The following is a 57,302-nucleotide window of genomic DNA, read 5'->3' on the forward strand; positions in this document are numbered from 1 at the left end:
GCGGTTATTTCTCTCCACAAATAAAAAAACCAGGTCTATGGCCTGATTTCTGCATTTCGCTCCCTCAACTACTTATCCCTGCCATCTTATCCCGTCAATCACTGACAAATAATCCTGGCAGGGACAAGCGGCGAGGTAAACGAACTCCGCGTGTTTAGCTGCATCAGGTCGAAGGACAGCAAACCCGGTGCTGCCCGTCAGCCTGGGCTCGGAGATGAAGGCGTAGGAGCCGTTTGCAGGGCGCACGGTTCCGATTATTGTGTCTCCCGGCCGAAGCACTCGCTGTGCTCGGCTCGGTGCATGATTCGCGGAATACGTGGTGACCGCCTCGATTCGTCCCCACTTTGTGTTGGATAGATCGACGTATTTGATCTCGGATGGGCGGGTTTCCTTCGTCCAGACTTCGGGGTTCAGCGAGGAGAGATGGCCAAGTGTGCCCATATCCCACCCCTCCGGAATCTCGCCGAGTTCGGAGTCCACGAGGCGGTCGGGGAATAGGTCGTGAAGGTGGGCAGGCAGGCGTGGGAGAGACTCGCCCCGGCGCCAGCCTGCCTGCCGCGCCGCTCCGCTTTGCGGCGCAGGCAGGCGGCCCTCCATCTTGGCGCGGACGGGGTCGAAGTCCACGAACCACGACTTGAAGAGCGCCCGCGCCATTGCTTCCAGCGTCTCGCTCATCCGCCGGTTCAGTTCGATCTTGTCGTCCAGCGTGCCGAGGATGTGGGCAATGGCGTGCTGTTCGGCGACTGGTAGCCAGCGGACCTGCAGCGATTCGAGGTCGCTTCCGCGAATTCCGGCGGCACCTGCACCTTGCTCAACGATGCTGCTCACTGCAGCTCGTCCGTGATGCGACTGCAGGTAGTAGAAGTAGAAGCGCGGATCGGCCTTACGTGGATCAAGTCGCACGCGCGTGACATGCGACTCAAATGTTACCGCCTCGTCGTCACACAAGAAGATCGAGCATTTGCCCGCGCCATTGAGCACAAGCGACTGCCGCGCAAATAGCAGGTCACCTGGCTTCAGAAGGAATCGCTCTGCTTCCGTCTGGTTCAGCGGAACTCGATCCATGGGAGCGTTACGCAGTCGCGGGTAAGCGAAGAGCTCCCCCATATTTACCATCTTCACGCCGGTTCCGCGAACGGCCTTTGGGCGCGTCAATCCGTTTCTTGTACGCTCTGCGAAGAGCTCGCCGAATGCCCGCACTTCACCCACCATACCCCAGCTCCTTCAGGTTGGCGGCGATGGCGGCGTCGAGCCTCGCGGCCTCGGCCTGCTGCTCGCGCAGTTGCGTGACGAGCCGCGTCATCTTCTCCTCGAACGGCTCGCCGTCGTCTGCTTGCGCCTCAGCGCCGACGTAGCGCCCCGGCGTGAGGACGTGCCCGTGCTTGCGAATCTCCTCAATGGAAACCGACCGGCAAAATCCCGGGATATCGTGGTACCCGGTATAGCTAAACGTGCGCTGGGGAGCAAGGTCTTGCATCAATTCCAGCTTCTGCCCTCCGCCCTCTGACCTCCAATTGTGGTAGGTGCCGGCGATGCGGGCGATGTCCTCGTCGGTGAGTTCGCGATGCGTGCGGTCCACCATGCGGCCCATCTTGCGGGCGTCGATGAAGAGCACCTGCCCGCGCCGGTCGCGGAACTTGCCGTCCTTGCGGTCGCGCGCGAGGAACCACAGGCACGCCGGGATCTGTGTGGAGTAGAAGAGCTGGCCGGGAAGGGCCACCATGCAGTCCACGAGGTCGGCCTCGATGAGATTCTTGCGGATCTCGCCCTCGCCGGACTGGTTCGAGGACATCGAGCCGTTGGCGAGCACGAAGCCGGCCACGCCCGCGGGCGCCAGGCGGTGCACGATGTGCTGCACCCAGGCGAAGTTGGCGTTGCCCGCGGGCGGCGCGCCGTACTTCCAGCGCTTGTCGTCGCGCAAGGACTGGCCGCCCCAGTCGGAGACGTTGAACGGAGGATTGGCGAGGATGAAGTCGGCCTTGAGGTCGGGGTGGCGGTCGTTGTGGAAGGTGTCGCCGTGCGCGATCTGGCCGTCGATGCCGCGGATGGCGAGGTTCATCTTGGCGAGCCGCCAGGTGGTGTAGTTCGACTCCTGGCCGTAGATCGAGATGTCGGCCTTCGGGCGGCGGGTCGGCGACCCGCCGCCCCTGCCGCCGGCGTTGCCGTTGCCGGTGGCGTGGGCGCGGATGAACGCCACGGACTGCACGAACATCCCGCCGCTGCCGCAGCAGGGGTCGTACACACGCCCGTTGTACGGCTCGATCATCTCGACGAGCAGCCGGACGACGGCGCGGGGGGTGTAGAACTCGCCGCCCTTGCGCCCCTCGGCGCTCGCGAACCGGGAGAGAAAGTATTCGTAGACGCGGCCGAGCACGTCCTTGGCGCGGGCTTCCTCGTCGCCCACCTTGATGTTGCTGATAAGGTCGATGAGCTGACCGAGGCGCGTCTTGTCGAGCGCGGGGCGGGCGTAGTCCTTGGGCAGCACGCCCTTCAAGGCCGCCGGGTTGTCGCGTTCGATGCCGGCCATCGCGTCGTCCACGAGCCGGCCGATGGTGGGCTGCTTGGCCTGCGCTTTCAGGAGCGCCCACCGCGCCTCGGGCGGTACCCAGAAGATGTTGCGGGCGCGGTACTCGTCCGGATCCTCGACCAGTCGCGCAATGGCGCCGGCACGATTCCGTGTGCCCGGAGGGAGGAAATACTCATCCCCGGGATCGTCCACCGCGCGGCAAAGATAGGCGTGCTGCTCTTCGAAGGCGTCGGAGATGTACTTGAGGAAGATGAGGCCGAGGACCACATGCTTGTACTCGGCGGCGTCCATGCTGCCGCGCAACGCGTCGGCCATGCGCCACAGTTCGGCCTCGTAGCCGACGGTGGCGCCGCCTGCCTGACCGGCAGGCAGGCCGTTCTCGACCCGCCGCGCGTTCTTCTTCGGTCCGCTTGTCGACCAGCTCATTTAACCTAGCCTGATATTCGGCAAACTCAGAGTCCAGAATGGCCTCTATTTTGGAAAGAACGATTTTCTCCTGCCGATTTTTCTTCGCCTGTATCAGTTCCAATTTCCGCTTAAGCCGGAGAATAGCGCACTCGACCTCATAAGCTTTGTACTCAAGCCCACCGACGGAAAGCATATATGCCATTTCGATGTTCTTGCATTCCTGGTACAGGAGTTCATCCCGTTCGAGGACGAGCATAGAAAGCTCCGTGCGGAGCCTGTCAACGTCCGCCTTTAGCTTCTCAAAATGGGGGTGGAGCACTATAACGTTAGACGAGTCTGGTGTGTCGCCACTGATCTTTGCCTGTCAAGAAATTACAGGCATTGCCGGACCGCGGGAAACGGCCCGGCAATGCCTGCTGCTCAAACACAATCTGGCTCATCAATCCGGTTGTCAATCACACTGCCGCCAACCCGTTCCAAGACCGGGATCCAGGGTCGGGGACCGGTTGGCAAAACTTATTCTCTGGTGATCCTTTCCATCCCGCCCATGTACGGCCGCAGCGCCTCAGGCACGGCCACCGTGCCGTCGGCCTGCTGAAAGTTCTCCAGAACGGCCGCCAGCGTTCGGCCCACGGCCAGTCCCGAGCCGTTTAAGGTGTGCACGAAGTCGGCCCTCGCCCGCGGGTGCGCGCGGTACCTGATGTTCGCCCGCCGGGCCTGGAAGTCGGTGAAGTTCGAGCACGAGGAGATTTCCCGGTACAGTCCCTGTCCCGGCATCCACACCTCCAGGTCGTAGGTCCGGGAGGAACTGAAACCCAGGTCACCGGTGCAAAGAAGCACCGTCCGGTACGGAAGCCCCAAAAGCTGCAGCACTTCCTCGGCGTCGCGCACGAGCTTTTCCAGTTCGTCGTCGGAGTCCTCCGGCCGGGTGAATTTCACCAGTTCGACCTTGTTGAACTGGTGCTGGCGGATCAAGCCCCGGGTGTCCCGCCCGGCCGCGCCGGCCTCGGCGCGGAAGCAGGCGCTGTAGGCCGCGTACTTGCGGGGCAGGGCGTCCCCGTCCAGAATCTCGTCGCGCAGAAAGTTCGTGACCGGCACCTCGGCCGTGGGTACCAGGTAGTAGTCCTCATTTTCCACCTTGTACATGTCGGCGGCGAACTTCGGCAACTGTCCGGTGCCGGTCATACTCCGGGCGTTCACCAAAAACGGCGGAAAGAGTTCGGTGTATCCGTGCCGCCCGGTGTGCAGGTCCAGCATGAAATTGATCAGGGCCCGTTCCAAGCGGGCGCCCGCGCCCCGGCAAAAACTGAAACGCGCCCCGCTCACCTTGCCGCCGCGAGCAAAGTCGAGGATCTCGAGCGCTTCCCCCAGTTCCCAGTGCGGGCGCGGCTCGAACCCGAACTCAGGCCGCCCGCCCCAGCGGCGCACCTCTTCGTTGTCCGTGTCCGCCCGCCCGAAGGGCACCAGCGGGTGGGGGATGTTCGGCACGTGGAGCAAAAGCGCCTGGAGGTTTTCGTCCACCTGCCGGATTTCTCCGTCCAGTTCCCGGATCTGCTGGGACACGTCCCGCATTTCCGCGATCAGCGCTACCGCTTCGGCCGGCCCGCCGGCCTTCTTCAGGCGGGCGATTTCCTCCGACACCGCGTTCCGGCGGTTCTTGAGCCTCTCCACCGTGAACAGCTTCCGGCGCCACTCGTCGTCCAAGTCCAGCAAGCGGTCCAGGTCGAAGCCGTTCCCCCGCTTCTCCAGGGCCGCCCGCACCGCCTCCGGGTGTTTCCGGATGAACTTTAAGTCCAGCAAGGGTTTACACACTCCATCTACAGGCTCACCATCCGCACGTCGAGGATCCCGTCCACCCGGCGGATCGCCTCCAGCGTCTCCGGGGGCACCGGCGAGTCGATCACGAGCACCATCACGGCCCGGCCGCCGATCACCTTGCGCCCGACCTGCATGGCGGCGATATTCACGTCGTGCTGCCCGATCAGGGTGCCCACCGCGCCGATGATCCGCGGCCGGTCGATGTGCGGGACGATCAGCATGTGTCCCTCCGTCACGGCGTCCACGCGGTACCCGTCGATGAACACCACCCGGGGGTCGTTGCCCCGGAACAGGGTGCCGGCCAGTTCGTGCTCCCCCTCGCTGGACGCCACCTTAACGGTCAGCAAGCCGGCATAGTCCTCCACCCGGTCCACGCGGGTCTGGCTGATCTCAACCCCCCGGTTCCGGGCGATGACCGGGGCGTTTACGTAGTTCACCCGCTCCTGCAAAATGGTGTCCAAAAGCCCCTTGACCAGGGCCGTGGTGAGCGGGTCGACCTGTTTAAACCGCGCCAGTTCCCCGCTGTAGATCACCTCGATCCGCTTCAGGCGCCCCACCAGAAGCTGCGCGTGGAACCGCCCCAGTCTCTCGGCCAGCCCCAGGTACGGACCGATCTCCTTGAGGACGCCGGGCACAAGCGACGGGATGTTCACCGCGTTTTTCACCAGTTCGCCGCGCAGGGCGGCGACTATTTCCTCGGCCACGTCGACCGCCACCGATACTTGCGCTTCTCGGGTCGACGCCCCGAGGTGGGGCGTGCAGATAAAGTTCGGCAGCGCAAAAAGCGGGCTCTTGGTCTGGGGCTCCTTTTCGAACACGTCCAGGGCCGCGCCGGCCACTTTGCCGGAAACCAGCGCCCGGTAAAGGGCCTCCTCGTCCACGATCCCGCCCCGGGCGCAGTTGATGATCCGCACGCCGTCCTTCATGACCGCGAAAGCAGCGTCGTCCAGCAGGTGGTGGTTCTCCTTGGTCAGGGGCATGTGGACGGTGATGAAGTCCGCTTTCCGGAACACCTCCGCCAGCGGCAGGAGGGTCACCCCCAGGTCCCGCGCCCTTTCCTCGGTGATGTACGGGTCGTAGGCCACCACGTCCATCTCCATGGCGTGCGCCCGGCGGGCCACGCCGCTGCCGATCCGGCCCAGGCCGATAATGCCCAGGCATTTGTTCCGCAATTCCACGCCCACAAAACTCTTCTTGTCCCAAACCCCGGATTTCAAGCACGCGTCGGCCTGAGGCAGGTTTCTGGCCAGGGACAGCATCATGGCCATGGTGTGCTCCGTGGCGGCCATCGTGTTCCCCTCCGGGGCGTTGACCACGATGATCCCCCGTTCGGTGGCCGCGGGGACGTCGATGTTGTCCACCCCCACTCCGGCCCGCCCGACGACCTTCAGGTTCGGCGCGCTTTCCATCACCCGGGCCGTCACTCTGGTCGCGCTGCGCACGATGAGCCCGTCAAACTCGGGGATGACCGCGCACAACTCGTCCTCCGTCAGCTTGTTCCCGATCTCCACCCCGACCCCTTCCCGCAAGAGGACGTCCACGCCGTCCTGAGCCACGTTGTCGGTTACCAGCACCTTCACTGCCGCACACCTCCCAGGAACACTCTCTGGGCCGCGGCCACCCCGCCGCCCAGCGGGACTTCATAGCCAAGCTCGTAAAGGGCCATCTCCAGGGCCCCCAGAGCGGTGAGCACGTCGACCCGGTCCACGTAGCCCATGTGGGCGATCCGGAAGATCTTGCCTTTGAGCTCGGACTGGCCGCCCGCAAACAGCACGCCGTACTTGTCCAGCAGCAGTTTGCGCAAGTCGTCGACTTTCACGCCCTCCGGACCCTTCACCGCCGTCACCAGCGGCGACGCCGCCGCTTCCGGAGCCAGCAAGTCCAGTCCCAGGGCCTTGACCCCCTCCCGGGCCGCCGCGCCCAGAAGCCGGTGGCGGGCAAAAACGGCCTCCAGCCCTTCCTCCAGGATCAGGTCCAGGGCGGCGTCCAGTCCGAAGAACAGCGAGACGGCCGGCGTATAGGCCGTATTCCACTTGGCGTGCGCTTTTTTCGCCGCCTCCAGGCTGAAGTAATAACGCGGCGACCGGCACTCGCCCACCAGCGCCCACGCCTTCGGGCTTAAGCTGATCATCGCCAAACCGGGTGGGGTCATCAGCGCCTTCTGGGTCGCCGTGACCAGGATGTCCACGCCCCACTCGTCCGCCGGCAGGTCCGCGCCCCCCAGGCCGCTGACCGCGTCCACCGCCAGGGCCGCCCCGTGGTCCCGGCACAACGCCCCAAGGCCCCGGATGTCGTGCAGCACGCCGGTGGACGTTTCGTTCTGGGTGGCCAACACCAGTTTTGCGTCCGGATGGGCCGCCAGCGCAGCCCGCACCGTGTCCAGGTCCACCGGCCTTCCCCAGGGAAAAGCCAACTCCACCGCCTCGGCGCCGAAGACCCGGGCCAGGTCCCGGAAACGCTCGCCGAACTTGCCGGCCACCAGCGCCAGCACTTTGTCGCCCGGGTTGACCGTGTTGGCCACGGCCGCCTCCAGCCCTCCGGTCCCGGAGCTGGTCAGAATGAACACCTCGTTCTTGGTCTGCAGCACCCGCTGGAGTTTCTCGTGCAGTTTCGCGGTGAACTCCGCAAAGCCCTTGCTCCGGTGTCCGACCATCGGCCGGGCCATCGCTTCCGCCACCTGGGGCGGCACGGGTGTCGGACCCGGGATCATCAGGCGCAGTTTCCTTGACATTGATCCGCTCTCTCCTCGTTAAAACTTAAAAAATAATAGAAAAACCCCCCGCCCTCGCAAAGAGAAAAGGGCTTTTAATCTACAAAATCAAGGAAATACCGGTGCAGCCTCCTGTCGGCGGTCAGCTCCGGGTGAAAGGCACCGGCCAGGAGCGGGCCCTGACGGACCAGCACCGCTTTTCCGCCGAAGGAGGCCAGAGTCTCCACTCCCGGCCCCGCCACCGTCACCTGGGGCGCCCGGATGAACACCCCGCGCACCGGCTCCGGCCCCAGCACCGGGACGTCGATGCCGGCCTCGAAGCTGTCCACCTGGCGGCCGAACGCGTTCCGCCGCACCGTGATGTCCATGAGCCCCAGGCGGGTCTGCCCGGAACCTTCAATGTCCTTGGCCAGCAGCACCATCCCCGCGCAGGTGCCGAAAATGGGCCGGCCTGCGCACCCGAACCGGCGCACCGGCTCCAGCAGGTCGAAGGCGGCCATCAGTTTCCCGATGGCCGTGGACTCCCCGCCCGGAATGACCAGCGCCCGGCACTCCCCCAACTGGCTGGCTTTGCGTATTTCCACGGGCAGCGCGCCGCAGGCCTCGACCGCCCGGGCGTGCTCCAGAAAGGCGCCCTGCAGCGCCAAAATCCCGACTTTAAGCATCACCAGCCGCGCTCCTGCATCCGCTCGTGCTCCGGAATCGTGCTGATCTCCAGGCCCTTCATCGCCTCGCCCAGGTCGCGGGAGATGTCGGCCAGGATCCGGGGATCGTTGTAGTGGGTGGTCGCCGCCACGATCGCCCGGGCGCGGGCCTCGGGGTTTGCCGACTTGAAAATCCCGGACCCGACGAAGATCCCGTCGCAACCCAACTGCATCATCAGGGCCGCGTCGGCGGGAGTGGCGATCCCGCCGGCGGCGAAGTTGACCACCGGAAGCCGCCCGAGTTCGGCCACCTGCAGCACCAGTTCGTACGGCGCCCCCAATTCCCGGGCGGCGGCCACCAGTTCCTCCCGCGGCGCCGACTGCACCCGGCGGATTTCATCCGTCACCATCCGCATGTGCCGCACGGCCTCCACCACGTTCCCGGTCCCGGGCTCGCCTTTGGTCCGGATCATGGCCGCCCCCTCGGCGATGCGCCGCAAGGCCTCGCCCAGATTGCGGCAGCCGCACACGAAAGGCACTTTGAAGGGGTGCTTGTTGATGTGGTACTGCTCGTCCGCCGGCGTCAGCACCTCGCTCTCGTCGATATAGTCCACGCCCAGAGCTTCGAGGATCTGGGCCTCCACGAAGTGGCCGATCCGCACCTTGGCCATCACCGGAATGGTTACGGTCTCCATGATCTTCTGGATCACGGTGGGATCCGCCATCCGGGCGATGCCGCCGGCCGCCCGGATGTCCGCGGGCACCCGCTCCAGGGCCATCACCGCGCATGCTCCGGCCGCCTCGGCGATGCGGGCCTGCTCCGGAGTGGTGACGTCCATGATGACGCCCCCTTTTAGCATCTCCGCCAGGCCCTTCTTGACCGTCCAAGTACCCTTCTCAACCATGGTTTGCGCCTCCGACTGCCTTTTCTCGCCATTAATCTTATACCAGCGCCCAGGGAAAAACAAGCGCCCGGCACGCCTCAAACGCGCCTCAAAAATGAAAACCGGCCCCGTGGTCAGGGCCGTTTCAGAGTTTTGAGACGCTTTTATTCTCCCGGGGGCGCGTCCTCAGGCAGAATCCAGGCCACGGCCACCACCGCGTCGCCCGGGTCAAGACGCATCAGGCGCACGCCCTGGGCCTGGCGCCCGAATTGAGGTATCTCCCGGATCTTCATCCGGATCAAAATCCCGCTCTTGCTGACGATCAGGATCTCCTCACCCCGGCCCACCAGGCTCAAAGACACCAGGGGGCCGTTGCGCCCGGACACGCGGGCGGCAATCAGTCCGAAGCCGCCCCGGGACTGGGTCCGAAACTCACGCACCGGCGTCACCTTGCCGAATCCTTTCGCACTCACCACCAGCAGTTGGTCTTCCGGGTCGACGATGTCCATCCCGACCACCAGGTCGCCCGGCCGCAGGCTGATCCCGCGGACGCCGTGGGCCGTGCGGCCCATGGGCCGGACCTGGCCCTCCGGGAAACGGATGACCATGCCGTTCCTGGTCCCAAGGAGCACCTCGGACTGGCCGCCGGTGATCTTCACGTCCACCAGTTCGTCACCCTCGTCCAGGTCGAGCGCGATCAGCCCGTCACGCCGCGCCGAATCGAATTCCCGCAATACCGTCTTTTTGACGACCCCTTTGCGGGTGACCATAAACAAAAAGGTATCCCCGGTGTACTCGGTCACCGGGATGACGGCGGTCACGCGCTCGCCGTTCGCCACCGATATCAGGTTGACCACGGCGGTCCCCCGGGCCTGCCGGCCTGCCTCCGGTATCTCGTACACTTTCACCCGGTACACCTTGCCGCGCTCGGTGAAAAACAGGAGGTAATCGTGCGTCTTGCCGACGAACAAGTGGCGGACGAAATCCTGCACCTTGGTTTCCACGCCGGCGATGCCCCGGCCGCCCCGTCTTTGGCTGCGGTACACCGTGGGGGACATGCGCTTGATGTACCCGTCGTTGGTCAGGATGATCACCGCGTCTTCCTGCGGGATGAGGTCCTCGGGGTTGAAATCCGCGTCCTCGGGCACCAACTCCGTCCGGCGGCGATCGGCAAACTTGTCGCGCACCGCCAAGAGCTCTTCTTTGACGACCGCTAGGATTTTAAACTCGTCGGCCAACAGCGCCTCCAGGCGCTCGATAGCGGCCAGGAGTTCGTTGAATTCGTTTTCGAGCTTATCCCGTTCCAGCGCGGTCAACCGCTGCAGGCGCATCTCCAAAATGGCCTGGGCCTGTTTTTCGCTCAAGCCGAAGTTGGTCATCAGGCTTGCGCGCGCCTCGGCCACGTCGCGGCTTTTGCGGATGGTCCGGATCACGGCGTCCAGGTGGGTAAGCGCGATCCGCAATCCCTCGACGATGTGCAGGCGATCTTGAGCCTGATTGAGTTCGTAGCGGCACCGCCGGGTGATCACTTCCCGCTGGTGTCCGAGGTAGTGGGTGAGTACGTCTTTTAAAGCCAGCACCTGGGGCTGGCCGTTCACCAGGGCCAGCATGATCACCCCGAAGTTGTCTTGGAGTTGGGTGTGCTTGTAAAGGAGGTTCAAGGTGACCTCGGGGTTGACTTCCCGGCGCAGTTCGATCACGACCCGCATTCCCTTGCGGTCGGACTCGTCGCGCAGGTCGGAAATACCTTCAATCTTCTTCTCCCGTACCAGGGCGGCGATCTTCTCCACCAGGCGCGCCTTGTTCACCTGGTAGGGCAGTGCGGTGATCACGATCCTGGTCCGGGAACCGGCTTTCTCGAACTCGGCGTGGCCGCGCATCTTGACCGAACCGCGCCCGGTCCGGTAAGCTTCCACAATTCCCTGGCGGCCCATGATCTTCCCGCCGGTCGGGAAGTCCGGTCCCGGGATGAACCGCATCAAATCCTCAAGCTCGGCGTCCGGATGGTCCGCCAGGTACACCAGGCCGTCGATGACTTCCTTGAGGTTGTGGGGCGGGATGTTGGTGGCCATGCCCACGGCGATCCCGGCCGAGCCGTTCACCAGGAGGTTCGGAATCCGGGACGGCAGCACCACGGGCTCCTCCCCGGTACCGTCGTAGTTCGGAATGAAATCCACCGTTTCCTTGTCGATGTCCGCCAGCATCTCCCGACTGATCCGGGCCATCCGGACCTCGGTATACCGCATGGCCGCGGCCGCGTCCCCGTCGATGGAACCAAAGTTCCCGTGACCGTCCACCAGGGGATACCGGCAGGCAAAATCCTGCGCCAACCGGACCAAGGCGTCGTACACGGCGGCATCCCCGTGGGGGTGAAGTTTGGAGAGCACCTCGCCGACCACGTAGGCCGACTTGCGGTGGGGCTTGTCCGCGGTCAGCCCCAGGTTTTGCATCGCGTATAGAATCCGGCGGTGCACGGGCTTCAAGCCGTCGCGCACGTCGGGCAGCGCCCGCCCCACGATGACGCTCATGGCGTAGTCCAGGTACGAATGCTTCAGCTCTTCGTTAATGTCGATGGGCACAATCTTTCCCGGGTCGGCAGCCAAACACTTCACTCCCCCGTCCAGATTACGGCAACCCGTCCATTACTATCATTATACCAAAAAAAGTCCTGCACCCAAACGGTTAGGTTTAAGGGCGGCGGGAGCGGTTTTTGAACCGGGAGTTGCCGTCCAGATGGCTCGGCCGTGAAAAGAGGCCCTAAAAGCGGTCCCCGTTCCGCTTGAAACGCGGGCCGCGCACCGTGTCCAGGCTGCCCGCCTCCCGCAGGCGCCGCAGGAACATCATTCCCCCAACCCCGGCCAGGATGCCGGCCGCAAGCCACAGGAGCGGCGGACCGAACCAGGACGCCACCGGACCGACCACCCGGGCTACGGGCTCGGAAAGCGACAACCAGCGCTCCAGGAGGATTCCGGCCGCAAAGGCCAGAACCACGAAGGCGCTCAACCTTCTTATGCTTATTTCCAGCAACCTTCTCACCGCCTCCGGTTTTGATGCCCGTATCACGCTTACGCCTTGCGCCGTCGCGCCGGCCGGACCGGGCTTTTATGCAGTTGACTGGCCACCATTTTTTGGAATCATCTTACCATGTCCTGGCAAGCCGCGGATTTGGGCCTGGGACTTGGTCAGGGCCTGATGCCGTAAACCTGCTTCCTGCTGCTCGGCCTTGCTGCCTATTTTATCCAATTATGGAAGATTGGTGGTTGCGGGACGGATTGAACCGAAAAGGGGGTGATTTTACCCGGCCGAAGCTGTTCCGGGCCTGTGGATACGGAGGATAACTCTGTGGATAACTGCAAGCCTTTTAGAGGCCGAAATCCCGCACCGTAAACACGGGAGCGACCGGAACGCCCTGTCCTTCCAGGGTCTCGGTCCCGCCCTCCAGGCGGTCCACCAGGACCACCGCCAGTACCGCCTGCCCTCCTGCTTCCCGGACGGCTTCCACGGCGGTCAAAATGGAAGCGCCGGTGGTGAGGACATCGTCGATCACGGCCACCTTTTCTCCCGGCGTTATCTTCCGGCCTTCAATGCGCGAACACTTGCCGTGTTCCTTCTGATCTTTGCGGACGATGAAAAGCCCGAGGTCGACACCCTCAAGCGCACAGACCACTCCCAGCGCCCCGACCATCGGGTCCGCGCCGATGGTCGGCCCGCCGACGGCCTGCACGTGTTTGCCCCACACCTTTTCCAAAACCGCCTTGGCCGTCAGCAAAGCCCCCTGAGGATGGAGCGTAACCTGCTTGCCGTCAAAGTAGTAGCTGCTTTTCTTACCGGAGGATAAGGTGAACTCCCCGAACTGGAAGGAGCGGGTCAGGAGCAACTGCCGAAGTGCCTCCCGGTCCCCGCCGGAAAGAACGGGACGGCTCATCAGCCGCCCCCCTCCGCTTTCCCGATTAAACGTCAAGGTTTCTGACCTCCCGGGCGTGCTGCTGAATGAATTCCCGGCGCGGCTCCACCTGTTCGCCCATCAGGGTGGACAAAAGCAGCTCGGCGGCCAGGGCGTCCTCCAGGGTCACCTGGAGCATCGTCCGGTTTCCCGGGTCCAGGGTGGTGTCCCAGAGCTGTTCCGGGTTCATTTCGCCAAGGCCCTTGTAACGCTGGATGCTCCAGTTCTGCCGCCCGTTTTCCCGAAAAAACTGCTCCAGCTGCTGGTCGTTGTACAGGTAAACGCCGTTTTTTCTACCCTTGCCGCTGACCTTGTAGAGCGGCGGCTGGGCGATGTACACGTACCCGGCGTCAATCAGCGGCTTCATGTACCGGTAGAAAAAGGTCAAGAGCAGGGTGCGGATGTGCGAACCGTCCACGTCGGCGTCGGTCATGATCACAATCCGGTGGTAGCGGGCTTTGGCCAGGTCGAAGTCCTCGCCGAACCCGGTGCCGATCGCCGTAATCAGCGCCCTGATTTCTTCATTGCCCAAAAGCTTGTCCCGCCTGGCTTTTTCGGCGTTTAAAATCTTGCCCCGCAACGGCAAAATGGCCTGAAACTCCCGGTCCCGGCCTTGCTTCGCCGAGCCGCCGGCCGAATCCCCCTCCACCAGGTACAACTCGGAATGCTGGGGATCGCGCCGGGAGCAGTCGGCCAGCTTGCCGGGAAGGGTCGAACTCTCCAGCAGGCTCTTGCGCTTGGTCAACTCCCGCGCCCGCCGGGCCGCCTCCCGGGCCCTGGAAGCGACCACCGCCCGCTGCACGATCTGCCTGGCCTCGGACGGGTGCTCCTCCAGGTAGGCGGCCAGCCGCTGGGACACCACCCAGTCCACCACGCCCCGCACCTCGCTGTTGCCGAGCTTGGTTTTGGTCTGGCCCTCGAACTGCGGTTCGGGCACCTTGACGTTGAGCACGGCCGTCAAACCCTCGCGGATGTCCTCGCCACTCAGGGAATCGTTTTTCACCAGATTGTATTTGCGGGCATAATCGTTGATGGTGCGGGTGAGCGCCGACTTGAACCCCGCTTCGTGGGCGCCGCCGTCGATGGTGTGAATGGTGTTGGCGTAGGAAAAGATCAGTTCCCGGTCGGAGTTGACCACGTATTGAACGGCAGCTTCCACCAAAACGCCGTTCTTGTGGTCCTCGACGTACACCGGGTCCGCCGGGAGGACATCCTTGTGCACATTCAAGTGGCGCACGAAATCCCGGATACCCCCGGCGTACTGGTAGACCTTCTCGCGGACGGACCCACCGGCGTGGATGCCCCGCTCGTCACGGAGCACCAGGGTCACGCCGGCGTTCAGGAAGGAAAGCTCGCGGAGCCTCTTGGCCACCACGTCGTACTGAAATTCCACTTCCTCGAAAATATCCGGGTCGGGGGCAAAGGTCACCCGGGTGCCGGTATCAATCGCCTCGTCCAAAAGCTCCATTTCCCCGGCCGGCAGACCGCGCTCGAAATACTGGCGGTAGCGGTACCCGTCCCGCTTCACTTCCACCTCCATCCTGCTGGAGAGGGCGTTGACCACCGAAACGCCGACGCCGTGCAGGCCGCCGGAGATCTTGTACTGGGTGCCGCCGAATTTGCCGCCGGCATGCAGCCTGGTCAGGACCACCTCCAGGGCCGGGCGGCCCACCTGCGGGTGGATGTCCACCGGGATGCCCCGCCCGTTGTCCGTGACGGTCACCGAATTGTCAGCGTGGATGACCACCTCGATGTAGTCGCAAAAGCCGGCCAACGCCTCGTCGACGCTGTTGTCGACCACTTCGAAAATCAGGTGGTGCAAACCCTTTGGACCGGCGGACCCGATATACATGCTCGGACGCTTGCGTACCGCCTCCAGGCCTTCCAAAACCTGAATATCTTCGGCCCGGTACTCCGAACCGTTTTTCTCCAAACCATTCACTCCTTGATTTCACTATCCCCGTTCTTTTGTTTGACTTTACCACAAAATGGAGCGGGGATAAATAAGCTGCTTAAAAGTCAATGAGTCCCGGATGTGCCAATCCCGTTCTCTTTTTCAACGTGCCGCAGGAGATGGGTGACAGGTAAACAGTGTCCGTGGTGATGACGTACGTCCGGACTTTTTCCGGCTCGCCGATAGTCTCCACCAGACCCTGGCTGCGGGCCATCTTCAGGAAATCCCGGGTTGGGTCCACCAAGCCCGTGTACACGTCCAGGATGGCGATGATGTCTTGTTTGGGAATCATCACGTCGGCTCCCAGGTGCAAAAACATTTTTTTTCAACTCTCCTCCTGAATGTTTCCAGAATGGACGCAAAACACACGACCCGCGCCCAAAACAGCTTCCCCGGCGGTAATAAACGCCTGGATGTCGTCTTGGAGCGTTTCCAACACTTTATCACGGCGCTCCCGGTCAAATTCCGACAATACGTCGTCAAGCAGGACCACGGGAGCCTCACCGGTGTGGCGCCGCCACAGGAAGACCTGGGCCAGCTTCAACGCCAGGACCACCGACCGCTGCTGACCCTGGGAGGCAAAAACCCGGCTTTCCCGCCCGTTCACCAGGAAGGTGAGGTCGTCCAAATGCGGCCCGGCTTTGGTCTGCCCGGCCCGCACCTCTTCCCGGCGGACGGCGGCCAGTGTCTGCCGGAGGTCGTCGCTTCCCGGTTTTCGAGCCCCGTTTGAAAGTTCGACCGAACTGCGGTACCGGATGGACAGTTCTTCACCGGCCCAGGCCCCAAAAAGCCGGCAAGCCGCCGGGGCAAACTCCCTTAGTATCTCCAGGCGCCCGGACAGTAACACCGTGCCGTACTCACAAACCTGGTCGGTCCACAGCTCCAAAGTATCAAAGGACTTGCTCCCACCACCCATCCGCAGCAGGTGATTACGCTGTTCAACCGCCCGCCTGTACAGCCGCAGCGTGCTAAAATAACCGGGCACGAAAACGCCCAGTTCGAAATCCAAGAACCGGCGCCGCTCACGCGGCCCACATTTCACCAAGTCAAGATCGGCGGGCGTAAAGAGGACCGTCCCCAATCGTCCTGCCCGTTCCGCTTTTCCAACCGGCTCTCCGGCCCAGACGGCTCTTTTGCCGGTCGAATCAAATTCCGTCCGCACTGTGGTACGACCGTTCCTATCCTCCAGGAGAGCCTCCACAAATGAGGTTTTTTGGTCCCAGGTCACCAGTTCCCGTTCGCGCTGGGAACGGAAGGAATACCCACGCAAAGCAAAGAAAACGGCCTCAATAAAGTTGGTCTTTCCTTGGGCGTTTCTTCCGCGCAAAACGTTGAGGCCTGCCGACGGCTGAACGTCCAGGTGCCGTAAATTCCTGAAGTTCCCGGCTTTGATCCTCAGCAAGCGCAAAGATTCCCGCCCTCCTAGAACAGGCGGACCGGAAGCACCAAGGCCAGGTAGGTATCACGGTCTCCAAGGGGGCGGATGATCACCGGACCGGCGGGACCGTGAAACTCCAAAACCAGCTGCGCACTTTCACACCAGCGGAGTGCTTCCTCGAGATACTTGGCATTGAAACTGATCTCCAACTCCTGGCCGGTCAGATCCACCGGCATCTCCTCGTGAATGGAGCCGGCCTCCGATTGGGCGGTTATTTTCAGCACACCCGATCCCAACTGCAGGTTTATGACCGGTGAGCCGTCTTGGGCCAGGGTTGCTGCTCTTTCTACCATCTGCAGCAAAATAGACGCCTCAATCCCGGAAACTTTGGTGTGGTGAGCTCTTGGCATTATTTGCCGGTAATCGGGATAAGTACCCACAATCAGCCGGGAGAGAATTCGAATCGGGCCGACCGAAAACATTACGTAGCTTTCGGTGATCGAGAGTTCAAACAACTCCTCTTCGGCCTGAGACAGCACCCGAACCAGTTCCCCCAAAGCCCGTCCCGACACAATCACTTGCATTTTCCGGTTTTCGGGTTCACCCTCATAGTCCACACGGTGCATAGCCAGCCGGTGAGTATCGGTGGCCACGGTTCTGATCTCGCCCTCGTCTACTTCCAATAAAACGCCCGTGAAAATGGGGCGTAGGTCATCAGTCCCAACCGCGTAGATCACGCGGCGAAAGAGGTTGTGAAAAAGCTTGGAAGGGGCGGTGATCGAAAGACGCTCCCCGCCTCCGGCGGCACCAGCGCGTGAACGGTCGGCCAGCCGCGGGAACTCGGCGGCGTGAAAGCCGTTGAGCCGCGCATAATTGTTTGCGTAGCTTAGTTCCACGGAGTTCCTCTCGCTGTCGGCCGTGACTACAACTGGAACGTCGGGCAAGCGGCGCACTATTTCCGCCAATTGCCGCGCACCAATCACATAAGCTCCGGGATCGGTCACCTGAGCCGGAATGGTCCGCCAAATCGTAAGATCCAAATTGCTGCCGGTCAGTGACACCTGGTCTTGGCCGCTCATCCCCCCGGTCGCCGCCTCAAAGAGAATCCCCGAAAGGACCGCTACCGGGCTTTTCGGGTTCACCGCGCGCACCACGGTGGTAACACCCGCCAGGAGGTTTTCGCGTGTGGTCTGGAATTGCATCGGTCTCACTACCTCCAGACGTTGGGATAAATCTTATATTGGATCAACCAGTAGTTCCAGTAGTAAGTGCTGGTGATTGTGTGCAAAATCGCTTCCGTCCCGGATGGTCCTCCGCACCGGCGGTGTGGACAAGACTGTTTATGGTTTCTGGATAAGCTGGATCAATTCGTTGATTATTTCCTGGACGTTGGGATCGTTTTGGATTTGCTGATTAATCTTTTCACAGGCGTGCAGGACGGTGGTATGATCCCGCCCTCCGAATTCGTCCCCAATCTTGGGGAGAGAGAGATTGGTCAGTTCACGGGTCAGGTACATGGCGATCTGGCGCGGATAGGCGACGATTCGGGTCCTTTTTTTGGCCTTCAAGTCCTCCGGCCGCAGCTTGTAGTAGCCGGCCACCACCTGCTGAACGAGGGAGCAGGTAATTTGCTTAGGTTGGTGCGGCGGCAGGATGCCTTTTAATATTTCGGCCGCTTTTTCCGGAGACACGGTGGACTGGTTCAGGGAAGCGTGGGCAGAGACTTGGATAAGTGCCCCTTCCAGTTCCCGGATGTTGGCTTGAATTCGGTCGGCGATAAAAAGAATAGTCTCATCGGGAACGAGACCGTTTTCTTCAAACTGAAGCTTTTTGCGGAGAATGGCGATCCGGGTCTCGAGGTCGGGAGGCTGGATATCGGCGATCAATCCCCATTCAAAGCGTGAACGCAGCCTTTCTTCCAGCATTGGAATCTCTTTGGGCGGCCGGTCGCTCGAAATCACAATCTGCTTGGCATCCTCGTAAAGGCTGTTGAAAGTGTGGAAAAACTCCTCCTGGGTGCGTTCTTTGCCGGCCACGAACTGGATGTCGTCAACCAACAAAATGTCGGTGCTGCGGTACTTACTGCGAAACTGTGGGGTTTGGTCGTTTTTGATGGCGTTAATCAGTTCGTTGGTGAAACGCTCGGACGTAACGTATGCCACCCGGTAGCGCCGGTGATGGCCGAGAATATGGTGTCCAACGGCATGCATGAGGTGAGTCTTTCCCAAACCCACGCCGCCGTACAAAAACAGCGGGTTATAGGCTTTGACCGGGGTGTTGGCGACCGCGAACGAAGCGGCGTGGGCGAACCGGTTGCTGTTGCCGACCACAAAAGAGTCAAAAGTGTACTTCGGATTAAGTGCCGAAAGATCGGTGGGAAGCTTATCTGATGGTTTGGCGAGGTATTTTTCCACTTCCGGCACTTCACGCGTCAGCAGAAACTTGATGGCCACTTCATGTCCGGCCAGGTTTTCAAAAGAATGCTTAAGTAGAGGCGCGTAGCGTTCGTGCAGCCAATCACGGGAAAAATGATTGGGTACTTCAATCAGCAGGGTGTTATTGTGGTAAGCCGCGGGACGCAGCGGTTTGAGCCAGTAGTTGTAAGACTGCCGGTTCACCGACTTCTCAAGACCCTGCATCAGTTGCTTCCAGATAGACTCTATTTCGGCTGGAATCATAACGGCCTCCCGGAAAAAACTCGCTGGTGCACATCTATCCGAGTAAGTATGTTCAAACGCTCCTGAATGGCCTAGACCACCCGGAAACAATATCTTAAAACATAAGGATACCAGATTCTTTACGGTTTGGCAACGAGTGCAAAACGCCGCCAAAAAACCGTGGCGTGGCGGGGCGAGGGAATTTGGACGCCTTGACTGGGGTCGGAAGAATAAATTATAATGAACGGTGACTCCTGATCGGTTTCCAGAAATGCCCGGAGGTGTAAGTCAATGAAACGGACCTATCAACCCAAAAAGAGAAAAAGAAAACGCTTACACGGATTTCTAACCCGCATGCGGACCGGATCCGGGCGAAACGTGATCAGGCGCAGGCGGGCAAAAGGCAGAAGAGTGCTTACGGCCTGAGTTGGCTTTCTTGTTGCCGGGGAAGAACTCTTGAGGATGCAGGACTTGGTTAATGGGAATAATCACCATTAAGAAGAACCGGGAGTTTCGCCAGGTGTTTGCCCGCGGCAGATATAGTTCCGACCGGTTGCTGGTGGTATACCGAGCGGCCAATGGGAGCGGGCGGCGGCGTTTCGGCGTAACGGTGAGTAGGAAGTTGGGGGGCGCCGTCGTGCGGAACAGGGTACGGCGCCGCCTGAAGGAGATCTGCCGGCTGAACCAGGAAGCATTTCCTTCGGGATACGACTACGTGATAGTGGCCCGGCCCCCGGCTGCGGAATGTGACCATCAGGTGCTGGCGGGCAGCTTGTTGAAATTGGTGGGAAGCTTAAAATGAATGGGCCGCGAAAACTGGCCATCGGGTTGATAAAGGGATACCAAATGGCTGTTTCACCGTTGTTTCCGTCAACGTGCCGGTTTTACCCCACATGTTCCGAGTACGCCGTACAGGCGATCGGCAAGTACGGTCTCGTGCGCGGCGGGTTGAAAGCGGTGCGGCGCATTCTGCGGTGTCATCCGTTTTCGCCGGGTGGTTACGATCCGGCTTAAGTCTTTTCTTGGGGGTTAAGAGTTGTTTGCAGCTTTAATCGACGGCATGACCGCCTTGATCAACTGGCTGTACCACCTTACGGTGAGTATGGGCCTGCCCAGCTACGGTATAGCGATCATTTTGCTGACCATCTTAATTAAGCTCTTACTGCACCCGATCACACGGATTCAGATGCGCTCCATGGCCAAGATGTCCCAACTGCAGCCGGAAATCAAGGCCATCCAGGACCGGTACGGCAAAGACAAGCAGCAGATGCAGACCAAGATCATGGAACTTTACAAGGAGCGGAAGGTCAACCCGATGTCGGGGTGTCTCTTGCTCCTGGTGCAGTTGCCGTTCATGATCGCCCTGTACCAAGCCTTATGGAATTTTGCCTACGTCAACCCGGCCCACGCCGGGTTCCTGTGGGTGGAAAATCTGAGCCTCACGGATCCGCTGTTCATCCTGCCGGTACTGGCGGCGGTGACCACCTTCGTCCAGTTCAAGCTGACGATGTCGATAAACAAAGGCGGCGGCAACCCGAGCCAGGAACAAATGCAAAAGGTGATGCTCACCGTAATGCCGGTGTTTATCGGCTGGATCAGCGCCACGCTTCCGGCCGGCCTGTCGGTCTACTGGGTGACATTTAACCTGGTCAGTATCGTCCAGCAGTCTTTCATCAACAAGCAAATCCTCGCGGACCGGTCGGCTATTGAGCAGGAGCGGGAGAAATCGCGCCTGGTGACGGCCCCGGCGGCGGCAGAGGTTGGGGCGCCGGCCTCCGGTGAGGGGCCGGGCGCGAAGCGCCCGGCGGCGGATCGGGCCGGGACGGCGAGACAAACCAGCGGCAAGGGCAAGCGAAGCAAGGAGGGAACGGCTCAGGGTGAAGGCAATCGAAGGAAGCGGAAAAAACGTGGAGGAGGCGGCCGAGGAGGCGCTTAGACAACTTGGGGTGGCGCGCGACCGCGTCGAAATTGAAGTCCTTGAAGAGGCGTCCAGGGGTTTTCTGGGCTTGTTGGGAAGCCGCCCGGCCCGGGTCCGCGTGGTGGTGAAGGAGACCGTTACCGACCGGGCCCGCGGTTTTCTGGAACAGGTCGTCGGCGCAATGGGCGTGCAAGCGGACATCGTGGTGGAGGAGAAAGACGAAGAGATCAGTGTCGGCCTGGAAGGCAAGCACTTGGGCGTCCTGATCGGCCGAAGGGGCGAAACGCTGAACGCCTTGCAATATCTCTTAAACCTGTCGGCGAACAAGGATCAGGCCGAGCGCCGGAAGATCGTCCTGGATGTGGAGGGCTACCGCAAAAAGCGGGAAGACACCCTGGTCAAGTTGGCGGTCAAGTTGGCCGAAAAGGCCGGACGGCGCGGGCGGAGCGTGGTGCTGGAGCCAATGAGCCCGCAGGAACGGCGGATCATCCACATGACACTCCGGGGAAGGGACGATATCTACACCTTCAGTGAAGGAGAAGAGCCCTTCCGCAAGATTATAATCGCTCCCCGAAAGTAGGTGCGGGAACGGTTGCTGCACGACACCATCGCCGCCGTGGCCACGCCGCCGGGAGAAGGGGGCATCGGGATCATCCGGATCAGCGGACCCGGCGCCTTGGACGTGGCCGGCCGGGTATTCAGGCCGGCGGGAAGGAGAGAATGGCGGGCGGGCCGCTTCCAGATGTACTACGGGCATGTGGTCGATCCGGGAACCGGGGAAACCGTTGACGAGGTACTGGTGTCCGTGATGTGCGCCCCAAAGAGCTACACCCGGGAAGACGTGGTGGAAATCAACGGCCACGGCGGGGTCTTGGCCCTGCAGCGGATCCTCAAGTTGGTGCTGGATTGCGGGGCCAGGTTGGCCACACCCGGGGAGTTCACGCAGCGAGCCTTTTTGAACGGGCGGTTGGACCTGGTCCAGGCGGAAGCCGTTCTGGACGTGATCCGGGCGCGGACGGGCTCCGGGCTTCAGGTGGCGCTGAGCCAGTTGCGCGGTGCGCTATCGGATAGAATCGGGGCGGTACGGGAATCCCTGTGGCAGGTGCTGGCCGAAATTGAGGCCAGCATTGATTTTCCGGAAGAAGACGACGTGCCGAAAACCGGACTGGAAGCGCTGGCTGATCGTCTGGCCGCGCTTGAAAATGATTGCGCCCAACTTCTGGAAGGGGCCGAGGCGGGAAGGGTGTACCGGGAAGGGCTGGGGGTGGCCATCGTTGGGAAACCGAACGTGGGCAAGTCTTCCCTGCTCAACGCCCTGCTCCGTGAAAAGAGGGCCATTGTCACCGACATACCCGGCACCACCCGGGACGTCATCGAGGAAACGGTCAACATTAAGGGTCTGCCGGTGCGCCTGCTGGATACCGCCGGCTTAAGGGAGACCACGGACACCGTGGAGCGGCTGGGCGTGGCCCGGACCCGGGACGCGGCGTCCGGGGCCGATCTGGTGGTGGTGGTTTTGGACGCCGCCACCGGACTGGAGGACGAGGACCGCCGGGTACTGGCGCTGGTCCACGGGAAACCGGCGGTGGTTCTGATTAACAAGGTCGACCTGGCGCCGGCCGGAATCGATCCGGAGGCCGTACGCGCCCTGGTGGACGGACCGGTTTTGAAGGCGGCGGTGACTGAAGGCCGCGGCCTGGCGGAGCTTGAAGAAACGATTGCCGGTCTGGTCCTTGGCGGGCGGGTGACCGGACAGCACACCGTGCTTGTCTCGAACGTCCGGCACCAGCACGCCCTGGAGCAGGCGGGGCGCCACCTCGCGGAAGCCGGGTCGGCGGTGGTCTCGGGGATGCCCCTGGAGATGGCGGCGATCGACATCCGGAACGCTCTGGAGGCGCTTGGGGCCATCACGGGCGAGACGGCCGCCGAGGACCTTTTGGACCGGATTTTCAGCAATTTTTGTATCGGCAAGTAGGTGGAACAATGGCGTACACGGCGGGGAAGTATGAGGTGATCGTGATCGGCGGCGGGCACGCCGGGTGTGAGGCGGCGCTGGCTGCGGCGCGCCTGGGCTGCCGCACCCTGTTGCTCACGCTGAGCATTGATTTCGTGGCCTTGATGCCCTGCAACCCGGCGGTCGGCGGGCCGGGCAAGGGCCACCTGGTGCGCGAAATCGACGCCCTGGGGGGCGAAATGGGCCGGAACACAGACCGGGCGGCGATCCAGGTAAGGATGCTGAACACGGGCAAGGGCCCGGCGGTGCGGGCCCTGCGGGCCCAAACCGACAAGAGGCTCTACCAGGAGGGCATGCGTTCGGCCGTCGAGGGCCAGCCCCTTCTCGACCTGAAGCAGGCGATGGTGGAAAAGATCATTGTGGACGGGAACGCGGCCCGGGGCGTGGTTACTCGTACCGGGGCGCGCTTTCTGGCGCCGGCGGTGATCGTGACCACCGGCACCTACCTGCGGTCGCGCATCCTGGTCGGAGAGACCAGCTATGAGGGCGGCCCCAACGGGCAATTCCCCGCGGTTGGCCTGGCGGCAAACCTTCGGGACAACGGCTTTGAACTGGGGCGCTTCAAGACCGGTACGCCGCCGCGGATCGACCGGCGCACGGTGGAGTTTTCCCGGATGGCCCCTCAGCACGGCGACGAAGACGGCCCGGGCTTTTCCTTTGCGGCGGACTTGCGTGACCAGAAGCGGATCCAGGTGCCTTGCTGGTTGACTTATACCACCGCCCGGACGCACGAGATCATCCGCGAAAACCTGGACCGTTCCCCGCTGTATGCCGGGATCATTCAGGGCACGGGGCCCCGGTACTGCCCTTCCATCGAAGACAAGGTGGTGCGGTTTGCGGACCGGGAGCGCCACCAGGTGTTTGTGGAACCCGAGGGCCTCAATACGAACGAAATGTATGTGCAGGGGATGTCCACCAGCCTGCCCGAGGACGTGCAACTGATGTTGGTCCGCAGCCTGCCGGGGCTGGAAAAGGCCCAGATCGTCCGCTACGGCTATGCCATTGAGTATGACTACGTGGTACCGACGCAACTGGCGCCCACGCTGGAAACGAAGGCGGTCTCAGGGCTTTTTCTGGCCGGGCAGATCAACGGGACCTCCGGCTACGAAGAGGCGGCGGCGCAGGGAATTGTGGCCGGAATCAACGCCGCCCAGTTCGTGAAGGGCAAAGAGCCCCTGGAGATCAGCCGCGCGGAAGGCTACATCGGGGTCCTGATCGATGATCTGGTCACCAAGGGCACCCGGGAGCCCTACCGGATCTTTACCTCGCGGGCCGAGTACCGGCTGGCCTTGCGCCAGGACAACGCGGACTTAAGGCTGACCGAGCGGGCCCACCGGATCGGGCTGGTTACCGGGAGGCGCTACGAACGCTTCGCGCGCAAGCGCGACCAGGTGCAGGCCGAGCTGGAACGCCTGGACCGGACCGTGGTGCCGGTGGAGGGCCGGGTGCAGGACTGGCTGGCCGCCCGGGGGTCAGCGCCGCTGTCCAGGCCGTGCCGCCTGTCCGAGCTGTTGCGGCGGCCGGAAATCCGGTATGCCGACCTGGCGGGGCTCGGAGCGGCCGATCCGGGGACGGCGCCGGACGTAGCGTCGGAAGTGGAAAACCAGGTCAAGTATGCCGGCTACATCCAGAAGCAGGCGGCCCAGGTTTTGCGGTTTGAAAAGCTGGAAGCGCGGCGGATACCGACTGATCTTGATTATGCACAAGTCCGCGGTCTTTCAAGCGAGGCGGCCCAAAAGCTGGCGGAAATCAGGCCTGTGTCCGTCGGCCAGGCCGGGCGTATCTCCGGGGTAAGCCCGGCGGACATCGCGGTGTTGCTGGTGTACTTGGAGAAGAGGCGCCGCCGGGAGGAGGAAGAAAGGGATGGATCCGCAAGCGCTCGGCCTCCTTCGGGAAGGGGCGGCAAGCTGGGGTCTGAAACTGGATAACCGCGAGGCGGCTTTGTTTTCCCGATTGGCGGATTGCCTGTCCGCCGGGTCCGCCCGGCTCAATCTGACCGCGATCACCATCCCGGAAGAGATTGTGGTGAAGCATTTCCTGGACTCCCTGGCCGGCCTTCAGGTAATCGACCCGGCGGTCGGCAAACGGATCATAGACGTGGGCAGCGGGGCCGGATTTCCCGGACTGCCCTTAAAGATCGTCCGGCCGGAACTGGAACTGACGCTTCTGGAGTCCAGCCGGAAAAAGGCCGGCTTTCTGGAAGCCACCGTCCGGGAACTGGGCCTGGAGGGCGTGTTGGTGACGGGCATGCGGGCCGAGGAAGCCGGGCGGGATCCGGCCCACCGGGGGAATTATCACTGGGCCGTGGCGCGGGCCCTCGCCCCGGTGAGCGTTCTCGGCGAGTACTGCCTGCCGTTTTTGCAGGTGCCGGGCGTCTTGGTGGCCTACAAGGGGCCTGCGGTCGGAGCCGAATTGGCCCGGGCGCGGCACGCCTTGGCTGTTCTGGGGGGTGTGGTGCGCGAAGTTCTGGAGTTTAAACTGCCCGGCGTGGAGGACCGGCGTTCTCTGGTGGTGATCGAGAAGACGGCCTCTACCCCGGAACGTTTTCCGCGGCGCGCGGGAGCGGCCGCCAAACGTCCCCTGTAGACCGGGGCCGGTTGCGGCAGGATTTTCATAACCGCCTGTGGAATTAGCGGTGTTGAACACCGGTTTTAGCCCCGCCTGGAATCCGCGGGTCGGCATACACCCTGATCCTGTCGCGGGAGGTCAGTTCTTGGGCAAGGTTATCGCGGTCACAAACCAGAAGGGCGGCGTGGCCAAAACCACCACCTGCGTGAACCTGGCCGCGGCCCTGGCACTCAACAGCAAGCGGGTGCTGCTGGTGGACATCGATCCCCAGGGCAACGCCACCAGCGGCACGGGGTTGAACCGGAACAGCCTTAAGCGGTGCATCTACAACGTCCTGATCACCGGGGATCCCCTGCGTAACGTGACGCACGCCTGCGCGTCCGTTGCGGGCGTGGACGTGGTGCCGGCCACGCTGCAACTGGCCGGGGCGGAGATTGAGATGGTGGGCATGCCGGAGCGGGAACTCCTCCTGAGAAAGGCGCTGGGCAAAGTCCGCGGCGGCTACGACTACACCTTGATCGACTGCCCCCCCTCACTGGGGCTTCTGACCCTAAACGCCTTGGGCGCCGCCGATTCGGTCCTGATTCCCATTCAGTGCGAGTACTATGCCCTTGAAGGCTTAAGTCACTTGATGAGCGCCGTACAACTGGTGCAGCGCCGGCTCAACCCGAGGCTTGAGATCGAGGGGGTGCTCCTGACCTTGTTCGACGGGCGCACGAACCTGGCTATTCAGGTGGTGGAAGAGGTCAAACGGCATTTCGGAAACAAGGTTTACCGGACGATTATTCCGCGCAATGTGCGGCTGAGTGAGGCGCCCAGTTTCGGTATACCCGTGGTGGTATATGATCCGAAATGCCGGGGGGCCGAGGTGTACGGCGATCTGGCAAAGGAAGTGATGGAACGTGGGTAAGAAAAGAGCCCTGGGAAGAGGGCTGGACGCCCTGTTGCCCGGATTGCGGGTGGAGGCGGCCGCGGCGGCCGGAGAAGGACTGCGGGAGATACCCGTGGACCGGATACGGACCAACCCCCGCCAGTCACGCCAAGTGTTCGACCAGGAGCGCATGGCCGAACTGGCGGCGTCCATCGCCGAAGTGGGGCTGGTGCAACCGGTGGTGGTCCGGCAGTCCGGGGACGGGTACGAGCTGATCTCCGGGGAACGGCGCCTGCGCGCCTTTGTGGCGCTGGGCAAAAGCAGTATCCCGGCCCTGGTCCGGGAGTTGCCCGAAGCGCAAGTCGCAATGGCGGTGCTGATCGAGAACATTCAGCGGGAGAACCTGAACCCGCTGGAAGAGGCGGTCGCCTACCGGCGACTCGTGGATGAGTTCGACCTGACCCAGGAGGAGGTGGCGCGGCGGGTGGGTAAGAGCCGCGTGCACGTGACCAATACCCTGCGCCTGCTTTCTCTCCCCTTGCCGGTGCAGGAGGCCGTCGGTTCGGGGGCGCTTACCGCCGGGCACGCCCGGGTGTTGGGGGCGCTGGATGACGCCGCCCGTCAGGTTGAGCTGGCGCAGCGGGCGGTGGCCCGGGGCCTGTCGGTGCGGGCGCTGGAGGAAGAGGTGCGGAACGTGGCCGCTCAGCCCTCCCCCTCCGGAGGGGGGCCAAGGAGCCGCACGGAAAACGGCCTGAGGAACCTGCTGCGGGAGCGTGCCGGTGCGCTTGCCCCGCGGGTGAACATCCGCGGCGACCGGAACAAGGGGCGCCTTGAAATCCGCTACCGGAACGAACGCGAACTTGAAGAAGTGCTGGATTGGCTGGCCTATGTTTCACGTAGAACATGACGGTGAAACAAATGGGCGAGATCTTTTACGCTGGCGGTAGTGACTGCCACCGTGGGCGTTTCACGTAGAACATGGCGGTGAAACATGGGTGGGCTGAATGACGGATTGCAATGGCGGTAGGCTGGCCTATGTTTCACGTAGAACATGACGGTGAAACAAGTTGGTGGGAAAGATGCGTGAGCTGGAACAGGGGCTTCTCCTGGGCATCTTGATCGGCGAGGGGCACTTCGGCGGCGACGGCCGCCAAGCGCATATCACGGTGCGCATGCACTCCCGGAACCGGCCCCTCTTTGAATGGCTCATGCAGGTGGTTCCCGGTTCGCGCCTGTACGGTCCGTACCGGCACGGCGGGCGGGACTACTGCCAGTGGATGGTGCGGGGGGCCGCGCTCCGGGAGCTTTTGCCGGTTCTCGACCGCCTTCCCCTCGGCGAGATCAGCCCCGACACCCACGCGCGCTACCGGCGGATGAAGGAAAGCTACCGCCTGCCCTAGCTAGATACAGGTCGCCCGGTCAGTGGAGCCCGGGCCGTTCTTGGATCCCAGGGCATTATTCTTGCTGCTCAGCGGGCAAGCCCTCGTGCTGCAGCAGGGCTTCCGCCGCCCGTTCAGCCGCCGTGCTGACGGTGCGTAACGGGACGCGGTGCTGGAGCGCACACGTGCGGCAATCCTCGAATTCGGGCTTCAACCGCAGCACCCGGCCATCCAGCAGGGCCATCTTCACCCGTACCGGACCGTAAGCCGTGTCCACCGTCAGCATCCGGCGGTCCAGAACAACCCGGTCCTCACGGCGCACACGTAGGCCCAGCGTGCCGGTTTCCTTCAGTATAACCGTCACCAATGAATTCCATTCATCCGCGTCAGCGATGACCGTCAGCTTGATCCCCGGACGGCCCTTTTTCATAATCAGGAGGGTCAGGTACGCGTCCAGCGCTCCGGCGGCCAGGAGCCGCTCCAGGACGTACGGGTGGTGTTCGGGATTGACATCGTCCAGCACCGTTTCCAGGACGGTGACTTGCCCCTCCGTCCGGAGGCGGCTTGGCAGCGGCGGTCCGGCCCGGCCCAGCACCGCCCGCAATAGGTTCGGGAAGGGAAGGGTCGCGGTCCCGGCTCCGTACCCGACCTCTTCGACGATGAGGCTCGGGAAGCCGCCGGCCGTCGAAGCCAGGGTGACGGCCAGGGCTGCGCCCGTCGGCGTGACCAGTTCCGCCTCGACTGCGGCGGGGCGGGTTGGCAAGCCGCGGATGAGCTCGAGTACGGCGGGGGCCGGCACCGGGAGCGTGCCGTGGGCGCACTGCACGAAGCCCCTGGACAGCGGCAGGGGTGAGAGCCGCACCTGCTCCACCTGCAGCAAATACAGGGCGGCGACTGTGCCGACGACTTCGACGATAGCGTCCACCGCGCCCGTTTCGTGGAAGTGGACCCGGTCCGGAGAGACGCCGTGGACCCGGGCCTCGGCCCGGGCCAGGCGGGCGAAAACCCGGGTCGCGTCACGGGCCACCGGTTCCGGCAGCCCGCCGGCCCGGATGATCTCCAGGATGTCGGGCAGGCGGCGTTCGGGCTGTTCCCGGCCGGTGAGCACCTTGACCTTGGTGGCCCGCAGGCCGCCTCGTTTCTCCTCGCGCAACTCCAGCGTCCAACCTTCGAGAGGGAGTCCGGAGAGCACGGCCCGAACCTCGTCGGGCGGGGCTCCGGCGTCAAGCAGGGAACCCAGGGCCATGTCCCCGCTGATTCCGGCAAAACAATCCCAGAAGAGGAGGCGCACGTCATTCATTCCTTCCGGAGCGGATAATGGCACCGGCCAGGGTGATGATTCGGGCGGGCAAAGCCGAGTTCCTCGCAGGGCAGGATCCGGAGCGCCTCGACGGCCGCCTCCACCGTCACGCGGCCCGGTGCCACGTCCTGGAGGATGGCCGCCAATTTTTTCTTGTTCACGGTGTGCGCCCCCATTATAATGAGTGCAGGGTTCGACGCGCTTTGTCAGGACTCCCCATCGAAGCTTCCCGTCCGGTAGCCGGCGATGTCGGAGGTGACGAAAGTAAAGCCGAGGGTCCGCAAGTGATCGAGGACCAGGTCCCGATGGGGCGGGGTCACCAACCGGGTCAACTCGGACGGGTCGACCTCGATCCGGGCCAGCTCCCCGTGGTGGCGGAGCCGTACCGTAGAGTACCCGAGTGCGCGCAAAAACTCTTCGCCGGCCCGGACTTGTTCCAGTTTCTTCGGCGTGAGCGGGTCGCCGTAGGGAATGCGGGTGGCCAGGCAGCTCTCCGGCGGCTCGTTTCCGAAGTCCAGACCCAAGCGAAAGGCCAGGGAGCGGACATCCTTTTTTTCGACCCCGGCCTGAAGCAGGGGGCTGACGACGCCGAACTCGGCCGCGGCCCGCAGTCCCGGACGGTATTCGCGCGCATCTGAGGCGTTGGTTCCGTCGATAATACCAGTGAGGCCTTTGGTGCGGGTAATGTCCCGCAAGGTCTGGAACAAAAGCGACTTGCACCGGTAGCAGCGGTCGCGGGGGTTGGCCAAAAACAGGGGATCGGCGAGTTGACCGCCCGGGAATTCGAGGTGATGAACTCCCAGCCGGGCCGTCAGGGCGAGAGCCCGCCGCCGGTCGGCGCGGGCGTAGATTTCGCCCACGGCCGTAGCGGCCGCCACCCGCTCTCCGAGCACTTCCCGGGCCAGGCACAGCACTACGGCCGAGTCAACTCCGCCCGACAGCGCCACGACCACACCGTCGAGTTTCCTGATTATGGCGCGGACACGTTCGTCGTTTCCAGACACTGGTCATCCGGCCTCCCGGTTGCAGTGTAGAGCAGTCCGGGGGTGCGTGTCAAACGCAGAGATTGCCGCAGTTTAGCGTACCGCTTCCGGAGTTGCAGTGTAGGGCAGCCCGGGGGTGCGCGTCAAACGGGGCCTGAACGCCCGATAAGGAGTGGAATGAATTGCCTGCGGGCACTTTCGAGATCTTGATTGGAATGGTGGGGCTGCTGGCCCTTCTGAACATTGTTCTTCTGCTGGCCCATCGCCGCATGGCCGGGCGGTTGCGCCGTTTGTCCCAGTTGCTGCGGCTGACTGACCGGGGCAGCCTGGACGAGTTGGTCAACACATTCGCCCTCAATATCGAAGAAATAAACCGCAAGCTGGACGGCGTGGCGGCCTGGCAGAGGGCCGCAGATGAAACCCTGGCGGGTTGCGCCAGGACTCCGGTGATGCTCCGCTTCTGCGCCTTTGAAGGTGTGGGCGGCGATCTCAGCTACTCGTGCGCTATCCTGGACGGCAAGGGCGACGGCGTGATCCTGACCGCCCTGCATTCGCAGAACGCTTCGTTTTCCTACGGGAAACCGGTGGAGGGCGGCCGGTCGGCCTACCAGTTCAGCACCGAGGAACAGGAAGCCGTCGGGCGGGCGATGAAGAACGCTCCCCCAGGTGACGGATAAGCCTGCCGTCCCCGTCGCCGTCTGGCTGGAAGAGACTCACATCTACTCGACCCTTTTTTCGGAGGGATAAGGTCTATTTTCGGAGGGAGGAGGTGGTTCGGTGTTTCGGGACCGGGTGGACGCGGGTCGGCGGCTGGCGGCCCGGTTGGCGGAGGAAGATTTGCCCGGCGGGCTGGTGCTCGGTATTCCCCGCGGCGGGGTGGTGGTGGCCGCGGTGGTGGCCGCGGAGCTGGCCCTCCCGTTGGACGTTATTGTGCCGCGCAAGATCGGTGCCCCGGGTAATCCCGAGTTGGCCGTGGGCGCGGTAACCCAGGACGGCACCGTGATCTATAACGAGCAGTTGCTCCGGAGATTGAGGTTGAAAGCAGAGGACCTTGAAGGCCAGGTGCGGCAGCAAATCAAGGAGATTGAGCGTCGTACGGCCCTTTACCGCGGGTCCGGCGCTCCTCCCGCGTTAACCGGGCGGACCGTCATCCTGATTGACGACGGCATCGCCACCGGGTACACGGTGCTCGCCGCCCTGCGGTCCTTAAGGCGCGCCGGGCCGCGAAGGGTAATACTGGGTGTGCCCGTGGCCCCCCCGGAGACCCTGGAACACCTGAGGCCGGAGGTCGATCAGCTGGTGTGCCTGGAGGCTCCGGAAGATTTCTACGCCGTGGGCCAATTCTATCTCCACTTCGACCAGAATTCGGACCAGGAGGTCATCGGCCTGCTCCGGGCCGGCCGAAACGCATAAAAGCGCCCGCCGCCCACATAATAAGGGCGACGGAGGTGAAGTTTCTTGCGAAAGAGAGTGGCGATCGCCGAGGGCCTGACCGGACTGGACGACTTCTTTCACCGGCGGGGCTACACGGTCGTGGCTCCGGACGAGGCGGACAAATCGGTGGCGCTCGTAATCTCGGGGGCCACCCGTGATTTCACCGGGGTGCAGGAGCGGGCGCTCAAGGTGCCCGTGGTCAATGCCGAGGGCAAAACCCCGGAGGAGATATTCAGCCAAGTCGAAAGGATTTCCAAGATCGCGACCCCGGAACCCAGGCTTATATAGCCTGGGTTCCGGCTATTCCGGCCTCATGCAGGCCCGGTTCGGTAATTACAGGCGGCCTCTGTTGGGATGCCAGCAGCCTCAAGCCGGTACAGACCACGTCGGAGATGCGCATTACCATATTCAGCCGGGTGTTCTGGAGCACCGTGAACTCCATAAAGCCGCCGACATTGACCACCCCTGTAATATGGACGTCGCCCACGGGCGGCAGCTCCTTTTTTACACCGGCGCCGGGCCGCAAGGCGCCCGCGGCGATATTGACGCAACCGACACTCTCCAGTCTGCCGAGGCAGGCGTCCACCGCGATAATGAACGGATCGGCATATTTCCGGCTGATGGTTTCCATTGCTTCCTGCAGGTTCGTGGCGTGAACCGGTTGCGCGAGCGTTCCGTACACCCGGAAGAAATTCTGGTCCAGGCTTTCCACGCCCGAACCGATCAGGGGTCCGAGGCTGTCGCCGGTTGAGCGGTCCGAACCGATGCACAGCAGGATCACCGGCCTGCCCTTGTCCACGTGCTCGAGGTGGCGTCCAAGCTTGTCGGCCACCTTGGCCGGCGCGTTCGGGTCGTCTATGTGAATCCGCGTCTGGGCGGTATCATTTTCAATCTTGTAGAGGGTGGTTTTTTTCATGGATGGTTCTCCCTTCGTGTACACAATTAAGTAATATATTTATTGCCGTCACCAGGAACGGTTATACCGAAAAGGCAGGGCATAACATGCCTTGAGGTGTCCTGATTTGCGCAGCGGCAGCCTGAAAGTGGCGGTTCTTTACATCGGTGGAGTGATTGGGGCCGGCTTTGCCTCGGGTCAGGAAATCCTGCAGTTCTTCGCGGTCTTCGGCCTCCGGGGACTCTGGGGTGTGGCTCTCGCCACCGCCCTATTTGTCTATCTGGGGGTTGTGGTCCAGACCACCGCCGTGCGGCTCAAGTCCACTGGTTACCGCGAGGTGCTGGAACATCTTTTGGGCCGGGGTCCGGCTGCGGTGGTGGATTGCTTAAGCATGGGCATGCTTTTGGTGGGACTGGGAATAATGTTCGCCGGCAGCGGGGCCGTTTTTCAGGAACAACTGGGCTTGCCCCCGGCCGCCGGGGTGCTGGTGCTGGCCGTACTGACCGCGGCCATCCTTTGGGGCGGTCTCAACGGGGTCGTCGCTGTCAACGCTTTGCTGGTTCCGCTGAAGCTGGGACTGGTGATCGGCGTGGCGCTGCTGGTGCTCGTGGGGGCCTGGGGCGGTCCCGGTCCGTCCGCCCACACGGTTCCGTCACCGCCGGGGCTGCCGGCCGGCAACTGGGCCTGGGCCGCACTGTTGTACGTCTCCTATAATATGGTGGTCCCGGTGGCCGTGCTGTCCACCCTGGGGCGGCACCTGAGCCCGCCGGAAGCCGTCTGGGGCGCCGCGGCGGGCGGGGTGCTGCTCGGCCTGGCCGCGGGGGTGGTGGCGGCGGCGATTCTCGCCCATTACGGTGAGGTCCGGCCGTACCAGGTGCCCTTGCTGTACCTGGCGGGGACGGTGCATCCGGTCGTGGGGACCCTGTTTTCGGTGGTGATCTGGCTGGCGGTGTTCACCACCGGTATCGCCAACGCCCACGGATTTGCCGGCCGGCTGGCGCGGCCAGGTTCGGGCGGCTACCGGTTGGCCGGGATTGGAGCGGTCCTGATCATGGTTCCGGTCGCCCTGCTCGGGTTTGCGGATTTGGTACGGTTCTTCTACCCGCTCTTCGGGCTGGTCGGCCTGGTGTTGGTGGGAGCGCTGCTCTGCCGCCCGGTGGCAGGGTTTTGGCGGGCAAAGGCGAAAACAATCACTTAAAGGTTTGGTGCACCATAGACTTTTTGAGAGTGAGATGGGCGCATGAACTGGCTGGACGGGGGACTGGTTATTCTGCTGGCCTTCAGCGCCTGGCGTGGTTTCGTCCGGGGTTTCGCCCGCAGTGCGCTGGGAGTGGTGGTCTTTGTTCTCGGCCTGTTCGTGGCGTTCAAGTACTACCGTCCCGTTGCTGAATACCTGGACCGCCGGTTCGGCCTGGGAGCCGGACTGGAGGAGACGGTGGCCGGCCTGGTGGCCGGGAAGGAAGTGCCCGCGGCTGCTCCCGCCGGGCAACCGGTCCCGGTTCCGCAGGACCTCGACGGGGTAACCGGCCTGGTCGACCAGTTCCTGGCCGGGCAACTCGAGGGGACGGGCCGGGAGGTGATCGCCTCCACGGTGGCGCCTTCGGCGTTGGACGCGGTTGCCTTTGTCGGCTTGTTTTTCGCCGCGGCCTGGCTGGGGGGAGTCATCCTCTCGCGCGTGCCCCACCTGCCGCTTCTTGGACCCATCGATCGGGCCGGGGGTTTCTGCTTCGGTTTGGCCCGCGGATTCGTGTGCGGGCTGGTGGCCTTGGTGGCGCTGAAAATCTTCAGCCTGCCCAGCGCCTTTCTCGGCCCGACCTTTATTTCCGGCGGGCTCGACGGCTCACAGCTGGCCGCGGCCTACTTCGCCTTTCTGCACTACATCTGGGCGTTCTTCATTCCGGTATCCCGGTAGTTGCGTGCGGTTTGCTCCGCCAGGAGGCTTTGAGCCTTGATTCCGAAGTTCGAAGTGGGCGACGTGGTCGAGATGAAAAAGAAACACCCCTGTGGCGGGTGGGAATGGGAAGTGCTGCGTACCGGCGTGGACTTCCGCTTGCGCTGTTGTACCTGCAGCCGGGTGATTTTGCTTCCCCGCCCGCAATTCCTCAAGGGGGTCAAGCGCATCACCGGGGTTGCCGGAAGGGGTGAAGGGCCGTCAAGTTAGGAATCATCGGCCTGCCCAACGCCGGGAAAACCACTCTTTTCAACGCCCTCACCGGAGCCGGGGCGGCGGTCGCGCCTTACCCGTTCTGCACCATTGAGCCCAATGCCGGAACGGTTCCCGTCCCCGATTCCCGCCTGGAAATCTTGGCCCGGATGGTCCATCCGGAGAAGATCACCCCGGCGTCCGTCCACTTGGTGGACATTGCCGGCCTGGTACGGGGCGCCTCCCGCGGGGAAGGGCTCGGCAACCGTTTCCTGGCTCACATTCGTGAAGTGGACGCGGTCGTGCACGTGGTCCGCCTGTTTGCCGACCCCAAGGTGAGCCACGTCGAAGGCGTCGCGGACCCGGTCCGCGACGTGCAGACGGTGGATACCGAACTTTGCCTGGCCGACCTGGAAACGATCGGCCGCCGCCTGGAACGCATCGAGAAAACGGCCCGTCTCGGTGACGCGGCCCACCGGTCCGAGGTGGCGGTCTTGCGCCGCATGGAAGCCGGACTCAACGCGGGCCTTCCGGTGCGCCGGCGGCCGCCGCCGGATGCCGTGGAGAGCAAGTACGCCCGGGGGCTGCACCTGCTTACGGCCCGCCCCGTGGTCTACGTCGCCAACGTCTCCGAGGCCGACCTCGGCCGCGCCCCGGCGCCCGCGCTCGCCGCCCTCTGCGGGCACGCCCGTGCTGAAGAGGCACCCGTGGTGGTGCTTTCGGCCTCTTTTGAGTTTGAACTGGCCGGACTGGAGCCGCCCGACCAAAAGGCCTTTCTCGCCGACGCCGGACTGACGGAACCGGGTGCACGGGCCCTGGTCCGGGCGGGCTCTCACCTTCTCGGCCTGATCACCTTCTTCACCACGCGCCGCCCTGAACTGCGGGCCTGGACGGTCAGGCGGGGCACGACGGCGGTGGAGGCGGCCGGAAAGATCCATACCGACTTCGCCCACGGCTTCATCCGCGCCGAAGTCCTGCCCTTCGCCGCACTGGAGAAAGCCGGCGACCTGAGCGCGGCCCGGGAGCAGGGCGGCATTCGCCTCGAAGGCCGGGACTACCGGGTTCGGGACGGCGACATCATCCACTTCCGGTTCAACGTCACGAGCTGATCAATCCTGCCTTCCAGTTGTTGACAAGAAAGGCTGCATGTGGACGGGCTGAGGGCTCCGGATGAGCGCGAGGGTGCTATTGTGCGTGGATCAATCCAGAGCAGGCTTGCGGCTGCATGGTATCATATGGAAAAACGCCGGTCCCGGGCGAGGGGGGTGGTGTTGGTGAAAGAGAGGATCAGGTCCCCTTCTTGAATGGGTTGATAAGACAAATCCGAAAACAACTTCATAAACAAAACCCCGGCGGCAGGTTCCAGCAGGCCTGCCACGTCAGCCGGGGCCGAAGATGCCCGTGAGGCACCGGAGAAGGGCCTCACGCCTGGGGTGAAAGCAGGTGGTCGGCAGGCATGGTTGGCGGCCGTTCAGGTGGCGCAGCGCGCGCGTGGGCCTGAACCCGCCGCCGCTGAGGTCCTTCCGGAGACCGGGGCTGCAGCCGGGACATTGGCTGCAATTACCTACTCGAATCCGGGTTGCGTGAACCGAGGTCATTTATGGCAGGCCCAGCACGGCACTTTTGGATGTGGCAAGTATCCCGGGGAAGGCCGGGTTGGGCAGCGGGCCGCCCGCCGCAGGCCTTCCCGGAGGGGAGGATTGAAGTGATGTCCAGAATGGTGGATGTTGATCATAAACGGGTTCGAAAGTACCGAGTCCGGAGTCGGCGCCGGGACGGCCGGATAACGGCAGGCGCCGAGAAAGCGGAAACGGCCAGGTGGGCTTGTGTGGATTTGGGCACAAGCTACCGGGATGCCTACCGGGACGAAAGAAAGACGCCGGAGAGAGCCGAATACCGGCCGAAAGAACGGTCGGAGCCGGAGGAGCCCTTGTGGGACGAGCGCCATGAGCCCGACCTCGACTACTACTACGACGAGGAGCCCGACGATTTCTACCAGCCCCAATCCAGGCGCGAGGGGATACTCGCCTTGACCGGTCGTTGGGGGGCTGAACTAGGATACCGGTCCCTGGACCGCATCGGCCGGATAAGAACCGGCGGCTTGAAAGGACTCGCCGTCCTGGCCGGCGTCTTTGCCTTAGGCCTTATTATGGAGAGTCAGCTGCATTTTTTGGGGCGGGCGGCTGACCTGCTGGTGACTGCCGCGCTGGCGCTGCGTGGTTGGCTCAACCCGGGGGTTCCTGCCGTTCTGGTATTGACCGGCGCGGTCGCGGTGACCGGGGCCTGGTTGTTGAAGTGGGCCTTGCGCAGGCCCGCGGAAGCCCCGCGCCCCCGGAAGCCGGCATCCATCCCGCGGACCATGATGGATCGCCACCGGTAAAGGGCTCCAACTTAAAAAAGAGAAATCCACTTTTTCCTCAGCACATCGAGACCCTCCGGAAGACCGGAGGGTCTCCCGCCTTTTTTCGCGGGCGACAATGCTCCCGGACCGAGCGGCCTCACCACGGCCTTTCGCCAAACAGGGCAAAAAGGCCGGCCGGATTTGGCGCGGCGGCTGCAGGACTGACGCACGATCTTGGCTGGTCAAGGCCCAGTGGGGATTCCGGGACCGGCAGCGGCCGCGCGGGCGCTTCGCCGCGTTTATTCCCGCGTTTTTTCCTTGACGCTCCGGCGGAATTGGGCTATCATATGGAAGAGTCTGCCCTTCGTTTTTCCGCCCTGCCCTTTCGGGGGCCGTTAGTCCGTAGGGAGGAGGTGTAGTAAGTGCGGCAGTACGAGGTTATGTACATCCTGAAACCGGACCTGGAAGATGAAGAGTCAACACAGCTGATTGAGAAGTTCGGCAAGATCATCACCGACCGGAATGGCGAAATCACCGAACTAAACCGCTGGGGCAAGAGGCGTCTGGCCTACGAGGTCAAGGATTACCGCGAAGGCCATTACGTGGTGATGAAATGCCGGGCGGAGCATGCCGCGGCCCAGGAACTGGACCGGGTGTTCAGGATCACGGACGGGTTGCTTCGGCACATGATCATCCGCGAGGATCAATAACCGAAACGGCGGTGGGATTATGTTGAACAAAATAATCCTGATCGGGCGCTTGACGCGGGATCCCGAACTCCGGTATACGCCGGGCGGGACCCCGGTGGCCGGGTTCACCGTGGCGGTCGACCGGCCTTTTGTGGACAAACAGGGAAACCGGGGTACCGATTTCATCGACGTGGTGGCCTGGCGCAAACTGGGAGAAACCTGCGCGCGGCATCTGGGCAAGGGGCGGCTCGTGTGTGTGGAGGGGCGCCTGGAGTTGCGGTCGTACGAGGACAACCAGGGCGTCAGGCGCAAGGTGGCCGAGGTGGTCGCCGACAACATCCGGTTTCTGGACGGACCAAGGGGTCAAGGCGCACCACACGACCAGAAGGATACCGGTGAGGGTCAGTCCTACCGGAACGAAATCGATTTCTCGGACGACGATGAACCACTGCCGTTTTGAAACAGAGAACCATTGAATAGCTTTTGAATAGCTTTCTCTTTCGTTTAAGGAGGTTGGCGAATGAAACGTGACCGGGGTCGGCGCAAGAAGAAAATCTGCAGCTTTTGCGTCGACAAGATCGCGGTTATCGATTACAAAGACACGCCCCGGCTCAAAAAATACATCACCGAACGCGGCAAGATCCTGCCGCGGCGGATCACCGGGAACTGCGCCCATCACCAGCGGATGCTCACGGTTTCGATCAAGCGGTCCCGGAACATGGCCCTGTTGCCCTATAGCACCGACTAAGAAGTCCTTGGAGACGTGCTTGCACCGACCACCGACCACCGACACAGATCCGCACTCGAAAGCGCCGCTCATCCGGCGCTTTTCCCACGGGCCGAAAGGTGTCAGCGGCGGACCCAGCGAATTAGTGAGCATGTTTCACGTCAAGAGGCCACGCGGGGTGATCTTTTTGTTCAAGCCGGGGGACCTGCGCGAAGGGGTCTTCCTGGTCCTGGCTTTCGCCGTGCTGTCCGCGGCCGGCATCCTGCTGCCGCTGTTGTTCCCTTTTTGCGGCCTGGCGATTACGGTGCTGACGGGTATGGCCGCCTACCGTCACGGTGCCTGGTATGCGGTGATGGTCCTCGGTGCGGCTGCGCTTCTGACGGCGGTGCTTTTCGGAGCCTTCATCACGTTGATGATCCTGGCGGAGTCGGGCATTCTGGGGCTTTTGTTCGGGCTTCTTTTTAAGAAAGGCGTGGCCCACCGGAAGATTCTGGCCGCCGGACTGGTGCTGGCCGTATTCCTGGCCGTGATCAATATCGCCTCCTTCCTGGTGCTGGGGGAAAACCCCTATGAGCTGGCAGCGGCGGCGCTTATGAATGAGAATCATTCCGAGTCCCGGGAGCAGGTTCTCCCGGTGGTGGTGATGCTCCTGCCCGGGGGCTTCGTCGCCTGGGCCGTCGTGGCCGCCTGGGCCGGGTTTTTCCTGACCGCCGCCGGCCTGAAACGCCTGAACCACCTGCCGGAACCGGAACCGGAACTGCACCGCTGGCGGCTCCCGTGGCCTTTCATCTGGGTGGTGACCGCCGGCCTGGCGTTGACCCTGGGCGGCGACCAGTGGTCGTTCGGGGCGGCGGCCGTTACCGGCCGGAATCTCCTGTTCATCGCCGCTGTAACCTATATGCTGGCGGGTTTCTCGCTGGCCGCTTACCTGTACCGTGAGCTTACAGCGCCGCGGTGGCTGAAGTTCGTGCTTGTGGCGGGAGCGGTGCTCAACTGGCCGGTAACCGCGGTATTCTTGATTTGTGCCGGTTTTCTGGACGCCTGGGTGGATTGCCGGGCCTGTTTCGAGAAAAGGAGGCGGGAAATGTGAAAGTGGTGCTGCTAAAAGACGTGGCCGGTCTGGGCAGCCGGGGCCAAGTGGTGAAGGTGGCCGAGGGTTACGCCCGCAACTTCCTCATCCCCAAAGGGCTGGCCGAGGATGCCACACCGGGCCGGGTCAAGGAACTGGCCAAGCTGGACCAGGCCCGGATCGAGCGGGTCGAGCGGCTGACGGCCCAGGCCCGTAAGGTGGCGGGCAAGTTGAAAGGGCTCACCGTGCAGATCCCGGCACGGGCCGGGGAAGGTGGGAAGCTATTCGGTTCGGTGGGAAACAAGGACATTGCCGCCGCGCTGGCGGCCCGGCACAACCTGAGTATCGACCGCAAGAAGTTGGAGTTGAAAGAGCCCATCAGAAGTCTGGGCCGATTCCCGGTGCTGGCCCGTCTGCATCCGGGGGTGCAGGTCGAGTTTGAAGTCGAGGTCGTGGAGCAATGAGGCCCGAGCGGATCCCGCCCCAGAATATCGACGCCGAGCAAGCCGTGCTCGGGGCGCTTTTCCTGGAACCGGAAGCCTTCTACCGGGTCGCGGACATCATTCGGCCGGGGGATTTTTACCAGCACGGCCATCGCCTGATTTACGAGGCGGCGGTCAGGCTGCAGGAGGACGGGGAACCGGTTGATCTCGTGACGGTCACCGACCGGCTCCGGCGTGAAGGGGTGCTGGAGAAGGTCGGGGGTGCGGCGTACGTGGCGTCGCTGGTTGAAATGGTGCCGACGGCGGCCAATATCGAGCATTACGCCCGGATCATCGAGGAAAAGTCGCTCTTGCGCACGCTGATTTTTGTAGCGGCGCGGATTTCCGAGATGGGGTACGACGAGCGGGAGGCGGCCGACCGCCTGGTGGACCAGGCCGAGCAAATGATCATGGAATTGGGCGCGCGGCGCACGCCCGGGTCCTTCGTGCCGCTGAAGGACATTCTGGCTCACGCCCTGGAGCGGATTGAGAGAACCTATCATAACAAGGGCCGGATTGCCGGCCTGCCCACCGGTTTTGCCGATCTGGACCGCCTTTGTTCGGGACTGCAACCCACCGACCTGATCATCCTGGCGGCGCGGCCGAGCGTCGGCAAGACGGCGCTGGCTTTGAACATCGCTTACGAGGTCGCGGCCCGCCAGGGCCTGCCGGTGGCCCTCTTCAGCCTGGAGATGGGGAAGGAGCAACTCGTCAACCGGCTGCTCTGCGCCGAGGGCCGGGTTGATCAGAACCGCCTGCGGACAGGAAACCTGCGCGACGAAGACTGGGAACGGTTGTCCGAAGCCGCGACCCAAGCTGAGGCCGTGCCGCTTTTCATTGACGACACCGGAGGCGCCTCCCTGCGTGATATCCGGGCGCGGGCGAAAAGGTTTCAGGCCGAAAGGGGGCTCGCCCTGGTGGTCATCGACTACGTGCAGCTGATTGAGCCAAATAAGCGCGCGGAGAACCGCCAGCAGGAGATCGCCCAGATCTCCCGGGGTTTGAAGGAGTTGGCCAAGGAACTGGACGTGCCGGTGCTGGCCCTCTCCCAGTTGTCCCGTGCCGTGGAGCAGCGCCAGGACAAGAGACCGCTTTTATCCGACCTGCGGGAGAGCGGCAGCCTGGAGCAGGACGCCGACGTGGTGATGTTTATCTACCGTGAGGAACTGTACAACAAGGAAACCGACCGGAAGGCCATCGCGGAGGTCATCGTGGCTAAGCAGCGCAACGGGCCGACCGGCAAGGTGGAGCTGGGCTTTTTCAAGGAGTTCCCCCGCTTTTTCCCCCTGCGGAAGGAGCCCGAATAGTTTGACTTGCGGGGGGCTTATTTGCTAAAGTTTAAGCGCCACAAGGGTGCGGAGTTGAGCAAATGTACGACGTGATTATCGTGGGCGCGGGGCCGGCGGGGATATTCGCGGCCCTTGAGCTTGTAGCGGCCAAACCGGATCTTTCAATAGTGATGCTGGAAAAAGGGCGGGACATCAAGAAGCGGGTCTGCCCGTCCCGCCAGGCACAACTGCCCTGCCGCCACTGCACTCCCTGCGCCACACTCTGTGGGTGGGGCGGCGCGGGGGCTTTTAGTGACGGAAAGCTGACCCTTTCGCCCGAAGTCGGCGGGGCCCTGGAAGACTACGTGGGGCGTGAGGCGCTGGAAGACCTGATTGCCTACGTGGACGGCATCTACCTGCGCTACGGAGCGCCCGAAGAGGTGTACGGACCCGCACACCGGGAACAATTCGAGGAGCTGCAGAAAAAGGCGACCCTGGCCGAACTCCGGTTGGTACCGTTGCCCATCAGGCATTTGGGGACCGGGCGGTGCGGTGAAGTTTTGCAGGAGATGTACGAACACCTGCAGCAGCACGTCGAGATCAGGACGGGTACGGTTGTCCACCAGATCCTGACCAGGGACGGCCGGGTGGCCGGGGTGGAGTGCGCCGACGGCGAAGTGCTTGAAGGCCGCTACGTCATCGTGGCTCCCGGACGGGAGGGCGCCGGGTGGCTGAACCGCGAGGCCCAGCGCCTGGCCGTTCCCACCACCAACAACGCCGTGGACATCGGGGTCCGGGTGGAATTGCCGGCCGTGGTCATGGAGCCCCTGACCCGTCTTTTCTACGAATTGAAATGCACCTACATCTCCCGCACCTTTGAAGACCGGGTGCGTACCTTTTGCATGAACCCCTACGGCGAGGTGGTCATGGAGAACAACGACGGCCTGATCACCGTGAACGGTCACACCCACGCTTACAATAAAACGGAAAATACCAATTTCGCCATTTTGGTCAGCAAGAACTTCACGCAGCCCTTCAAGGAGCCGATCGCCTACGGCCGGTATATCGCCCGCCTGGCGAACCTCCTGGGAGGCGGGATCCTGGTCCAGCGGCTCGGAGACCTAAACGCCGGGCGGCGGAGCACACCGGAGAAGATCGACCGGGGAGTGGTCAGGCCCACACTGGCCGAAGCCACGCCCGGAGACTTGAGCCTGGTTTTCCCGTACCGGCATCTCCTGGGGATCGTAGAGATGCTCAAGGCGCTGGATCTGATCGCCCCCGGCGTCTACTCGCGCTACACGCTGCTCTACGGGGTCGAAGTGAAATTTTATTCCTCCCGCCTGGCGCTCAACAGGAGTCTGGAAACACCCATCGCCAACCTGTTCGCGGCCGGAGACGGGGTGGGGGTGACCCGGGGTCTGGTACAGGCTGGAGCTTCCGGAGTGGTTGCCGCCCGGGAGATACTGAGAAGAGTCTAAGACCGAAATGATTTGCGGAAAAATGAGGGAGTACGGTAACCGTTGTGCCGGTAGGCCGGCTGGCCGGCCGGCGGCGTGCAGTCCGCACTAGTTGCCGGCCCCGTCATACTTGAGGAGGAAAGACCGGATTGTCGACCGTAGTGCTCGTTGGCGCCCAGTGGGGAGACGAAGGAAAGGGGAAACTGACGGACTACCTGGCGCGGCAGGCGGAGTTGGTCGTCCGCTACCAGGGCGGAAACAACGCCGGCCACACCGTGGTGGTCGAAGGTCAGGAGTTCAAACTCCACTTGATTCCCTCAGGTATCCTTCATCCGGACAAGGTATGTGTGATCGGCAACGGGGTGGTGATCGATCCGGGGGTGCTGCGCCGGGAGTTGGAAGTGCTCCGGGCGGCCGGCCGGCCTCTGGCCGCGCTTTACATCAGTGAGCGCGCGCACGTGATTATGCCCTACCACCTTCAGTGCGACGAGTTGGAGGAGGACTGCCCGGACAGCTTGCGCCGCATCGGGACGACGCGCCGGGGTATCGGTCCGGCCTACACGGACAAACACGCCCGGGAGGGTCTCCGGGTGGTCGACCTGCTTGAACCGGGAGCGGAGGAGAAATTGAGACTCACCACCCGGCGCAAGGGTCAAGTCTTGGCGAAGATCCACCAGGCTTCGGGCCCGGACGCCGAGCGGGTGGCACAAGAATATCTCGACCACGCCGAAACGCTGCGGCCTTTTGTGCGCGACACCTCGTTGCTGGTGCACGAGGCGGTGCGGGACGGCCGGAACGTCCTGTTCGAGGGGGCCCAGGGCACCTTGCTGGACATCGACCACGGCACGTACCCGTATGTAACCTCCTCGAACCCCACGGCCGGGGCTGCGGCGGTCGGAACGGGCGTCGGTCCCCGGGTGATCGACACGGTGATCGGGGTAACCAAGGCTTACACCACCAGGGTGGGCGAAGGGCCGTTTCCCACCGAGTTGAGGGACGAAGCCGGTGAACACCTGCGCGCCGTGGGCCGGGAGTATGGCACCACCACCGGCCGGCCCCGGCGGTGCGGCTGGTTGGATACTGTAATCACCCGGTATGCGGCCCGGGTCAACAGCCTCGACTACCTGGCGGTCACCAAGCTGGACGTGCTGACCGGGCTGCCCGTGCTGCGCGTCTGTCGCGCCTATCGCTACCAGGGGCGTGAGATCGGAGATTTCCCGTCACGGTTGTCGGTGCTGGCCGACTGCGAGCCGGTCTACGAAGAACTCCCGGGCTGGACGGAGGACCTTACCGGGGCGAAGTCCTTTGCGGAACTGCCGTCGGCGGCGCGTGCTTATCTGGACCGCCTGTCGGAACTGACCGGGGTGCCGCTCGGCGTGATCAGCGTGGGTCCCGGACGCGAGCAGACCCTGCCCCTGGTGGACTTTTTCCGCCGCCGCTGACCGATTCACCGGCGTGACTTGTTTTAGCCCATCCTCCGACCAGGCCCATCTAGGCCCGTCCACCGACCTTGACAGCCCTCCGGGGCTGTAGTAAGATAGTCACGTGTCTCACGAAGCGTGGCCCCATGGTCAAGTGGACTAAGACACCGGCCTTTCAAGCCGGTAACGCGGGTTCGAATCCCGCTGGGGTCACCAAATTAGTCGTTTGACCACCAATTATGCGGGTGTAGCTCAACGGTAGAGCACCAGCTTCCCAAGCTGGGGGTTGAGGGTTCGAGCCCCTTCGCCCGCTCCAAGAACCGCCTGAAGGGCCGGGGGTAACCCCCGGTTTCTTGTCTTTGGGATCCTTGGTGACAACGGGTTTGAGGCTCTCAAGAGCGTTGTCTATTGCCTGGAACACCCCGGGAGGATATAATGTAAACAAAACCTCTTAAGGGCGGTGAGAGCCATGTTTGTGCAGGATTGTATGTCCAGCAATCCCATCACCATCACCCTGGACACCCCCATTTTCCAGGCCTTGGACATAATGACCAGGCGCAAGGTGCGCCACCTGCCGGTATTCCAGGGTTCCCGCCTCGCGGGCCTGGTGACCGAGCGCGGTCTCCTGCAGGTCTCACCGTCCCCGGCCACCACGCTGAGCATGCACGAGTTGAACTATGTGCTGGCCAAGGTTACGGTGAAGGAAGCGTTGGTAAAGGACCCGGTCTGGGTCCCCCCGCAGATGCCGATCGAAGAGGCGGCCCAGGTAATGCGCCAGAAGAAGATCGGCAGCTTGCTGGTTATGGAGGACGGTAAACTGGTCGGGATCGTCACCCAAACCGACATTGTCGAGGCGCTGGTCCGGTTGTTCGGTCTGCACCGGGCGGGTACCAGGCTCGTTATCGACACGAAGGACCGGGTTGGCGTGCTGGCCGACATCACCCAGTTTTTCAAGGAGCGGAGCATCAACATCATCAGCGTCGTCACCATGCGGCGGGATGAGGAGCGGTTTCACCTGGTGTTTAGGATCAGCGCGGCCGATGCCGGAACATTGGTGGCCGAGATCGAAAACCTGGGGTTCAAGGTGGTTTCGGTAGGCTAGCCGGTATTCAAGGGAGGGGTCGTTTTTGGGCAAACACATCCGGACGGTCAACAAGAGCGTGCTCGGTCGGCGGAAAGAAGAGGCCTGCGGTGAATGCCAGACTTCATGTCAGTCGGCCTGCAAGACTTCCTGCACCGTGGGCAACCAGGTCTGCCTCAAGGAGAAAAAGGAGTAACCGTTCTGGGATACCCGGTGATTAACCGGGTATTAGTCTGCCTTTGCCGAGAAAAGGGGACAGTCCCCTTTTCTTCCCGGGGACTGTCCCCTTTTTCCGCGGATTGCGAATACCCAGGTCTTGTCTAAAATACGGGATTCCGGTGGCGAACAAGAGCTATGATTCATTGTTTTGAGGTCCACAACACCCGGCTGGTCCTGGACGCGCACAGCGTAAGCCTGCACGAGGTTGACGGCCCGGCCTGGGAGATTCTCACCGGCCGGTTCGGCGGGCGGCCGGAAACAGTGCGGGCGCTCCGGGAGCGGTACCCGGCGGTCGAAATCGAAGGCGCCCTCGGGGAAATCGAGGCCCTCCGGGACCAGGGATTGCTCTTTGCACCCGATCCGCATCCGAACTATCAACCTCCGCTCCCGGAAGTCAAAGCGTTGTGTCTTTATGTATCCCACCACTGCAATTTGGCCTGCCGGTATTGTTTCGCCCGGGCCGGGCGTCCGGAGGCGGTCCGGAAACTGATGCCGCCCGGCGTGGCCCGCCGGGCGGTCGACCTGCTCATCAGGGGGTCGGGTGCCCGCCGCCGCGTGGAAATCGACTTCTTCGGCGGGGAACCGCTTTTGAATTTGCCGGTGGTTCGGGACACCATCCGCTATGCCCGGAATCGGGGCGAGAAGGCCGGCAAGCACTTTGGTTTCACCGTGACCACGAACGGGCTTTCGCTGACGCCGGAGGTGCGGCGTTTTCTTCTGGACAATGAGGTCAACGTGGTGTTGAGCCTGGACGGCCGCCCCGAGGCGCACGACCGGTGGCGCCGCACGCCGGGGGGAGGGGGGTCGCACCGGGAAGTCCTGCCCAACATCAGGGACTACGTTTTGGAGTGGAAGTCCGGCCCGGGTTCCCGGGGTTACTACTACATCCGGGGAACTTTCACCCGTCAAAACCTGGATTTTGCCGCGGATTTCCGCTACCTGGCCGAACAGGGATTCCGCAACATCTCCCTCGAGCCGGTGGTCGCCCCGGAGGAGGAGGAATACGCCTTAAGTGAACGGGATCTGCCCCGGGTCCGGGCCGAATACGAGCGGCTGGCGGCCGTTTATCTGGATGCCCTCCGCGCTGACCCCGCGGTCCGGTTTTTTCACTTTGACATCGACCTGGACGCGGGATCGTGTTTGCCGAAGCGCTTGTCCGGCTGTGGCGCCGGTCACGCCTACCTCGCTGTCGACGCAGACGGCGGGCTTTTCCCCTGCCACCAATTCGTCGGTCAACGGGGGTTCCTGCTTGGTGATGTGTTCTCCGGAGTGGTGCGGGCGGACCTGGTTGATGATTTCCGTCAGGCCCACGTGTATAACAAAAAGGAATGCTCGGACTGTTGGGCCAAGTTTCTGTGCAGCGGGGGCTGTCACGCGCAAGCCTTCCTGGAGAACGGCTCGATCCACCACCCGAGCCGGTTGGGATGTGCCGCTATGCGTCACCGGCTGGAGTGCGCCCTGTACGTACAGGCCAGGAAAAGTCAGGATGCCGGAGCCTGAACGTGCCGGTGTTTTATGAAAAGGGATTAACGGGCTGCCGCTGGAAGTTTTTGTCTAGACCGGTGTTCAATTCTTATGGTACAATCCCGGTACACTGAGAGGGGGAGTGGTCTTGCCTCCGGAGTTCTTTTACAGCAAAGCGCCTCGAGTCCGGCGGCCCAATCCGCTGGGTATCGCCGTTTTTCTATTGTGCTTATTGGTCTTGGGCGGCAACAGTCTGGCGTTGGATAGTGGAACCTGGGCGGTGTCGGTTGAAGGTAAACCGGTGGCCCAGGTTTCTGATTTTGAGAGCCTGGAGCGGGCGCTTTACAGTCTTGCGTCTCAATATGGGGAAATTGAAGGCCGGCCTGTGCCCTGGGCCCGGGTCAACGCCGTGCGCGTATCGGGCGGGGGGGCCGCCGTCAGCGCCCAGGAACTCGAAGACCGGCTGGCGGAGGCGCTCGGGTTCGCCCGGGATGCGGTCGCGGTTCGTATTGACGGCCAGCAGCGTTTTGTGTTCGCGGACCGGCCCACGGCCAGGGAGTTCCTTGACCGGGTGTTGGATTCCTACACGGTCGAGGAGGGAGCCCAAAGGCGGTTCCTTGAGGACGTTCAGCTGGTGGGGACAAGGGTGCGCTGTGATGAGGTCGCCGGGTTGGATGAAGCGCTCTTCCTGGCCCGGCAGGACATTGAGAACGTACAGAAATACGTCGTTCGTGAGGGTGATACGCTCTGGGACGTGGCCGCGGAACACCGCCTGTCGGTGGCGGAGCTTCTGGCGTCCAATCCGGCGGTTAAGGAGACCAGTATTCTGGGCATTGGGGACGAACTGGTCATTGCCCGGCACAAACCCCTCCTGACGGTGGTGACCACTGCTCAGGTGGTGGAAACCCGGGAGATACCGTACAGAACCACGGTCCGGCGTGACCCGGGCCTGCCTGTCGGTCAGCGGAAGGTGCTGGAGGCCGGGGCCGCGGGTCTGGAGGAGGTCACACTCCGGGTGGTGCGCCAAAACGGCCGCCTGGTGGCGCAGGAGCGCCTGGAAGCGCGGGAGATCAAGCCCGTGGTCAACCGGGTTGAGGTGGCCGGTTCGAAGATTATCCTGGCGTCCCGCGGTGGGGGCGGCCAGTTGGCCTGGCCCGCGGGGGGCGGGGTGATTTCCCCGTTCGGTCCGCGCGGCGGTGGCTTTCACAGCGGCATTGACATCGGCGCCGGGCATGGTGCGCCGGTGGTGGCCGCCGGACCGGGAGTGGTGGTCCGGGCCGGTTGGCACGGCGGCTACGGGAACGTGATCGACATCAGTCACGGCAACGGGGTGGTCACCAGGTACGCGCACCTTTCTTCGGTAGCGGAGTCGGCCGGGCAGGAAGTCGACCGCGGGCAGTACATCGGCGCCGTCGGCAGCACCGGCAGGTCGACCGGTCCGCACCTGCACTTTGAGGTGCTCATAAACGGCCGGGCCCAGAACCCGTTGAACTACCTGTAAACAGAACCGGTGCGGGCAAATTGCAGCTAAGGTGGGGACCAGGTCGCTCTTTTCCGGAAATGCCTTCCGGCTGCCGGGTTGGGACCAAAGCCGATTTGGAAGGCGCAACTCGCCCGGTTTGTATTTGTTGCTCACCCGGTGGATCTGGCTTTGCTTTCCGCTCTCGCACCTCGCGTCAGCGTTCCGTGCATTCTTGTTCCCGACGCACCTTTCCTCTGAATTCTGACTCCTGACTTCTGGATTCTTGGTTTTTGCCCTTCGCCGGTGAATAAGGTTATAATAATTCAGGCCTTCGGACTCCTTTGATTCACTACTCCGGTTGGGGTGATGACTTTGCCAAGACGGTGGAAAACGTGGCAGAAGGTTGGTTTCTGGGCGATCACCGTCCTGATCGCCGTCGGTCTGGTAGCTCCTTCAGTCGTAGGGCTTTGGGGCTTGGAGGGTCAGGACCGGCCCGAAGTTCCCGGCCCGGCGCCCGCTCTGGACGACTTCGCCCGGGAGGTCCGGCAACTCGAACAAAAGGTCCGCGACAACCCCTCGGACGTTGAAAGCCGGATCCGCCTGGCCGTCGCTTACCGGGACATGATGGACTACGAGCGTTCCATCGCGTTGTTTGAAGAGACGCTCGCCCTGGAGGCGGGCAACCAGCGGGTGCGCCTGGACCTGGCGGAGATGTATCTGCAACTGGGCGAGCACGAACAGGCGATCGGGCAGCTCGAGGCGCTGCTGGAAACAAACCCGGAGCACCACCGGGCTCTCTACCTCTACGGATTGGCGCTCGGGTCCGGGCGGGAGGATTACCCGGAAGCGGTCCGCGCGCTGGAGCGTTTTCTGGCCCTGGTTGGCACCGGCCCCGAGGCCGAATACGCCCGGACCTTGATCCAGAAGTGGACCGCCGGTCAAAAGCGGTAACGCCCGGTTCGGTTTGCACAAAATACCTGTTGGCCCGGTCCGGAGACAAGGGTTATAATTTGCGTTGAGACGGCCTAAGTTCGACCTGCTCCAGTCCGCCGCAATACTGTGGGGACAGCCGCCGGAGCAAAGAGGAGTGGCGCGATTGTCCCGCAAAGCCCGCCTCCTGGCCCGGTTGACGATTGTATCCGTACTGGTTGGTTCGTTGGCACTGACGAAAATACCCGCCGCTCCCAATTTGTATATCAACTCCCTGATCCGGGAAATCAATAAACGAGTTCTGGTCTGGTACGGCTATGCCCGGGGAATGGACGCGCTCTCTGGGGAGCGGTTTGTCGTTTTGTTCCGGGACGGCCAAAAACGGGAAGCCGAAATGATTTTGGCGGCCGCCGAAGGTTTTTACCCGGCCCTTGCCGAACAGTTTGGACTGGAGATTCGGGGCCCGGTCCCGGTGCTGCTCTACGACGACCGGGAAAGCTTGAACAAAAGCTTCGGCTGGCCGGCTGACGCCGATACAATGGGTGTGTACTGGGCGGGCAGCATCCGGGTGCTGTCTCCGGACGCCTGGATCGATCCGGCGGACGAGCGGGACTACTACCGGGTGTTCGCCGAACTTGGGCCCATGCCGCACGAGATTGCGCATCTTTTTGTGGACCATCTTTCTATGGGCAACTGTCCCCGTTGGTTCAACGAGGGGGTCGCCCAGTATCAGGAGTACCGGCTTACCGGGTTCCATTTTGGGGAGGCGGGCCGCTTCCCGCTGGACAGAGCGTTTTCGCCGGCGGAATTGGCTGGTTTCGACACGCTGGAAAATCAGCATCTGGCTTACCACCAGTCGTTCAGTATCGTTGCCTTTTTGGTGGAAACCTACGGCTGGCCCGCCGTCGTCTCCGTCCTAAAAAAATTAGGGCGGGGGGCGACACTGGAGGAGGGTCTGAACGAAGCCTTCGAAATTGATCTCATTACTTTGGACGGAGAGTGGAAGCGTTGGGTAAAGCACCGGCAGGAATAGACCCGGCCCCCAAGAATATCAAGCTGGCCGTCGACCAATTGGGGGACAGGCGGACCCTGAACAAAATGGTGGTGTCCGGTTCCCGGCCGCTTCAGGGCCGGATTCGGGTCAGCGGGGCCAAGAACGCGACCCTGGCCATTCTGTGCGCCTGTGTGCTGTCCAAGAACGAAGTGATTCTCGAGAATATCCCCGACATCAGTGATGTGCGGGTAATGCTGGAGATAATCTCCTACCTGGGGTTGCGGGCCGCCTGGCTCGGTGAGGACGTATTGAAGATTTCCGGCGCCGCCCGGGTGGGTGATGATACGCCGTACCAGTTGACCAAGAAACTCCGGGCCTCGAACCTGTTGCTCGGACCCCTGATGGCCCGAAACACGGCGGCCCGGGTAGCCCTGCCCGGAGGGTGCGCCATCGGCAGCCGGCCCATGGATCTCCACTTCAAAGGCTTGACCAGCATGGGGGCCGACCTGGAGATCCGCGGCGGTTATATCGAAGGACGGGTGTCGGGGCGGCTCCAGGGAGCCAGGGTTTACCTGGACTTTCCCAGCGTGGGGGCCACGGAGAACATCATGATGGCCGCCGCTTTGGCCGAAGGACAGACCATCCTTGAAAACGTGGCCAAAGAGCCCGAGATCGTCGACCTCGCCCATTTCCTGAACGCCATGGGGGCGAAGATACGCGGGGCCGGCACTGACGTGATCCGCATCGACGGCGTGCCTGAGCTTTTTGCCCCGGTTCGGCACAGTGTCATCCCCGACCGCATCGAGGCCGGAACTTTTATGGTGGCCGCCGCCGCCACCCGGGGCGACGTGACCCTGGAACATGTCATTCCGCCCCACGTTGAGCCTGTGAGCGCAAAGCTCAGGGAAGCCGGCGTCCGGGTCGAGGAAGCCGAGGACACCATCCGGGTGTCCACTCCGGAGCCCTTGCTGCCGATCAGTATCAAAACGATGCCCTATCCCGGGTTTGCCACCGACATGCAGTCGCAGATGATGAGTCTTTTGTCGGTTGTTCCGGGAACCAGCATCATTGTGGAGAATATCTTCGAGAACCGTTTCCAGGTCGCCCAGGAATTGCGGCGCATGGGCGCCCAGATCAAGGTGGAGGGCCGGGTGGCGGTTGTCGAGGGGATACCCCGGTTGCACGGTACCCAGGTCAAGAGCACCGATCTGCGGGCCGGGGCCGCTCTGGTGATCGCCGGCCTGATGGCCGAGGGCGTCACCGAAATCCAGAACGCCCATTTCATTGACCGCGGTTACCGTGATCTGGAAGCGCGGCTGGCAAGCCTGGGCGCCGATGTAAAGCGGATGTAGTTTCTGCCTGGCGTGCATGTAATACCCGGCACAAAAAAAATACCCCTTCAGGCAGGAATAATCAAAAACACCACGAAGTCTGTTCAAGTGAGTTATCATATCGCATCTGGCGCACAGACCCGTTTTGGGGAATGTGTCCAGCCTCTGGTGCCTTCCACCGCCGGTGGCCTTCGTTGTTGGGGGAACTGGGTGGGTTTTGGTGCCTTTTTGCCGAAATCTTTGGCTGACTCAAAATCTAGTTATCCAGTTCGAAGGGGGGCAGTGAAGCGCTTCGGAAGAAAGCGCCATGCGGCATTCACCCGGATGGCGTTAGAAAGGGCGCCACTGGTCTCCCGTTGTGGAGTTGAGTGCAGTAAAAGCCGGGCAAAAAGGGACTTTCCATAAGTAGGTTCACACGGTTGTGGCAAGCGTTGAATTGTTGTTCTGGAGGGGGGTGCAACCGAACCGATTTTGGCGCTTCCTGGGACCATTCTCGACGAGTACTTATCAAGGAGGTATTAAGTATGGCTTTTGAGCCGAAACGGCCACAGAAAACGTACACCTATGATGACGTGCGCCTCTTCACCGACGAAGAACTGAAGAACTACACGGCGGAAGAAGAGAAGAATTTTAAGATAAAGCACGACATCCCGTTGCTGGAAAAGCTGGAAAGCGGCCCGTGGCCCAGCTTCGTGGCGGACGCCAAGCGCTATGCGCTTCGCCGGCGCAAGCTTGGTGAAGAGGGCAAGCTCCTGATCAGCCCGGACGTGGTTGAGGACCTGCTCGGCCAGGTGGAGTTGTCCTTTGTACATGGTGAGACGCACTGGAAGCACGGCGGCATCGTCGGCGTGATCGGTTACGGCGGCGGCGTCATCGGCCGCTATTCCGACCTGGCGGCGAAATATCCGGGCGTGGCGCACTTCCATACCGTTCGCGTCGCCCAGGTGCCCAGCAAGTTCTACAACACCGCTTTCCTGCGCGGCCTCGCCGACCTCTGGGAGTACCGCGGCAGCGGCATGCTCAACCTGCACGGCTCCACCGGCGACATCATCCTCCTCGGCACCTTCACCGAGCAGTTGGAGCCCCTCTTCCAGGAACTTACCCAGGTCCTGGACGTGGACCTCGGCGGCTCCGGCTCCAACCTGCGCACGCCGGAGTGCTGTCTGGGCAAGGCCCGTTGCCAGTACGCCCTGTACGACACCCAGGAAATGTGCTACGAAATGACCATGCACTACCAGGACGAACTGCACCGGCCGGCCTTCCCGTACAAGTTCAAGTTCAAGTTCGACGGCTGCCCGAACGGTTGCGTGGCCTCCATCGCCCGCGCGGACCTCTCCTTCATCGGCACCTGGTGTGACGACATCCGGATCGACCAGGACGCGGTGCAGGGCTACATCAACGGCGAGTTCCCGCCCGGCGGCGGCAGCCACTCCGGCAAAGACTGGGGCAAGTTCGACATCTACGCGGAGGTCATCGACCGCTGCCCGACCGGCTGTATGTCCCTGGAAGGCGGCGAACTGGTGATCGACAACCCGAACTGCACCCGGTGCATGCACTGCATCAACACCATGCCGCGGGCGCTCAGACCCGGCGTCGAGACCGGCGTCAGCTTGCTGTTCGGCGCCAAGGCGCCGATCCTGGAAGGCGCGCAGATGTCGGTGCTGGTGATCCCCTTCATGAAGGCGGAGCCCCCGTACGACAACGTCAAGGAAATGATCAACAAGATGTTCGAGTGGTGGATGGACGAGGGCAAGAATCGCGAGCGTCTCGGTGAAACCATCCAGCGCGTCGGCCTGCAGCGTTTCTGCGACATCATGGGCTTGCCGCCCGCGCCGCAGATGGTGAAGGAGCCGCGGACCAACCCGTACATTTTCTGGAAGGAAGAAGACGTGCCGGGCGGCTTCGAGCGCGATATCAACGACTACCGGTCCAGACACGCAAGATAGGAGGTTTGAAGGATGGCGTTATCTAAAGACAGACTCGGCAGGTTCAACCCGGACAAACACATGGAAGGCCGGGTGACGGACATCGGCCCGCGTCACTACTGGCAGTTCTTCCCGCCCGTAATTCAGAACAACTACGGCAAGTGGGCCTACCACGAAATCCTGGAGCCGGGCGTGCTGGTACACGTGTCCGAGACCGGCGACAAGGCGTTCACCGTTCGGTGCGGCGGCATGCGGTTCATGACCGTCGACTTTGTGCGGGAGCTGTGCGACATCGCCGATCGGTTCTCCGACGGCTATGTGCGTTTCACCACCCGCAACAATATCGAATTTATCGTAGACAGCCTGGAAAAGGTCGAGGCCCTGAAGGCGGAACTCGCCAAGCACACCTTCGCCATCGGCGGCAGCCTCAAATTCCCGGTGGGCGGGACGGGTGCGGGCGTGACCAACATCGTCCACACCCAGGGCTTCATCCACTGCCACACGGCGGCCGTGGACGCCTCCTCCATGGTGAAGGCGCTCATGGACGGACTGTTTGAGCACTTCACCTCGATGGACCTGCCGGCCCAGGTCCGGGTTTCCATGGCCTGCTGCCTGAACATGTGCGGCGCCGTACACTGCTCGGACATCGCGCTTCTCGGCTACCACCGCAAGCCCCCGGCTATCGACCACGAAGTCTTGCACAAGATCTGCGAGATTCCGCTGGCCATCGCCTCCTGCCCGACGGCGGCCATTTCCCCCGCCAAGACCGAGGACGGCCTGAAGACGGTCAAGCTCAAGGTGGAACGGTGCATGTTCTGCGGCAACTGCTACACCATGTGTCCGGCGCTGCCGCTGGCGGACGGCCAAGGCGACTGCGTGGTCATGATGGCGGGCGGCAAGGTGTCCAACCGGATCAGTATGCCCACGTTCTCCAAGGTCGTTATCCCGTACCTGCCGAACAACCACCCCCTGTTCCCGGAAGTGGTGGAGGCGACGAAACAGGTGCTGAACGCGTACGCGGCCGACGCCCGCAAGTACGAGCGCATCGGCGACTGGGCCCAGCGGATCGGCTGGGAGAAGTTCTTCGAGAAGTGCAACCTGCCCTTCACGGAGCACCTGATCGACGATTACCGGCTGGCGTACGACACCTACCGCACCAGCACGCAGTTCAAGTACACCGAGGCGGCGTGGGCGGTTACCAGGGCGGCCGAAGGAGAAGAATAGGACCATCAGATTAAGGGAGATGCTAACGAATGGACGACCTTAAGCAAGCGATCGTGGAGTACTTGCAGAGCGGAAAGACCAAGACGAAGTTTTACTTCAACGAAATCGACAAGGCCGTTAAGGACAAGATTCCGAGCGCCAAAACCCTGCAAGTCAAAAAGGCCTGCTCGGCCCTGATCAATGAGGGTGTGCTGGAGTACTATTCCACCGGCAGCACCACATTGTACGGGCTGAAAGGCGCTGGTATCCGGTCGGAGGGTTAAGGCCGGCGGACATTTTTGAAGCTAGGGTGAAGAGAGAGGCTGCCCCGGAGCTGCGGGCGGCCTCTTTCCCTGCCGTTGCGTAAAGGAGGTGAGGCGGATGCCGCGAGAACCGCAAGGTTCCGAAGAATTCATCGCCGAGCAAAAGCGGATCCTGAAACAACACGAGGAGTGCGCCACCGCCGCCTACAACCTGGGGGTGGCGATGATGCAGCAGAACCGGCTTGCTGAGGCCCGGGAACACTTCGAGAAGGCGATCGAGACGGGCAGCCGGATGTTCGAAGCCTACGTCAACCTCGGTTACATCCACTTTAAAGAGGGCGACGTGGAAATGGTGGCCGAAGTCAACCGGAAGGCCGTGGAACTGGAGCCGCGCTACGCCCGTGGTTACGCGAACCTGGGCTTCGCTTATCTTCAAATGGCCCGGACCGGTGAGGCGATCGAGGCCCTGGAAAAAGCGCTGGCACTCAACCCGGAGATCGTTCAGGCCTGGAACAACCTGGCCAACGCCCACCTGCAGCAGGGCGACGCGGACAAGGCGATCGAAGCCGGCGAAAGGTTGGTGGCCCTTGCTCCGGACTTCGGTCTGGGACACAACAATCTGGCCGTGGCCTATTACCATAAGGGGAATTTCCCCAAGGCGCTCGAGCATGCCGATATCGCCGCGGGCCAGGGCTTCGCGCTGCACCCGGAGTTCGTGAAGATACTCGATACCTATCGCCAAGAGTAAAGGAAGAACACCATGCCGGAAGAATTGTTCCGCGAATACGAGCAGCTGGTGGCGGGTGCGGACGCGGCGTTTCAGAAAATGGAGCGCGAGCACGGCGAGCGGATCCGTTGCGCCAGGCACTGCGTGGATTGCTGTCACGCCATTTTTGGCCTGTTCCTGATCGAGTCCGTCTATCTGAAGCAGCTTTTCGAGGAACTGGGGCCGAACGAGAAAGCGGCCGTACTTGTGCGGGCGGACAAGGCGGACAAGGCGCTGGCGGCGCTGGAGAAAAGCCTCAAGGAGCAGGACGACCCGCACTTGCAGTCCTACGCGCTGGCCCGGGAGAAAATCCGCTGTCCGCTGTTGGACGACCGGGACGAATGTGTGCTCTACCCCTTCAGGCCCATCACCTGCCGTGTGTACGGCATCCCGACGATGATCGGCGGCGGGGCTTTTGTCTGCGGCCAAGCCGGGTTCGAAGAGGGGCAGTCCTATCCGGCCTTCGATCTTGACGCCGTCTACCGGAGCCTGCACCAACTGTCGAAGGAGCTTCTGGCCAGGACCGGGGAGACAGACCTGGAGCGGGCGGACTTGTTGGTGTCCGTGTCCAAGACCTTGAAATCTTCCCTGGAAGAGCTGATCAAGCTTTAGGGAATAGAATTCAGAATTCAGGAGCCAGAATTCAGAATTCAGGAGTCAGGAGTCAGAAGGAGGGGACAGAGAACCGGGGCTGGAACCGCATAAAAGCCCCGGCCTGCTTGTTTCTCCTACTGGCGAAAAAGGGGCCAGGCCCCTTTTTTCACGTGTTGTATGTGGTGCCGCGCGGCGGCCACGGTTGTCTCATTCTGGATTCTGAATTCCGGCTTCTGAATTTTCATGTTGTGTGAGGCCGTGTGGCGGCCTGCTTTCTCTCATTCTGGATACTGAATTCTGGATTCTGCATTGGATCCCGGTTTCCGGCTTCCATATTTTCCAGGGCCTCCGCGGCCAGCCGGCCGACCGTCTTTGGCACGATTGCTCCGTCCTCGTGGAACCAAACCGTCTCATCCCGGCCGGTGATTGCCGCCAGGCCGGGTCTCGCTTCGGGGGCGGCCAAACGGCCGAGCACCCACGCCGTGCAACCACAGGTCTCCGGGTTGGGGTCCTGAAGGAAAGACAAAAGACGCGGGATAGTCCAGCGGATTAAATCCGGCCGGACCCGGGCGACGGTACCTATGCTCCTAACGGCTTGCGGCCGAAGGCCTTCGTCCTGCAAGAACTGGTACAAAACCGGGATGTAGCCGCCAAAAACTCTGGGCGCGCCGGCGATGATTTCACCGATCGCCTCCAGGGCGCCCCAGTTCGACGCGGCGGAATACTGAAACGAGTTGGCCAGTTCGTGGAGCAGGTTGGCGACCGGGGCCGGGTCTTCCGCGGCGATCACGGCGCAAACCCGGCCCAGGGTCTCGGTCACCCGGAAACGGAAAAGCCGGTCCCCTGAGCACAGGAGACGCTGCAGGTGCCGCAGGACCTTCTTGTCCTGCGCGGCGGCGGCCTCCAGGAGCGGGCCGATGCGGTTTTCACCTATCAGCTCTTCAACCTGTTTTTTGGTCAGCAGGCTTTTGCGGATGGCGGGAACCTTGGCGGCGGCCCGAACGAACGGTTCGGGCTCCGACAGGAGCAGTTTCCTTGCTGCTCCTTCACCGGTCACTTCACGGATGTCCCGGTGGAGGCGTACAAAGTACAGGGCGCCGGCGATCCTCCGCCCTTCGTAGGCACCCCCGGGCACAATATAGTGCGATTCGGCGTCGTATCTTTCAAGGATCTTGTCCGTGTAGTCCT

The 57,302-nt window shown here is 62.6% G+C and carries 59 protein-coding genes and 2 tRNA genes (1 of these 61 running past the window's edge); 41 read left to right on the plus strand and 20 right to left on the minus strand.

The features are described 5' to 3' along the window. Positions 1-72: 72 nt before the first annotated feature. From AB1402_01435 to dnaA, 15 genes are all read right to left on the minus strand, one after another. A complete protein-coding gene (locus tag AB1402_01435; protein MEW6540262.1) occupies positions 73-1,209 on the minus strand; it encodes a restriction endonuclease subunit S in 1,137 nt (378 codons plus the stop codon). Further along, on the minus strand, positions 1,202-2,953 hold the full coding sequence (locus tag AB1402_01440; protein ID MEW6540263.1) for a class I SAM-dependent DNA methyltransferase: 1,752 nt from the start codon (positions 2,951-2,953) through the stop codon (positions 1,202-1,204). The genes AB1402_01435 and AB1402_01440 overlap by 8 nt, the downstream gene beginning before the upstream one ends. A 498-nt stretch (positions 2,954-3,451) precedes the next feature. Beyond that, positions 3,452-4,735: a serine--tRNA ligase gene (gene serS / locus AB1402_01445; GenBank protein MEW6540264.1), complete on the minus strand. Its 1,284-nt coding sequence runs from the start codon at positions 4,733-4,735 to the stop codon at positions 3,452-3,454. A gap of 17 nt (positions 4,736-4,752) precedes the next feature. Then, a complete protein-coding gene (gene serA, locus AB1402_01450) occupies positions 4,753-6,333 on the minus strand; it encodes a phosphoglycerate dehydrogenase (protein MEW6540265.1) in 1,581 nt (526 codons plus the stop codon). After that, positions 6,330-7,484 carry an alanine--glyoxylate aminotransferase family protein gene (locus AB1402_01455; GenBank protein ID MEW6540266.1) on the minus strand — a complete coding sequence of 385 codons (1,155 nt, stop codon included), beginning with the start codon at positions 7,482-7,484 and terminating at the stop codon, positions 6,330-6,332. The genes serA and AB1402_01455 overlap by 4 nt, the downstream gene beginning before the upstream one ends. Before the next feature lie 74 nt (positions 7,485-7,558). Continuing rightward, positions 7,559-8,128: a pyridoxal 5'-phosphate synthase glutaminase subunit PdxT gene (pdxT, locus tag AB1402_01460; GenBank protein MEW6540267.1), complete on the minus strand. Its 570-nt coding sequence runs from the start codon at positions 8,126-8,128 to the stop codon at positions 7,559-7,561. Then, positions 8,128-9,012, minus strand: coding sequence for a pyridoxal 5'-phosphate synthase lyase subunit PdxS (gene pdxS / locus AB1402_01465; GenBank protein ID MEW6540268.1), 885 nt, complete (start codon positions 9,010-9,012; stop codon positions 8,128-8,130). The genes pdxT and pdxS overlap by 1 nt, the downstream gene beginning before the upstream one ends. Before the next feature lie 143 nt (positions 9,013-9,155). After that, positions 9,156-11,594 (minus strand): DNA gyrase subunit A, encoded by a 2,439-nt coding sequence (gyrA, locus tag AB1402_01470; protein MEW6540269.1) that lies wholly within the window; start codon positions 11,592-11,594, stop codon positions 9,156-9,158. Between the two features lie 154 nt (positions 11,595-11,748). After that, positions 11,749-12,018, minus strand: a complete 270-nt coding sequence (locus AB1402_01475) for a hypothetical protein (protein ID MEW6540270.1) — start codon at positions 12,016-12,018, stop codon at positions 11,749-11,751. 334 nt (positions 12,019-12,352) lie between these two features. Then, a complete protein-coding gene (pyrE, locus tag AB1402_01480) occupies positions 12,353-12,916 on the minus strand; it encodes an orotate phosphoribosyltransferase (protein ID MEW6540271.1) in 564 nt (187 codons plus the stop codon). A 25-nt stretch (positions 12,917-12,941) separates the two neighbouring features. After that, positions 12,942-14,867, minus strand: a complete 1,926-nt coding sequence (gene gyrB, locus AB1402_01485) for a DNA topoisomerase (ATP-hydrolyzing) subunit B (protein ID MEW6540272.1) — start codon at positions 14,865-14,867, stop codon at positions 12,942-12,944. Positions 14,868-14,946: 79 nt separating this feature from the next. Further along, entirely contained in the window at positions 14,947-15,207 is a 261-nt protein-coding gene (remB, locus tag AB1402_01490; GenBank protein ID MEW6540273.1) for an extracellular matrix regulator RemB, read from the minus strand. A gap of 6 nt (positions 15,208-15,213) precedes the next feature. Then, complete coding sequence (locus tag AB1402_01495) at positions 15,214-16,296, minus strand: DNA replication/repair protein RecF (protein MEW6540274.1); 1,083 nt, start codon at positions 16,294-16,296, stop codon at positions 15,214-15,216. A gap of 14 nt (positions 16,297-16,310) precedes the next feature. Beyond that, positions 16,311-17,468, minus strand: coding sequence for a DNA polymerase III subunit beta (gene dnaN, locus AB1402_01500; protein ID MEW6540275.1), 1,158 nt, complete (start codon positions 17,466-17,468; stop codon positions 16,311-16,313). A 138-nt stretch (positions 17,469-17,606) separates the two neighbouring features. Further along, entirely contained in the window at positions 17,607-18,944 is a 1,338-nt protein-coding gene (dnaA, locus tag AB1402_01505) for a chromosomal replication initiator protein DnaA (GenBank protein ID MEW6540276.1), read from the minus strand. Positions 18,945-19,214: 270 nt separating this feature from the next. Between dnaA and rpmH the strand changes: the two genes are divergently transcribed. The 11 genes from rpmH (at position 19,215) to AB1402_01560 (ending at position 27,694) form a co-directional block, all read left to right on the plus strand. Next, positions 19,215-19,349 carry a 50S ribosomal protein L34 gene (gene rpmH / locus AB1402_01510; GenBank protein ID MEW6540277.1) on the plus strand — a complete coding sequence of 45 codons (135 nt, stop codon included), beginning with the start codon at positions 19,215-19,217 and terminating at the stop codon, positions 19,347-19,349. Positions 19,350-19,401: 52 nt separating this feature from the next. Beyond that, positions 19,402-19,725, plus strand: coding sequence for a ribonuclease P protein component (gene rnpA / locus AB1402_01515; GenBank protein MEW6540278.1), 324 nt, complete (start codon positions 19,402-19,404; stop codon positions 19,723-19,725). Beyond that, positions 19,722-19,937, plus strand: coding sequence for a membrane protein insertion efficiency factor YidD (gene yidD, locus AB1402_01520; protein ID MEW6540279.1), 216 nt, complete (start codon positions 19,722-19,724; stop codon positions 19,935-19,937). The genes rnpA and yidD overlap by 4 nt, the downstream gene beginning before the upstream one ends. A gap of 22 nt (positions 19,938-19,959) precedes the next feature. Beyond that, positions 19,960-20,859, plus strand: coding sequence for a YidC/Oxa1 family membrane protein insertase (locus tag AB1402_01525; protein MEW6540280.1), 900 nt, complete (start codon positions 19,960-19,962; stop codon positions 20,857-20,859). After that, positions 20,801-21,421, plus strand: coding sequence for an RNA-binding cell elongation regulator Jag/EloR (jag, locus tag AB1402_01530; GenBank protein ID MEW6540281.1), 621 nt, complete (start codon positions 20,801-20,803; stop codon positions 21,419-21,421). Before AB1402_01525 ends, jag begins: the two co-directional genes overlap by 59 nt. A 12-nt stretch (positions 21,422-21,433) precedes the next feature. Next, on the plus strand, positions 21,434-22,816 hold the full coding sequence (gene mnmE, locus AB1402_01535) for a tRNA uridine-5-carboxymethylaminomethyl(34) synthesis GTPase MnmE (protein ID MEW6540282.1): 1,383 nt from the start codon (positions 21,434-21,436) through the stop codon (positions 22,814-22,816). An 8-nt stretch (positions 22,817-22,824) separates the two neighbouring features. After that, entirely contained in the window at positions 22,825-24,783 is a 1,959-nt protein-coding gene (mnmG, locus tag AB1402_01540; protein MEW6540283.1) for a tRNA uridine-5-carboxymethylaminomethyl(34) synthesis enzyme MnmG, read from the plus strand. Then, complete coding sequence (gene rsmG, locus AB1402_01545; GenBank protein MEW6540284.1) at positions 24,719-25,441, plus strand: 16S rRNA (guanine(527)-N(7))-methyltransferase RsmG; 723 nt, start codon at positions 24,719-24,721, stop codon at positions 25,439-25,441. The genes mnmG and rsmG overlap by 65 nt, the downstream gene beginning before the upstream one ends. A gap of 127 nt (positions 25,442-25,568) precedes the next feature. After that, entirely contained in the window at positions 25,569-26,333 is a 765-nt protein-coding gene (locus tag AB1402_01550; protein MEW6540285.1) for a ParA family protein, read from the plus strand. Then, positions 26,326-27,201, plus strand: a complete 876-nt coding sequence (locus AB1402_01555) for a ParB/RepB/Spo0J family partition protein (protein ID MEW6540286.1) — start codon at positions 26,326-26,328, stop codon at positions 27,199-27,201. The genes AB1402_01550 and AB1402_01555 overlap by 8 nt, the downstream gene beginning before the upstream one ends. A 172-nt stretch (positions 27,202-27,373) precedes the next feature. Beyond that, complete coding sequence (locus AB1402_01560) at positions 27,374-27,694, plus strand: hypothetical protein (protein ID MEW6540287.1); 321 nt, start codon at positions 27,374-27,376, stop codon at positions 27,692-27,694. A 55-nt stretch (positions 27,695-27,749) separates the two neighbouring features. Here the strand turns inward: AB1402_01560 and larC are convergent, their stop codons facing one another. From larC to larE, 3 genes are read right to left on the minus strand one after another with little or no spacing between them, the layout of a single operon-like run. Beyond that, on the minus strand, positions 27,750-28,973 hold the full coding sequence (larC, locus tag AB1402_01565; protein MEW6540288.1) for a nickel pincer cofactor biosynthesis protein LarC: 1,224 nt from the start codon (positions 28,971-28,973) through the stop codon (positions 27,750-27,752). Next, positions 28,970-29,134: a hypothetical protein gene (locus tag AB1402_01570; protein ID MEW6540289.1), complete on the minus strand. Its 165-nt coding sequence runs from the start codon at positions 29,132-29,134 to the stop codon at positions 28,970-28,972. The genes larC and AB1402_01570 overlap by 4 nt, the downstream gene beginning before the upstream one ends. Positions 29,135-29,179: 45 nt before the next feature. Next, on the minus strand, positions 29,180-29,977 hold the full coding sequence (larE, locus tag AB1402_01575) for an ATP-dependent sacrificial sulfur transferase LarE (GenBank protein ID MEW6540290.1): 798 nt from the start codon (positions 29,975-29,977) through the stop codon (positions 29,180-29,182). 161 nt (positions 29,978-30,138) lie between these two features. On the opposite strand from larE, the gene AB1402_01580 reads away from it, so the two are divergent. The 3 genes from AB1402_01580 to AB1402_01590 all read left to right on the plus strand — a co-directional run bounded on the left by AB1402_01580 (position 30,139) and on the right by AB1402_01590 (position 31,678). Continuing rightward, positions 30,139-30,633, plus strand: a complete 495-nt coding sequence (locus AB1402_01580; GenBank protein ID MEW6540291.1) for a DUF4446 family protein — start codon at positions 30,139-30,141, stop codon at positions 30,631-30,633. Between the two features lie 100 nt (positions 30,634-30,733). Beyond that, a complete protein-coding gene (locus tag AB1402_01585; protein MEW6540292.1) occupies positions 30,734-31,369 on the plus strand; it encodes a phosphoribosyltransferase family protein in 636 nt (211 codons plus the stop codon). Between the two features lie 45 nt (positions 31,370-31,414). Continuing rightward, on the plus strand, positions 31,415-31,678 hold the full coding sequence (locus AB1402_01590) for a YkuS family protein (protein MEW6540293.1): 264 nt from the start codon (positions 31,415-31,417) through the stop codon (positions 31,676-31,678). Here AB1402_01590 and yyaC read toward each other — a convergent pair. After that, a complete protein-coding gene (yyaC, locus tag AB1402_01595; protein MEW6540294.1) occupies positions 31,671-32,306 on the minus strand; it encodes a spore protease YyaC in 636 nt (211 codons plus the stop codon). The two genes, AB1402_01590 and yyaC, sit on opposite strands and share 8 nt — an antisense overlap. Positions 32,307-32,412: 106 nt before the next feature. Here yyaC and AB1402_01600 point away from each other — a divergent pair, with 106 nt between their 5' ends. The 27 genes from AB1402_01600 to AB1402_01730 all read left to right on the plus strand — a co-directional run bounded on the left by AB1402_01600 (position 32,413) and on the right by AB1402_01730 (position 56,132). Then, positions 32,413-33,483: a hypothetical protein gene (locus tag AB1402_01600; GenBank protein ID MEW6540295.1), complete on the plus strand. Its 1,071-nt coding sequence runs from the start codon at positions 32,413-32,415 to the stop codon at positions 33,481-33,483. A 42-nt stretch (positions 33,484-33,525) separates the two neighbouring features. Beyond that, positions 33,526-34,197 carry a CvpA family protein gene (locus tag AB1402_01605; protein MEW6540296.1) on the plus strand — a complete coding sequence of 224 codons (672 nt, stop codon included), beginning with the start codon at positions 33,526-33,528 and terminating at the stop codon, positions 34,195-34,197. 36 nt (positions 34,198-34,233) lie between these two features. Continuing rightward, positions 34,234-34,446, plus strand: coding sequence for a DUF951 domain-containing protein (locus AB1402_01610; GenBank protein MEW6540297.1), 213 nt, complete (start codon positions 34,234-34,236; stop codon positions 34,444-34,446). Positions 34,447-34,448: 2 nt separating this feature from the next. Next, positions 34,449-35,537 (plus strand): redox-regulated ATPase YchF, encoded by a 1,089-nt coding sequence (gene ychF / locus AB1402_01615; protein MEW6540298.1) that lies wholly within the window; start codon positions 34,449-34,451, stop codon positions 35,535-35,537. A 599-nt stretch (positions 35,538-36,136) separates the two neighbouring features. Next, a complete protein-coding gene (locus AB1402_01620) occupies positions 36,137-36,808 on the plus strand; it encodes a hypothetical protein (GenBank protein ID MEW6540299.1) in 672 nt (223 codons plus the stop codon). A 383-nt stretch (positions 36,809-37,191) separates the two neighbouring features. Then, positions 37,192-37,479, plus strand: a complete 288-nt coding sequence (gene rpsF / locus AB1402_01625; protein ID MEW6540300.1) for a 30S ribosomal protein S6 — start codon at positions 37,192-37,194, stop codon at positions 37,477-37,479. A 19-nt stretch (positions 37,480-37,498) separates the two neighbouring features. Next, complete coding sequence (gene ssb / locus AB1402_01630) at positions 37,499-37,918, plus strand: single-stranded DNA-binding protein (protein MEW6540301.1); 420 nt, start codon at positions 37,499-37,501, stop codon at positions 37,916-37,918. Positions 37,919-37,978: 60 nt separating this feature from the next. Continuing rightward, complete coding sequence (gene rpsR, locus AB1402_01635) at positions 37,979-38,206, plus strand: 30S ribosomal protein S18 (protein MEW6540302.1); 228 nt, start codon at positions 37,979-37,981, stop codon at positions 38,204-38,206. A gap of 157 nt (positions 38,207-38,363) precedes the next feature. Continuing rightward, positions 38,364-39,275 (plus strand): DUF2232 domain-containing protein, encoded by a 912-nt coding sequence (locus AB1402_01640; protein ID MEW6540303.1) that lies wholly within the window; start codon positions 38,364-38,366, stop codon positions 39,273-39,275. Next, positions 39,272-39,718 carry a 50S ribosomal protein L9 gene (gene rplI / locus AB1402_01645; protein MEW6540304.1) on the plus strand — a complete coding sequence of 149 codons (447 nt, stop codon included), beginning with the start codon at positions 39,272-39,274 and terminating at the stop codon, positions 39,716-39,718. Before AB1402_01640 ends, rplI begins: the two co-directional genes overlap by 4 nt. Then, the gene (gene dnaB / locus AB1402_01650) at positions 39,715-41,043 is read left to right on the plus strand and encodes a replicative DNA helicase (GenBank protein MEW6540305.1); all 1,329 of its coding nucleotides are present in this window, start codon (positions 39,715-39,717) and stop codon (positions 41,041-41,043) included. The genes rplI and dnaB overlap by 4 nt, the downstream gene beginning before the upstream one ends. A gap of 62 nt (positions 41,044-41,105) precedes the next feature. Then, a complete protein-coding gene (locus tag AB1402_01655; GenBank protein MEW6540306.1) occupies positions 41,106-42,482 on the plus strand; it encodes an NAD(P)/FAD-dependent oxidoreductase in 1,377 nt (458 codons plus the stop codon). Positions 42,483-42,610: 128 nt separating this feature from the next. Next, positions 42,611-43,903 (plus strand): adenylosuccinate synthase, encoded by a 1,293-nt coding sequence (locus AB1402_01660; GenBank protein MEW6540307.1) that lies wholly within the window; start codon positions 42,611-42,613, stop codon positions 43,901-43,903. A gap of 119 nt (positions 43,904-44,022) precedes the next feature. After that, positions 44,023-44,098, plus strand: a tRNA-Glu gene (locus AB1402_01665). A gap of 25 nt (positions 44,099-44,123) precedes the next feature. Then, positions 44,124-44,198: transfer RNA gene (locus AB1402_01670), tRNA-Gly, on the plus strand. A gap of 153 nt (positions 44,199-44,351) precedes the next feature. Further along, the gene (locus AB1402_01675) at positions 44,352-44,984 is read left to right on the plus strand and encodes a CBS and ACT domain-containing protein (protein ID MEW6540308.1); all 633 of its coding nucleotides are present in this window, start codon (positions 44,352-44,354) and stop codon (positions 44,982-44,984) included. A gap of 25 nt (positions 44,985-45,009) precedes the next feature. Further along, a complete protein-coding gene (scfA, locus tag AB1402_01680) occupies positions 45,010-45,159 on the plus strand; it encodes a six-cysteine ranthipeptide SCIFF (protein MEW6540309.1) in 150 nt (49 codons plus the stop codon). A 158-nt stretch (positions 45,160-45,317) separates the two neighbouring features. After that, positions 45,318-46,682 carry a thioether cross-link-forming SCIFF peptide maturase gene (gene scfB / locus AB1402_01685; protein ID MEW6540310.1) on the plus strand — a complete coding sequence of 455 codons (1,365 nt, stop codon included), beginning with the start codon at positions 45,318-45,320 and terminating at the stop codon, positions 46,680-46,682. Between the two features lie 112 nt (positions 46,683-46,794). Next, a complete protein-coding gene (locus AB1402_01690) occupies positions 46,795-48,147 on the plus strand; it encodes a M23 family metallopeptidase (protein MEW6540311.1) in 1,353 nt (450 codons plus the stop codon). 327 nt (positions 48,148-48,474) lie between these two features. After that, on the plus strand, positions 48,475-49,059 hold the full coding sequence (locus tag AB1402_01695) for a tetratricopeptide repeat protein (GenBank protein MEW6540312.1): 585 nt from the start codon (positions 48,475-48,477) through the stop codon (positions 49,057-49,059). A 64-nt stretch (positions 49,060-49,123) separates the two neighbouring features. Continuing rightward, on the plus strand, positions 49,124-50,071 hold the full coding sequence (locus tag AB1402_01700; protein MEW6540313.1) for a hypothetical protein: 948 nt from the start codon (positions 49,124-49,126) through the stop codon (positions 50,069-50,071). A 56-nt stretch (positions 50,072-50,127) separates the two neighbouring features. Further along, positions 50,128-51,384, plus strand: coding sequence for a UDP-N-acetylglucosamine 1-carboxyvinyltransferase (gene murA / locus AB1402_01705; GenBank protein MEW6540314.1), 1,257 nt, complete (start codon positions 50,128-50,130; stop codon positions 51,382-51,384). A 503-nt stretch (positions 51,385-51,887) separates the two neighbouring features. After that, positions 51,888-53,309 carry a dissimilatory-type sulfite reductase subunit alpha gene (gene dsrA / locus AB1402_01710; protein ID MEW6540315.1) on the plus strand — a complete coding sequence of 474 codons (1,422 nt, stop codon included), beginning with the start codon at positions 51,888-51,890 and terminating at the stop codon, positions 53,307-53,309. A gap of 12 nt (positions 53,310-53,321) precedes the next feature. Next, positions 53,322-54,512, plus strand: coding sequence for a dissimilatory-type sulfite reductase subunit beta (gene dsrB, locus AB1402_01715; protein MEW6540316.1), 1,191 nt, complete (start codon positions 53,322-53,324; stop codon positions 54,510-54,512). Positions 54,513-54,541: 29 nt separating this feature from the next. Further along, positions 54,542-54,775, plus strand: coding sequence for a dissimilatory sulfite reductase D family protein (locus tag AB1402_01720; protein MEW6540317.1), 234 nt, complete (start codon positions 54,542-54,544; stop codon positions 54,773-54,775). A gap of 97 nt (positions 54,776-54,872) precedes the next feature. Next, the gene (locus tag AB1402_01725; protein ID MEW6540318.1) at positions 54,873-55,502 is read left to right on the plus strand and encodes a tetratricopeptide repeat protein; all 630 of its coding nucleotides are present in this window, start codon (positions 54,873-54,875) and stop codon (positions 55,500-55,502) included. A 12-nt stretch (positions 55,503-55,514) separates the two neighbouring features. Next, on the plus strand, positions 55,515-56,132 hold the full coding sequence (locus AB1402_01730) for a YkgJ family cysteine cluster protein (protein ID MEW6540319.1): 618 nt from the start codon (positions 55,515-55,517) through the stop codon (positions 56,130-56,132). Between the two features lie 223 nt (positions 56,133-56,355). Here AB1402_01730 and AB1402_01735 read toward each other — a convergent pair whose 3' ends face one another. Next, on the minus strand, positions 56,356-57,302 hold the 3' portion of the coding sequence (locus AB1402_01735) for a DVU0298 family protein (GenBank protein MEW6540320.1). The gene runs 286 nt beyond the window's last position; only the last 947 of its 1,233 coding nucleotides appear in the window; its start codon lies beyond the right edge, outside the window; it ends in the stop codon at positions 56,356-56,358.

Source organism: Bacillota bacterium, from assembly GCA_040757205.1.
Lineage (GTDB): Bacteria > Bacillota > Desulfotomaculia > Desulfotomaculales > Desulforudaceae > Desulforudis.

What these genes read in the sequence shown, in the direction of transcription:
- rpsR (MEW6540302.1), top strand. Translation starts at nt 37,979, where the DNA reads ATGAAACGTGACCGGGGTCGGCGCAAGAAGAAAATCTGCAGCTTTTGC.
- yidD (MEW6540279.1), top strand. Translation starts at nt 19,722, where the DNA reads ATGAATGGGCCGCGAAAACTGGCCATCGGGTTGATAAAGGGATACCAA.
- pdxS (MEW6540268.1), bottom strand. Translation starts at nt 9,012, where the DNA reads ATGGTTGAGAAGGGTACTTGGACGGTCAAGAAGGGCCTGGCGGAGATG.
- remB (MEW6540273.1), bottom strand. Translation starts at nt 15,207, where the DNA reads ATGTTTTTGCACCTGGGAGCCGACGTGATGATTCCCAAACAAGACATC.
- dsrB (MEW6540316.1), top strand. Translation starts at nt 53,322, where the DNA reads ATGGCGTTATCTAAAGACAGACTCGGCAGGTTCAACCCGGACAAACAC.
- rnpA (MEW6540278.1), top strand. Translation starts at nt 19,402, where the DNA reads ATGGGAATAATCACCATTAAGAAGAACCGGGAGTTTCGCCAGGTGTTT.
- AB1402_01605 (MEW6540296.1), top strand. Translation starts at nt 33,526, where the DNA reads ATGAACTGGCTGGACGGGGGACTGGTTATTCTGCTGGCCTTCAGCGCC.
- AB1402_01655 (MEW6540306.1), top strand. Translation starts at nt 41,106, where the DNA reads ATGTACGACGTGATTATCGTGGGCGCGGGGCCGGCGGGGATATTCGCG.
- AB1402_01675 (MEW6540308.1), top strand. Translation starts at nt 44,352, where the DNA reads ATGTTTGTGCAGGATTGTATGTCCAGCAATCCCATCACCATCACCCTG.
- AB1402_01695 (MEW6540312.1), top strand. Translation starts at nt 48,475, where the DNA reads ATGACTTTGCCAAGACGGTGGAAAACGTGGCAGAAGGTTGGTTTCTGG.
- mnmG (MEW6540283.1), top strand. Translation starts at nt 22,825, where the DNA reads ATGGCGTACACGGCGGGGAAGTATGAGGTGATCGTGATCGGCGGCGGG.
- AB1402_01620 (MEW6540299.1), top strand. Translation starts at nt 36,137, where the DNA reads ATGTCCAGAATGGTGGATGTTGATCATAAACGGGTTCGAAAGTACCGA.
- ssb (MEW6540301.1), top strand. Translation starts at nt 37,499, where the DNA reads ATGTTGAACAAAATAATCCTGATCGGGCGCTTGACGCGGGATCCCGAA.
- AB1402_01560 (MEW6540287.1), top strand. Translation starts at nt 27,374, where the DNA reads ATGCGTGAGCTGGAACAGGGGCTTCTCCTGGGCATCTTGATCGGCGAG.
- yyaC (MEW6540294.1), bottom strand. Translation starts at nt 32,306, where the DNA reads ATGAAAAAAACCACCCTCTACAAGATTGAAAATGATACCGCCCAGACG.
- dnaN (MEW6540275.1), bottom strand. Translation starts at nt 17,468, where the DNA reads ATGCAATTCCAGACCACACGCGAAAACCTCCTGGCGGGTGTTACCACC.
- dsrA (MEW6540315.1), top strand. Translation starts at nt 51,888, where the DNA reads ATGGCTTTTGAGCCGAAACGGCCACAGAAAACGTACACCTATGATGAC.
- AB1402_01720 (MEW6540317.1), top strand. Translation starts at nt 54,542, where the DNA reads ATGGACGACCTTAAGCAAGCGATCGTGGAGTACTTGCAGAGCGGAAAG.
- AB1402_01730 (MEW6540319.1), top strand. Translation starts at nt 55,515, where the DNA reads ATGCCGGAAGAATTGTTCCGCGAATACGAGCAGCTGGTGGCGGGTGCG.
- rpmH (MEW6540277.1), top strand. Translation starts at nt 19,215, where the DNA reads ATGAAACGGACCTATCAACCCAAAAAGAGAAAAAGAAAACGCTTACAC.
- larC (MEW6540288.1), bottom strand. Translation starts at nt 28,973, where the DNA reads ATGAATGACGTGCGCCTCCTCTTCTGGGATTGTTTTGCCGGAATCAGC.
- AB1402_01725 (MEW6540318.1), top strand. Translation starts at nt 54,873, where the DNA reads ATGCCGCGAGAACCGCAAGGTTCCGAAGAATTCATCGCCGAGCAAAAG.
- pyrE (MEW6540271.1), bottom strand. Translation starts at nt 12,916, where the DNA reads ATGAGCCGTCCCGTTCTTTCCGGCGGGGACCGGGAGGCACTTCGGCAG.
- rsmG (MEW6540284.1), top strand. Translation starts at nt 24,719, where the DNA reads ATGGATCCGCAAGCGCTCGGCCTCCTTCGGGAAGGGGCGGCAAGCTGG.
- pdxT (MEW6540267.1), bottom strand. Translation starts at nt 8,128, where the DNA reads ATGCTTAAAGTCGGGATTTTGGCGCTGCAGGGCGCCTTTCTGGAGCAC.
- AB1402_01440 (MEW6540263.1), bottom strand. Translation starts at nt 2,953, where the DNA reads ATGAGCTGGTCGACAAGCGGACCGAAGAAGAACGCGCGGCGGGTCGAG.
- AB1402_01455 (MEW6540266.1), bottom strand. Translation starts at nt 7,484, where the DNA reads ATGTCAAGGAAACTGCGCCTGATGATCCCGGGTCCGACACCCGTGCCG.
- dnaA (MEW6540276.1), bottom strand. Translation starts at nt 18,944, where the DNA reads ATGATTCCAGCCGAAATAGAGTCTATCTGGAAGCAACTGATGCAGGGT.
- scfB (MEW6540310.1), top strand. Translation starts at nt 45,318, where the DNA reads ATGATTCATTGTTTTGAGGTCCACAACACCCGGCTGGTCCTGGACGCG.
- dnaB (MEW6540305.1), top strand. Translation starts at nt 39,715, where the DNA reads ATGAGGCCCGAGCGGATCCCGCCCCAGAATATCGACGCCGAGCAAGCC.